This window comes from Thauera sp. SDU_THAU2 (genome assembly GCF_038260575.1).
GTDB lineage: Bacteria > Pseudomonadota > Gammaproteobacteria > Burkholderiales > Rhodocyclaceae > Thauera.
The window spans coordinates 4176037-4232048 of sequence record NZ_JBBWUN010000003.1 but is presented as its reverse complement, the minus strand read 5'-3'; the positions used below and the strand labels follow the sequence as shown (position 1 = coordinate 4232048).

The window sequence follows — 56012 nt, the reverse complement described above, 5'->3', positions numbered from 1 at the left end:
TGTCGAACAAAACGGTCTCTCAATGGAACGGAACGGCAAGGGGAGCGGTGACGCGGGTGAAAGGGAGAACGATGTGGTTCAGCGCCCGACTCTCTGGATGCGGCCACCGGGAAGGCTGGCGACCCGCCCGTCCAGCTCGAGCGGCAGCAGGATGGCGTACAGGGCATCTACCGTCAAGCTGCAGCGTTGCGCAAGCGTGTCGAGGTCGACGGGATCGTGGCCGATCGCCTCCATCACCCGGGCGGCATTGCCGTCGAGTGTCAGGTCGGCCTGCGGCGTGGCGCTGCGTTTCGCGGCAGGGGCGGGCAAGTGAGTGCCGAGCCGGCCCCGCAGTTCCTCGACCACATCCTCGGCGGTTTCCACCAGCTTGGCGCCGTCGCGGATCAGGCGGTGGCAGCCGCGCGACAACGGCGAGTGGATGGAGCCGGGGATGGCGAAGACTTCGCGCCCGGTTTCGGCTGCCAGCCGCGCAGTGATCAGCGAGCCGCTGTTGAGCGCCGCCTCGACCACCAGCACGCCCTGCGCGAGGCCGGCGATGACGCGGTTGCGGCGCGGGAAATTGTGCTGCAGCGGTGGCGTGCCGAGCGGAAATTCGCTGACGATGGCGCCGCAGGCGGCAATTTCCCGTGCCAGCGCTGCATTGCGGGCCGGATAGATGCGGTCGATGCCGGTGCCGACGACGGCCACCGTGCCGGCGCCTGCTGCACCCGCTGCCAGGGCGCCGCGATGGGCGGCGGCGTCGATGCCTGCCGCCAGGCCGCTGACGATGGTGAAGCCTTGGGCGGCCAGATGGCGGGCGAAGGCTTCGGCGTTCGTGTCGCCCTGCGGCGTGGCGCTGCGGGCGCCGACGATGGCGAGCGCCGGTCGCTGCAGCAGGGCCGGGTCGCCCTTGACGTAGAGCAGCACCGGCGGATCGGCGATGTCGAGCAGGGCGCGCGGATAGGCTTCGTCGGCCAGGGTCAGGATGTGGCTGCCGTCCTCGGCGGCCCAGGCCCGGGCGCGCTCGATCCAGTCCTGCCGGGGTTCGGCGAGCAAGGCATCGGCCGCGACACTGCCGACGACGCCGGTGATGGCGCTGCGTCCGGCGGCGAAGATGTGCCGCGGCAGGCCGAAGGCGGCGAGCAGGCTGCGCTGGCGGTCGGCACCCAGGCCGGGCGTGGCGGCCAGCCGAAGCCAGTCGATGAGGTCGTCGTCTCCGGTCAAGGGTGACAGCCGCCGCGCGTCAGGGCTTGCGGACGGCGTCGCCGACCGTCACCGGTCCGTCGGTCTCCATCACCAGCGCATAGGACACGCGATCGAAGACACGGAACACGAACAGCAGGCCGTAGCGCTTTTCCGGCAGGACGAAAGTTTCCTTGCCGTTGTCGCCGCGGTAGACGGCGGTGCCGCGGTTGCGGAACAGGCTCAACACGTGGCCCGGCTCGACACCGTCGCGGGCACCGGTGTCGAGGGCGACGACGTGCAGGCGGCCGGTTTCCTGCACGCCGCGATGGATCGACACCACATGGCCGGCGACTTCGTGTTCGGGCGCATGGGGCATGTAGGAGAACACCTTGGGCGCTTCGCTGGGCAGCAGCAGGTCACCGGCGCCCACTTCCTCGATCGCCGAGAGGATTTCGAGTGTTGCCGGCTCGCCGTGCGCGGTGACGCGGGCGCTGCCCAGGTTGTCGGCCTCGTAGGCGATCGGCTCGCCGGTCAGCGGGTGCTTCAGCGGACGGGCCGGGCGCATGATCTGCCAGACTTCGATGCCGGGATCGACGTTCTTGGCGAACACGGTGTCGCCGGCGCCGGTCATCACGCGGCTGGTTTCGGTGGCGACGATGGTCGCCGCGCCTTCGAGATTGGACTGGTCGATGACCAGCGGCTTGTTCAGGAAAGGCTCGATGATGTGCACCGGAATGCTGGGCACGGCGTTTTCGAGCGTTTCCTCATACACCTGCGGCTGCAGCTTGCCGCTGCCGCCGATGCGGCGGCCGATCGTCAGCCACGGCCCGCTGCGGTCGAGCAGCACGACCTGGCCGGGATAGATCAGGTGCGGGTTGCGGATCTGGTCGCGGTTCATGCGCCAGACTTCCGGCCAGCGCCATGGTTCGCTCAGGAAGCGGCCCGAGATGTCCCACAGCGTGTCGCCCTTGACGACGGTGTAGCTGTCGGGCGCGTTGTCGGCGAGCCGGACGTTGGACTGGGCGATCAAGGCGCTGCTGAACAGCGCCGAGATGCCGACGAGGAGAGGGAATATAATTCGGATCATCGATCGCTTCCGGTTGGATGGGGCGCTTCGGTCGAATACCGGAACGCCCGCGGCCTGGCTGGGTCGAAACCACGGTGGGCGCGTGGTGCCGAAACGCCCGCGTGACCGCCCCCAGATCATCGTGCATTACATGTGCATATGCGCGAAATCACTTGAAATTCTGCACTCAAAGGTTTATTGCGGCAAGCATTCATGGCTTTACTACCTATCCTCCGCTACCCCGATCCCCGGCTCCACACCATTGCGCAGCCGGTCGAGTCGGTCGACGACGAAATCCGCCAACTGGTCGCCGACATGGCCGAAACCATGTACGAAGCGCCGGGCATCGGACTGGCCGCGACCCAGGTCAATGTCCATAAGCGCGTCGTCGTCATCGACGTGTCCGAGGACAGGACCGACCTGATCGCGCTGATCAACCCCGATATCCTCGAACGCTCCGGCGAACAGGTGTGCGAGGAAGGCTGCCTGTCCGTACCCGGAATCTACGAGAAAGTGACCCGTGCCGAGCGTGTGAAGGTTCGCGCTCTGGACGAAAAAGGCCAGTCGCGCGAGATCGAGGCCGACGGCTTGCTCGCGGTCTGCATCCAGCACGAGATCGATCACCTGGACGGCAAGGTCTTCGTCGAGTACCTGTCTTCGCTCAAGCTCAGCCGGATCAAGAGCAAGCTGGCCAAGAAGGCCCGGATCACCGCCTGATGGCCGCCCCGCTCCGCGTGGCGTTCGCCGGCACGCCCGAATTCGCCGCCTGTGCGCTCGACGCCATCCTGGCCGCCGGCCACGAGGTGGCGCTGGTGCTGACCCAGCCCGACCGCCCCGCCGGCCGCGGCATGAAGCTCACGCCCAGCCCGGTCAAGCAGCTGGCGCTGGCGCGCGGCATCGAGGTCGACCAGCCCGAGCGGCTGCGCACCGACGAGCAGCGCGCCCGCCTCGCCGCCTGTGCGCCCGACCTGCTGGTGGTGGCCGCTTACGGGCTGATCCTGCCCAGGGCGGTGCTCGACCTGCCCCGACGCGGCTGCATCAACATCCACGCCTCGCTGCTGCCGCGCTGGCGCGGCGCGGCGCCGATCCACCGCGCGATCGAGGCCGGCGATACCGAGACCGGCATCACCATCATGCAGATGGACGAAGGGCTGGATACCGGCGCGATGCTGCTCGAGCGCAGCCTGCCGATCCTGCCCACCGACACCGCGGCGACGCTGCACGACCGCCTGGCGGTGCTCGGTGGCGAATGCATCGTCGCTGCGCTGGCCCAACTGGATGAACTGAAACCGGTGCCGCAGCCTGCCGAAGGCGTCAGCTACGCCGCCAAGATCGGCCGTGCCGAGGCCACCGTCGACTGGCGGCGGCCGGCGGCCGAGCTGGAACGCGCGATGCGCGCCTTCGATCCCTTCCCCGGCCTGGCCTCCACGTTGCGCGATACGGTGGTCAAGTTCTGGTCGGCCGAAGTGATCGACGCCGAAGGCGAACCCGGCACGGTGCTGGCCGCCGACGAGGCCGGCGTCGTCATCGCCTGCGGCCGGGGCGCGCTGCGTTGCACGGTGTTGCAACGCCCGGGCAGCCGGCGCCTGCCCGCCGGGGAATTCCTGCGCGGCTTTGCGGTCTCTGTCGGCGAACGCTTCGCTTCCGGCGAAGCCGATCCGGCTTGATGTAGGGCGGCTCCGCCCCCATCTACCGCATCGAAGCGAATCTTTACGAAGGAATACGCAATGCTAGGAAACTGGATCAAGACTTCCATCCTGATGGCCGGCATCGTCGCCCTGTTCGGCGCGATGGGCGCGGCCATCGGCGGCCGCGAAGGCATGATGATGGCGCTGGTGCTCGGCGGCGCGATGAATTTCTGGGCCTACTGGTTCTCCGACAAGGCCGTGCTGAAGATGTACAAGGCGCGCCAGGTCGATGCCAGCACTTCGCCCTACCTCTACAACATGGTGCGCGAGCTGGCCCAGCGCGCTGAGTTGCCGATGCCCAAGGTCTACATCATCGATGAGGACCAGCCCAATGCCTTCGCCACCGGCCGCAACCCGGAAAACGCCGCGGTGGCCGCGACCAGCGGCATCATGCGCATGCTGTCCGAGCGCGAGCTGCGCGGCGTCATGGCGCACGAACTGGCCCACGTCAAGAACCGCGACATCCTGATCTCGACGATCTCGGCAACCGTGGCCGGCGCGATCTCGATGCTGGCCAACTTCGGCATGTTCTTCGGCGGCCGCGACGGCGAAAGCCGCCCCAACCCGATCGTGTCGATCGCGATGATGATCCTCGCGCCGCTGGCCGGCATGATCATCCAGATGGCGATCAGCCGCACGCGCGAGTTCGGTGCCGACCGCGGCGGCGCGGAGATCTCCGGCGATCCCGAGGCGCTCGCCAGCGCGCTGGCCAAGATCGACGCCTACGCCCGCGGCATCCCGATGCACACCGCCGAGCAGCACCCGGAAACGGCGCAGATGATGATCATGAACCCGCTGTCCGGCGGCGGCCTGCGCGGCCTGTTCTCGACCCACCCGTCGACCCAGGAGCGCATCGCCCGCCTGCACGAAATGATCCGGCGCTGAACCATCGGCCGCTTCGGCGCCGCGTCTCCCCGCCCCGCCCCGCCGCCTGTGTCAGGTCGCGGGGCGGCGTCCTTCTGGGCCGCGGCATGTGCCGCGTGCCGATTTGACGCCACACGGCAAATCCACAAGAATGGGAACGATTCGCAATAAATAAAGCGAACCGCCCCATTCCCCATCGACCGGCGGCGCTTTTCCCCGGAGATTTGCGTGAGCAGCGCGGCAACACCCGAATCGATTTCCACGCTCTACCAGGACCACCACGGCTGGCTGTTCGCCTGGCTGCGGCGCAAGACCGGCTGCTCGCAGCAGGCCGCCGACCTCGCGCAGGATACCTTCCTGCGCCTGCTGAGCGTTCGCGAACAGGAAGCCTTCCGTGTACCGCGCGCCTATCTGCGCACGGTCGCCCACGGCCTGATGGTCGACCAGATCCGCCGCCGGGCGCTGGAACAAGCCTACCTCGAAGCCCTGGCCATGCAGCCCGAGCCACTGGCCCCCTCGCCCGAAGAACGCCTGCTCGTCATCGAAGCGCTCTACCGCATCGACACCCTGCTCGCCGCCCTGCCGGACAAGACCCGCAGGGTGTTCCTGCTCTCGCAGATCGACGGCCTCGCCTATGCGGCCATCGGCGAACGCCTGGGCCTCTCCCTGCGCACCGTCAAGCGCCACATGCATACCGCCTTCGCCCAGTGCCTGCGGGCGCTGATGTAAACCGGCCGTGAGCGCAGGCCCGCTTCCCGCCAACGACGTGGTCGACCAGGCCGCCGGCTGGCTGGTGCGCCTGCACGCCGGCGAACTGGACGCCGCCGGCCGCCAGGCGCTGAACGCTTGGCGCGCCCAGCACCCCGAGCACGAACGCGCCTGGCAGGCCGCCGAGACCCTGGCCGGCACCTTGAATGCCATTCCCGCCGGCACCGGCACCGAGGCCTTGCACCGCAGCCGCCAGGCCCAGCGCCGCCGCGTTGCCAAGGCCCTCGCCGTGCTGCTCGCCGCGCCTGCCGCCGGCTGGCTGGGCTGGCGCCAATGGGGCGGAGAACTCGCCGCCGACTACCGCACCGCCACCGGCCAGCGCAGCGACCATCGCCTTGCCGACGGCAGCCTGCTCCACCTCAACACCGCCAGCGCCGCCGACGTGCGCTTCGACGAGGCCCAGCGCCGCATCGTGCTGCAGAGCGGTGAAATCCTCATCCACACCGCTCCGGACAGCACCCGGCCGCCCCGCCCCTTCCTGGTCCAGACCGAGCACGGCACCATCCGTGCGCTGGGCACCCGCTTCATCGTCCAGCGCGAAGGCGGCCGGCAGACGCGGGTCAGCGTGCTCGAACATGCCGTGGAAATCCGCCCCGCCCTGGGCGACGCCGCGCTGCGGCTGGACGCTGGCCAGAGCGTCCGCTTCTCCGCCCACGCCAGCGGCCCGGTCCAGCCTGCCTCGGCCGGCAGCGATGCCTGGCGGCAGGGCAACCTGATCGCCGACAAGCAGCGCCTGGAAGACTTCCTCGCCGAACTCTCCCGCCACCGCCCCGGCATCCTGCGCTGCGCGCCCGAAGTAGCTGACCTGCGCATTTCCGGCGTCTTCCAGCTCGACGACACCGACCGCATCCTCGCCATCCTGCAGGAAAACCTGCCCATCAGCGTGCGCCGGCACACGCGCTACTGGGTCAACGTGCATCCCCGCCAGCCATGAAAAAATCCACCGCCGCCATCGCCCTGATCCTCACCGCCGCCAGCGCCGGCAGCCATGCGCTCGATGACGCCGAACTCGCCGGCCTCGTCCGCCAGCGCCTGCAGGGCGACCGTACCGGCGCCTGCATGGCCGTGGCGGTGATCGAACAGGAGCGCGTCGCCCGAACCTGGCAGTGCGCCGACGACCGGGACCTGCCCCGCATCGGGCCGGACACCGCCTTCGAGATCGGCTCGGTCAGCAAGACGATGACCGCCGCGCTGCTCGCCGACCTGATCCTGCAAGGCAAGGGCGCGCTCGACGATCCGCTGTCGGCGTGGCTGCCGGAACACGCCAGGGTGCCCGACTACCAGGGCCAGCCGATCCTGCTGCGCCATCTGGTCACCCATACCTCCGGCCTGCCGGTGCTGCCCTCGCGCCTGGGGGCGACCCGCATGGACGACCCCTATGCCAACCTGGACGAAGCGGCGCTGCTGGCTTCGCTCGGCGACGTCACGCTGAACGCCGCGCCGGGCAGCCGCTTCGAATACTCTAACTTCGCTGCGATGCTGCTCTCCTACGCCGTGGCGCGCCGCGCCGGCAGCGACCTCGGCACGCTGCTGCACGAACGGCTGTTCGCGCCGCTGGGCATGCGGCATGCGCACCTGGGCGCGGCGCCGGCCGGCATCCGCGCGGCCACCGGCCATACGCCCAACCGCCAGCCGGCGGCGGCCTGGACCTTTGCCACCGACCTGGCCGGCGTCGGCGGCGTGCGCGCCACGCTGGAGGACATGACGCATTACCTGCGTGGCCAACTTGGCCAGCCGGAAACCACCGTCACGCCGGCCCTGCGCCTGACCCAGGAAAGACTGCTCCCCCGTCCGCCCATGGCCATGAACTGGATGCTGCTGCGCGCCGCTGGCCGCGTCGTGCATGTACACGAAGGCGGCACCGGCGGTTTTTCCTCGTTCGTGTCCTTCGACAAGGAAAGGCAGCGCGGCGTGGTGATCCTGTCCGACACCGCATGGAATTCCATCGGCGGCCTGGGTTCGCTGGGCCTGCACCTGACCGATGATTCCTTCCCGCTCGGCGAACCGCGCCGGACGGCAACACCGGATGCGGCGCTGCTCGATGCACTGGCGGGCGAATGGGAACTGGCCAGCGGTCTCAGGATGAGCCTGCGGCGCCGGGGCGATGCGCTGGAAATCCAGGCTGCCGGACAAGGCGCCTACCGGATGGCCTACGACAGCGCCGGCGATTTCCATCCGCACGACTTCGACGCCATCCTGCGTCCGCAGCGCACGGCCGACGACCATGAATTCACCTGGATACAGATGGGCGGCGCGATACCGGCCAAACGCATCGGCCCGGCGAGCGACGCCGACTGATCGACCGCGCCATGGCCCCGGGCGGGCGCGCAATGGAAATCTCGAAGGCAGTGGCCCCTTTTTCTGCTTCGTTCGACAAGTCAGAGAAACCCTCGTTGACTGACTTTCGAAAGGAGCTTCCGTGCAAACCCGGCAACCCCGCCCCCTGCGCCCCCTGGCCGCCCACCTGCGCACCGCCCTCGTCGGACTGGCCTGCGCCGCCGTCCTCCCCCACGCCCCGGCCATCGCCGCCGAGCCCCCCGCATCGGCAACCGCAGGAACCTACGCCCTGCCAGCCGGCCCGCTGAGCCAGACGCTGTACCAGTTCGCCGCCCAGGCCGGCATCACCCTCACCTTCGACGCCACACTCACCGACGGACTGCAATCCAGCGGCCTCGACGGCAGCTACAGCCCCGAGGCCGGCCTGGGCAGGCTGCTCGCCGGCAGCGGGCTGGAGGCGGTGCAGGGAAAAAATGGCGGCTACCGGCTGCGCAGGCTGCCGGCGAGTCGGAGTGAAGCGCGGCTCACGCCGGTGATGGTCACTGGCACAGCCGAGCGCAGCGGCACCACGGAAGGCACCGGCAGCTACGCGCCTACCGGCCCCGTCGGTACGGGCACCCCGCTGGGGCTGACGGTGAAGGAAACACCGCAGTCGGTCAGTGTCATCACCAAGCAGCGCATGGAAGACCAAGGGCTGATCAATATCCGGCAAGTGCTCGAACAAGCACCCGGAATCGTCCTGTCGTCAATGGGTACGGAACGCTATTACCCGATTTCCCGTGGCTACACGGTCAACAACTTCCAACTGGATGGTGTCAGCAGTTACGCCGAATACTATGGTCTTGGCGACGTTTCGCCCCAGGGCATGGCGGATATGGCGGTCTACGACCGGGTCGAAATCCTGCGCGGAGCCTCCGGGTTGGTGAGCGGAGCGGGCAATCCATCCGGCACCATCAACATGGTGAGAAAAAAACCGACCGACGAATTCCAAGGCTCGGTCGAGGCCAATCTTGGCTCCTGGAACAACAAGGGTGGAACACTCGATTTGTCCGGGCCACTCAACCGGACGAAAACGGTTCGCGGACGCCTGGTCGCCTCATGGCAGGATGGCGATAGCTTCATCGACGACTACAGCAAGAACAAACAGCTGTTCTATGGTGTCGTTGAAGCCGATATCACCGAAAGAACGAAGGTCACGCTCGGCCTGGAACACCAGAAAAACGAATTCGACGGCCAAATGTTCTACATGGGTTTTCCGTTGTGGTACAGCGACGGTACGCGAACCGACTTGCCGCGCTCCTTTAATTCCGGCAGCCGTGACAACAGCCTCGATATCCGCTCCACCACTGTGTTTGCGACACTCGATCAGAAACTAGCCGGCGACTGGAAGCTGAAGATATCGGCCAACGGCATGCGTTCGACACAAGACAACCGGGTGGCTTATCTGGCCTTCGCCAGTACCATTCCGGACAAAAATACCGGCGACGGCCTATCCCTCTTCGCCGAACAATATGACTACAAGGTTCGCACCGAAAGTCTCGACATCAACATTCAAGGCCCGGTCGAACTGTTTGACCGACAACATGAACTGGTTTTTGGCCTCGACTATCTTAACTTTGAAAGCAATACCGGCCGCGCTCGCGATGTCAACGGATTGCATGCCTCTCCGGTGAATCTCTATTCTTGGGACCACTCCGGCCGCGTCGTACCCGGCGAAACATATCTGGAATACGACAGCACGCGACGCCAGAAAGGTCTGTATGGCGCGGGCCGCTTCCACTTGGGTGAAAACCTGAAGTTCATCACCGGAGCCAGAGTCTTCAGCTTCGACGCCGACTATGTCACCAGCGGCGCTTATTACTCCAGTTCTCCGCAATCCGAAGACCACGTATTCACTCCGTATGCGGGACTCGTATACGACTTGAACAAGAGTCACTCCGTTTATGCTAGCTACACCACCATCTACAAGCCGCAAAACGTGCAGGATCGTAGCGGAGCCTACCTGGACCCGTTGGAAGGCGACAACTATGAACTGGGACTTAAAAGCACATGGCTGGGCAACAAGCTTCAGACGGCGGCTTCCCTCTATCAGATCAGACAAGACAATCTTTCCGAACGCGATCCAGGACAAACGGTAGCAGGCACTACGACAGCCGCTTACCGTGCCGTTAAAGGGGCAAAGACAGAAGGATTTGATCTGGAAGCATTTGGCGAACTGACCCGGAACTGGAACATTTCCGCATCCTATGCATATAGTCAAACGCAGGATGCAGGAGGGCAACGCATCAAAGCTGATTTTCCCCGACACATGGTAAAATTTTGGACGAGCTATCGCCTGCCGGGTGAGTTTAATCGTCTGACAATCGGCGGCGGGGCTATTTGGCAGAGCAAGACCGATTCGACGATAAATGTATGGATGGTGAATAAGGATTTGTCTTGGGAGCAAAAAGCTTACACAGTTGCCAACTTGATGGCAAGATATGATGTAAGCGATAATTTGGCAGTTACGCTGAACGTCAATAATGTGTTCGATAAAAAATACATTGCTTCCGTATTCAGTACATATTATTCCGGGATGTACGGTACGCCGCGCGATGTGCAATTGAACGTGAAGTATCGATTCTAACAGGCTGATGCAGAACCTAGTGAACGATCCTGCGAGTCGATAGTCCTAGACTCGTTCCTCAACCCCTTGTTCTGACAGCGATGCGCGGCCAACTCGATCCCCAGTCCTCGATGTTTCATTATTTCTCGCCGGACTCGCGTGTACCGGCCGATCATCCCCTGCGAAGGGTGAAGCAATTGGCCGATCGGGCGCTGAGTGCCATTTCGGCGGATCTGGATGCGTTGTACTCGAGTACCGGCCGCCCGTCGATTCCGCCTGAGCGCCTGCTCAAGGGGCAATTGCTGATCGCGCTGTACTCGATCCGGTCTGACCGGCAGTTCTGCGAACAACTGGACTACAACATCCTCTTTCGCTGGTTCCTCGACATGGACCTGGAGAGCGCGGGCCTGGACCAGTCGAATTTCAGCCGCCTGCGCGAACGCCTGGTGGCGACTGATATCGCCCGCCGCTTCTTTGACGAGGTGGTGAGCCTGGCGCGCCGGCAACATTTGCTGTCCTCGGATCACTTCACTGTCGACGGCACGCTCATCGAAGCCTGGGCCTCGTTCAAGAGTTTCAAGCGCAAGGACGGCGAGCCGCCGAAAGACGGTGGGGATGGCACGGGGATGGTCGATTTCAAAGGTGAGAAGCGTTCGAACGCCACACACCAGAGCAGCACTGATCCTGACGCACGGCTCATGCGAAAGGGTAACGGCCAGCCTGCCAGGCTCAGCTACGGCGGGCATGTGCTCATGGAGAACCGTCATGGCCTGTGTGTCGACATCCTGATCACGGAATCGACGCAGGCCGAGCACCGTGCTGCACGCACGATGCTCACCCGCGCCCGCCGGCGGCGTATCCACCCCAAGAGTCTGGCGGCCGACAAGGGTTACCACATCAAGGATTTCGTAGCGCACCTGCGCGCGCATCGTATCCGGCCGCACATTGCTCGAATCGACCATCGCTGCACGCCTGGACTCGATGGGCGCACGACGCGAACCGAGGGCTATCGGATCAGCCAACGCAAGCGAAAGCGGGTGGAGGAAATCTTCGGCTGGCTCAAGACGGTCGGTGGGTTGCGCAAGACGCGATTCATCGGGCAGGCGAAGACGCAGATGGCGGCCTTCATTTCTGGCGCAGCCTACAACTTGTTGAGAATCGCGAAATTGGGAAGCGCGGGAGGAACGGCGTGAGCCGGGCAAACGGAAGAGGGGCTGATCAGTCTCGGAGCGGGCACGCCGGCAATGTGGGCCGAATTGAAAAAACCATTCTCTCGACGAAGTCGCTGTGAAGATCAATTTAAACCCCTTGGCCGACGTAGTGTTCAGCTCTTTTGCATCAGCCTGCTAACGGACATGGCTATGGGCGCTGACCGGCGTTTGCAACCTGCAGGCTGAGTTGGGCCGTGCGGGCAGCGCCAAAGGTGAAGTTCATCGCTTCCGCGGGCGAATCTCGCCATGAGCTTCGCCCGCGGAACCTTCCGCCTCAGCGCAGATCATTCGATACTCGCACTTTGCCGTACAGCTCCGCTCATCATGCTCCGTACCCTCAAGGAACTCTTTGGCATCCTTGCCGAACCCGTGCCTGCAGGCCAGCCGGGCGATGCCGAACATCGCCTGCAATTGGCGACTGCCGTATTGCTGGTGGAGGTCATGCGTGCCGACGCCGAAGCCGGCAATGCCGAGCGCGAAGCCATTCTGGCGTCGTTGCGTACCCAGTTCGATCTCCATGCCGACGAGCTGGAGCGCCTGTACGAACTGGCCCATGCCGCCTCGCGCGAGGCGCCCGACCTGTACGGCTTCACCTCGCAGCTCAACAAGGGCTACAGCATGGCGGAGAAGGTCGGGATCGTCGAATATCTGTGGCGTGTGGCCTATGCAGACGGCCGCCTAAGCCATTACGAGAACCACCTGATGCTCAAGCTCGGCGACCTGCTGTACATCCCGCGTGGAGACTTCGTCGCTGCCAAGCAACGTGCCGGCTCGGCGCCTCTGTAACAACGAAGGCCCCGAGTTGGGGGATACTCCGACTGGCAACGCAGGCCGTGCCGCACTCCGAAGGCAGCACCGCGCCCGTCGGGCATCCAGCGTTGGCGATGGATCATGTTACGCTCGTCCATATTCGATTGCTCGTAGATTCTTTCCACGCATATACCTTTTCTGGATAAAGGTATTGCATTTCAGTCTGGCGCCTACCGCGCTGTTTCAGGGTTCCCGTATGGAAATCAAGGTCAATTTCCTCGACAAGCTTCGTCTCGAGGCCAAATTCGATGACTTTACGGTGGTGGCCGATCAGCCCATCCGCTACAAGGGCGACGGCTCGGCGCCCGGTCCGTTCGACTATTTTCTGGCGTCATCGGCGTTGTGCGCGGCTTACTTCGTGAAGCTGTACTGCGAAACGCGCAACATCCCCACCGACAACATCCGCCTGTCGCAGAACAACATCGTCGATCCCGAAAACCGCTACAAGCAGATCTTCAAGATCCAGGTCGAATTGCCGGCGGATATTTCCGCGGCGGACCGGCAGGGCATCCTGCGTTCCATCGAGCGCTGCACGGTGAAGAAGGTGGTGCAGACCGGGCCCGAGTTCGTGATCGAGGAAGTGGAAAACCTGGATGCCGATGCGCAGGCCTTGCTGACGCTGAATCCGGATGCCGGGGCAGGCACCTACATCACGGGAAAGGATCTGCCACTGGAACAGACCATCGCCAACATGTCGGGGGTTCTTGCGGGCCTGGGCATCAAGATCGAAATCGCGTCATGGCGCAACCTGGTGCCCAACGTGTGGTCGCTGCACATCCGCGACGCGCACTCGCCGATGTGCTTCACCAACGGCAAGGGTGCGACCAAGGAGAGCGCCCTGGCGTCGGCGCTGGGCGAATTCATCGAGCGGATGAATTGCAATCATTTCTACAACGACCAGTTCTGGGGGCAGGACATTGCCGGCGCGGCGTTCGTGCATTACCCGGACGAACGCTGGTTCAAGCCCGGCCCCGGAGATGCGTTGCCTGCTGAAATACTCGACGAATACTGCCTGCGGATCTACGACGCCGACGGCGAGCTGCGTGGCTCGCATCTGTACGACACCAATTCCGGCAATGTGCAGCGTGGCATCTGTTCGCTGCCCTACGTGCGCCAGTCGGACGGCGAGGTGGTGTATTTCCCCTCCAACCTGATCGACAACCTGTTTCTCAGCAATGGCATGAGCGCCGGCAATACGCTGGCCGAAGCGCAGGTGCAATGCCTGTCGGAAATCTTCGAGCGGGCGGTGAAACGCGAAATCCTGGAAGGTGAAATCGCACTGCCCGACGTGCCGCACGAAGTGCTGGCGAAGTACCCCGGCATTCTGGCCGGCATCGACGCGCTGGAAAAACAGGGCTTTCCCGTGCTGGTGAAGGATGCGTCGCTGGGCGGGGCGTTTCCTGTGATGTGCGTCACCCTGATGAATCCGCGCACGGGCGGCGTGTATGCGTCGTTCGGGGCGCATCCGAGCCTGGAGGTGGCGCTGGAGCGCAGCCTCACCGAGCTCCTGCAGGGGCGCAGTTTCGAAGGCCTGAACGATCTGCCGCGGCCCACCTTCGAAAGCAACGCCGTGACCGAGCCGAACAACTACGTCGAGCATTTCATCGATTCCAGCGGCGTGGTGTCGTGGCGCTTCTTCAGCGCCAAGGCCGGTTTCGATTTCGTCGAGTGGGATTTTTCCGGCCGCGGAGAACACGCCAATGCCGAGGAGGCCGCCATATTGCTCGGCATTCTCGAGGGCATGGGCAAGGAAGTGTACATGGCGGTGTATGACCAGCTCGGCGCAACGGCCTGCCGCATCCTGGTGCCGGGTTATTCGGAAGTCTATCCGGTGGAAGACCTGATCTGGGACAACACCAACAAGGCCTTGTCCTTCCGCGCCGACATCCTGAACCTGCACCGCCTCGACGACGCCGGCCTGGAGGCGCTGCTCGAGCGCCTGGAGGACAGCGAGCTCGATGATTACACCGACATCATCACGCTGATCGGCATCGAGTTCGACGAAAACACGGTCTGGGGCCAGTTGACGATTCTGGAGCTGAAGCTGCTGATCAATCTCGCCTTGCAGCAATTCGAAGCGGCGCACGAACGGGTGAAGGCCTTCCTGCAGTACAACGAGAACACGCTCGAACGCGGATTGTTCTACCAGGCCCTGGATGTGGTGCTGGAAGTCGTACTGGACGACGACCTGGAACTGGACGATTACGAGGCCAACTTCCGCCGCATGTTCGGCAATCCGCGGATGGATGCGGCGATGGGATCGGTGGACGGCAGCGTGCGCTTCTTCGGTTTGACGCCGACGAGCATGGCGCTGGAAGGGCTCGACAGGCACCAGCGCCTGATCGACAGCCTCGGGAAACTGCACACGGCGCGGGTCAGGGTGGCGGCTTCATCCCGCCAGGGAAGCTCTGAAAAAGCCCGTCATGCCCGCGAAGGCGGGCATCCAGTTTGACGTCAAAGGCACTGGGCTCCCGCCTTCGCGGGAGCGACGAATGAAACCGAATTATTCAGATCTTCCATAGGGCGGGCGGCCGCTTGCCGGTGTTCCGCGGTCTCCTCGGCGGCGCGGGCCCGATGACGGCCGTGGCCGAACGGCCGCCATCCTGTTTCACCCCTGGGCGCCCGGTGTCTTCCCCGCATCCGCGCCCGCCGAAGCGGCGGCGGCATGGTTGATGGTTTCCAGCCGGGTTTCCTTGCCGTCGATGCTGCGCACATGCACGTCGATCTGGTTGAAGGCGATTTCGATGTCGTATTCGCGGAACAGCGCGTCGATGCGGCGGTTGATCTCGTCCACCACCGCGCCGCGATCGCCGATCTCGCGTACGTGCAGGCTCAACTGGTGGTCCAGCGTGCTGGCGCCGAAGGCGACGAACTGGGCTTTTGGCGCGGGCTCTTCGAGTACGCGCGGGTTTTCGCGGGCAGCCTGTAGCAGCAGCTTGCGCGTCAGCTCCAGGTCTGAGCCGTAGGCCACGCCCACGGCCATCGTCACCCGCGTCACGGTGTCGCTCAGCGACCAGTTCACCAACTGGCCGGTGACGAAGGTCTTGTTGGGGACGATGATCTCCTTGCGGTCGAAGTCGGTGATCGTCGTGGCGCGGATCTGGATGCGGCTGACCGTACCCGACAGGTTGCCGATGGTGACGACGTCGCCGATGCGCACCGGGCGCTCGAACAGGATGATCAGGCCTGAGATGAAATTGGCGAAGATCTCCTGCAGGCCGAAGCCCAGCCCCACCGACAGCGCCGCGACCAGCCACTGCAGCTTGTCCCAGCTCACCCCCAGCGTACCCAGCGTGGCGACGATGCCGATACCGCCGATGAGGTAGGACAGCAGCGTGGTGATGGCGTAGGCGCTGCCCTGCGCCAGCTTCATGCGCGACAGCACCAACACTTCGAGCAGGCCGGGCAGGTTGCCGGCGAGTACGAAGGCGAGTGTGGCGATGACCAGTGCGCCGAGCAGGTCGCCCAGGCTGATCGGAATCAGCGTGATGGCCTGGCCGCTGCCGCTGGCGTATTCGTACAGCGTGATGTTGTCGAGGTAGGCGAACACCGTGATCAGGTCGGCCCAGACCCAGTACAGCGCACCCAGCAGGGCGCCGAGCAGGCCGAGGCGGATCAGGCGCAGCGACTGCTGGTTGACCTGGTCGATGCCGATCATCGGCGTTTCGGGCAGCTCGACGCCGGCCGGGCTGTCGCCTTCCGCCTCGCGCTCGGCGGCTTCGCGTCGTTCGACCGCGCGCTTGTATTCGAGGCGCCGCGCGGCCACGGCGAGGCCGCGGATGGCAGTGGCGTTGGTGATGGCCCAGATGATCAGGATCAGCAGGGTATCGATCAGGCGGCCGGTCAGCTTCAGCGCGGTGTAATAGTAGCCCAGCATCAGCGCGACGATCAGCGCCAGCGGCATCAGCGCGAGGGCGAGGCTGCCGAGCAGTTGCAGGGGCGAGCGTGCCGAATCGCCGGGGCGCTGGTGCGACAACAGGCGGCTCATCAGCCAGGCCATCACGGCGTAGCCGGCCAGCAGGGTCAGGATGCCGAGCACGTCGTGCTCCAGCCCTTCCGGCTGGCGCTCGGCGATCGCGACCACCAGCACCACGGCCAGCACCACCAGGCCGAGGTGCCGCAGCCTGCGGTGCAGCTTCCGGGTCAGCGCCGATGGCCATTCGAAGTGGCGCTCGGCGACGCCGCCCGGCTCCAGGATGCGGTAGGCGGTGTAGAACACCAGCCAGGCCTGGGCCATGTTCATCAGGCCGATGCCCAGCGCCAGGTTCTGGCCGCGGCCGTCCATCTGCAGGGCCAGGCCGGCCATCGCCAGCAGCAGGCTCACCGGCAGCGCCAGCAGCAGGTTGAGCAGGATCGCCAGCGGCGTATGAAGTTGCGTGTCGCGGCGCACGTAGCCGATGTCGGCATTCAGGCGTTCGAGCGTGTCGCGCAGCCAGCGCCGGCGCAACAGCAGCAGCACGGAGATCAACAGCACCGGCAGCATCACCAGCGGCTGCGTCTTCAGGCCTTCCCATAGCTGGATTGCAGTGGCGTGCCACGGCATCGCGGCGAGCTGGCGTTCGAGTGCGGCAGGAAGGCGCTTGAGCCAGTCGAGGTCGAGCGGGGCATTGCTCGGTACCCAGAACAGCTGTTCATCCACCGTGGTCCGCAGGCGCTCGGCAGTCGCCTGCAACCGGGTCTGCTGCAGTTGGAGATTGACCGATTCGCTGAGGATGGCGTTGAGCTCGTGGCTCAGGCGCTCCAGCAGTTCGGCCCGGCTCCTGAGCAGGCTGCGCAGGGCGTCGCGCTCGGCGGCATCCGGCGCCGGCTCCTGCGCGGCGAGCAGCGCATCGGCGTAGGCTTCGGGTTTGCTCAGCGCTTCCCGCTGCTTGTTGATCTCGAACTGGTACAGGCGCACGTCGGCGATCTGGTGCGTCAGCGCGTTGTCGGGCTGGGGGCTCGGCAGGGCCCGGCGCTGCTCGTTGAGGATGCGCGGCAGCAGCGGGCTGTCCTGCAGCACTTCGATCTGCTCGGCGATCAGCGTGCTGCTGCGGTTGAGGGCGTCGAGGCGCTGCTGGGTGTCGAGGTTGCGTTGTTTCAGATCGGCCAGGTGCTCGGTGGCGCGCAGCAGATAGGCCGACAGCGTCTGGTTGCCCGCCGTCTCGCGCGCGATCAGGCCGTCGCCCGTCGCCGTATCCGCGTCGGCCTGATTGAGCTGCTGCACGGTCTCGAGCATTTCGGCACGCCGGCGCTGGTTGATGGCCGACTGGACCAGCTCCATGTCGTGCTCGATCCGGCCCAGCTCGAATTCGGCCAGTTCGCGCTGGGCCTGGGCCGCATCCTGCAACAGGCCGCTGCCCGAGAGCTCTGCCAGGCGCAGCGCCGAGCGTGCATCGAGCGCGTGCCATTCGGCGGCCAGTGCGGCACGGTGTTCGGCGCCGAAGCTGCGGCCGCCATCGCGTCCGCTGCGCAGCGCAGCATCGATGGCCTGCATGCGCGCCTGCATGTCGGCGATGTCGGCCTGGGTGCGTTCGGCGGCGGTGCGCAGCGCCGGTGTCCCGGCCTGGTCGAGCATGGTGCGCCAGTGCGCGAGCCGGGTCCCGGCCTGGGTCAGGCGGGTTTCGAGCGAAGCCAGTGTGGCATTGCCCGTGATCGCCACCGAAGCGGGCTGGGACTGGCTGCGTGCCAGTTCGTTGCGTGCGTTGTCGATCAGCGCCGGCGCCCGTTCCAGCTGCTTGCGCAAGGCATCGAGCTGGTGCCGGCTGTTTTCGGCATCCGTCAGATGCGCCAGCGCCTGCTGCAGTGCCTGCTGGGCGGCGAGTTGATCGGCTTCGGACAGCTTGCGTTCGGCGAGTGCATCGAGCTGGGCCTGCAACTCGGCCGCAGTGGGAAGAGGCGCCGGCTGGGCGAGGGCAAGCAGCGGCGCGAGCAGCAGCACGCAAAGCAGGGTACGCAGGTGGCGCATCGGTAGCGGCTCCCGGGGGCGGAAGGGAGGGGAACAAAGGGCCAGAAAGCGGCCGGGCCGCGCTGTCGCGAGCGCCCGGCGCGGGAACTGCAGTTTAGCCGTGTGCCGGGCGATCCGGCAGCGCGGTGCCGCCGGCGATGCGGGCGACGGCCTGCGCCAGCGTGTCGCGCAGCCGGGGCGGCATGTCGGCTTTCCGATAGACCATGCCGGTCGGCACCATGCCGATGTCGGCCGGCACTTCACGAAGTGCCAGGCGCTCGGCGTGGGACGATTGCTGCACGATGCGGCGCGGCATCAGCGTCCAGCCGAGGCCGACCGAAACGCAGCCGAGAATGCCTTCGAGCGTGCCGAACTCCATCGCCTCATTGTGTACGTGGCCGAGCGTGCGCTGCAGCGCGAGCGCGCGTGCGCGGTAGGCGCAGCCCTCGCGGAACAGGATCAGCGGGCAGCGTGCCGGATCGGCGCCGGGGGCGAAGACCTGGACCAGCTCTTCCCGGGTCAGTTCGTCGAACTGCAGCGCAGGATGCTGCAGCGGGCCGGCGATGAAGGCGCAGTCGAGCTTGCGGGACAGCACCTTGTCGATCAGCACGGCGCTGGTGTCCGTCCTGATGTGCAGTTCCAGCGTGGGGTGGGCGCGGCGCAGATCGCGCAGCACGGCCGGCAGATAGAGCGCGGTGAAGGTCTCCATGGCGCCGATGCGCAGTTCTCCGGCGTCCTCGCCCGCCTGGCGCACTGCGGCCACGGTCTGGCGTTCGAGGCTCAGCATGCGGCGGGCGTAGTCGAGCAGCACGCGGCCTGCGGGGGCGAGTTCCACGCCCCGGCCGGAGCGGAAGAACAGCTCGGTGCCGAGCTCTTCCTCGAGCCGGCGGATGCGGTTGGTGACGTTGGATTGCACGGTGTTGAGCTTGCGCGAGGCGGCGAGGATGCCGCCTTCGTCGACGACGGCCTCGAAGGTGCGCAGGGCGAGGAGTTCCATTGTCGTATCTCTGAAACAGAACGGTCTATTCTGAAATAATCGCTTGAAGGGATATCTTACGCCGACTATCTTTTCGGCTCCAGGAGGAGACAGGACATAAGGACATGGACGATCAGATCCAGCGGATGAAAGTGCTGGGCGCGGGCATCTTCAGCCTGATCCTGGCGATGGGGGTGGCGCGCTTCGCCTATACCCCGCTGTTGCCGGTGATGCAGGCCCAGGCCGGGCTGGGCCTGGCGGAAGGGGGCTGGCTGGCGGCGATCAACTATGCCGGCTATCTGACCGGGGCGCTGATCGCGGCGTCGATTAGCGATCTGGTGCTGAAGGACCGGCTGTATCGCGTCGGCCTGGTGCTGGCGGTGCTGACCACGGCGATGATGGGGCTGTCGGACAGCCTGGCGGTCTGGGCGGTGTCGCGCTATCTGGCCGGGTTGGCGACTTCGGGGGCGATGCTGCTGGGGACCGGCCTGATCCTGAACTGGCTGATCCGCCACGGCCACCGCAGCGAGCTGGGCATCCATTTCGGCGGCATCGGCATCGGCATCGCCGCATGTTCGATGGCCGTGGCGCTGATGAGCAGCGTACTGGATTGGCGCGAGCAGTGGTTCGTGTTCACCGCCATCGGCTGCCTGCTGCTGGTGCCCGCGCTGGGCTGGCTGCCGGCGCCGGATGCCAGTCCGGTGACCAGGAGCGGCGCGCCGATGCACGACAATCCGCCGAGCCCGCTGTTCCTGCGCCTGTTCATGGTCTCGTACTTCTGTGCCGGGATCGGCTACGTCGTCAGCGCCACCTTCATCGTCGCCATCGTCAATGACCTGCCCGGGCTCGAAGGCAGGGGCAACTGGACTTTCTTCGCCATCGGCCTGGCGGCGGCGCCGACCTGCATCGTGTGGGATCTGATCGCCCGCCGCACCGGCGAACTCAACGCCCTGATCCTGGCTGCGCTGCTGCAGATCGTCGGCATCCTGCTGCCGGTGACGCTGGGCGGCGTGGCCGGCACGGCGGCCGGGGCGCTGCTGTTCGGCGGCACTTTCGTCGGTCTGGTCAGCCTGGTGCTGACGATGGCGGGGCGCTACTACCCGACGCGGCCGGCGAAGATGATGGGCAAGATGACGATTTCCTACGGTGTGGCGCAGATCGTCGGCCCGGCGGTGACCGGCTGGCTGGGGGAAAGCTTCGGCAGCTATGCCGGCGGGCTTTATTTCGCTGCTGCAATGATGGGGCTGGGCTGCGTGCTGCTGCTGGCGCTGAAGGCGGTGGAGCGGCGCGACGCCGCGGCGCGCGAGGCCGCCGGACCCTGCATGCAGGGATGAGGGTCGGGCTCCCCGCCGGGGGCGGAGCCGCCCCCGGCGAGAATTAGCGGCGCTTTTGATGTTTTACGGTCCCCGGGGGCGGCGTTGCGTGGTATTTTCCTGCCGACATGCGCAAGCATGCCCATGCGTCGCGCAAGGCGACCGGGTGCCGCCATCGGCTTGGCGGCGAGAGATCAGAACATAGGGGAAAAGAATGGCTGAGGGGAAATCCAAGATCATCTACACGCTCACCGACGAGGCGCCGCTGCTGGCCACGTCCGCGTTCCTGCCGATCATCCGCACTTTCACCGGCCCTGCAGGCATCGAAATCGAAGAGGCCGACATCTCGGTGTCGGGCCGCGTGCTGGCGGAGTTCCCGGAATTCCTGACCGAAGAGCAGCGCGTGCCGGATACGCTGGCCGAGCTCGGCCGCCTGACCCTGCTGCCCGACACCAACATCATCAAGCTGCCCAACATCAGCGCTTCGGTGGCGCAGCTGAAGGCATGCATCAAGGAACTGCAGGCCAAGGGCTACGCGGTTCCCGATTATCCCGAAGATCCCAAGACCGACGAGGAAAAGGCCATCCGCACGCGCTACGGCAAGTGCCTGGGCTCGGCGGTCAACCCGGTGCTGCGCGAAGGCAACTCCGACCGCCGCGCGCCGGCCGCGGTCAAGAACTACGCCAAGAAGAACCCGCACTCGATGGGTGAATGGAAGCAGTGGTCGCAGTCCCACGTCTCCCACATGCACCATGGCGACTTCTACCACGGCGAGAAGTCGATGACGCTGGACAAGGCGCGCGACGTCAAGATGGAGCTGATCACCAAGTCCGGCAAGACCATCGTGCTCAAGCCCAAGGTTTCGCTGCTGGACGGCGAGATCATCGACTCGATGTTCATGAGCAAGAAGGCGCTGTGCGAGTTCTACGAGCGCGAGCTGGACGATTGCCGCGAAGCCGGCATCCTGTTCTCGCTGCACGTGAAGGCGACGATGATGAAGGTCTCGCACCCGATCGTGTTCGGCCACTGCGTCAAGATCTACTACAAGGATGCCTTCGAGAAGCACGGCAAGCTGTTCGAGGAGCTGGGCATCAACGTCAACAACGGCATGGTCGATCTGTACGAGAAGATCAAGACCCTGCCCGAATCCAAGCACGACGAGATCATCCGCGACCTGCACGCCTGCCAGGAGCACCGCCCGGCGCTGGCGATGGTCGACTCGGCCAAGGGCATCACCAACTTCCATTCGCCCAACGACATCATCGTCGATGCGTCGATGCCGGCGATGATCCGCCAGGGCGGCAAGATGTGGGGTTCCGACGGCAAGCAGTACGACAGCAAGTGCGTGATGCCGGAATCGACCTTCGCCCGCATCTACCAGGAGATGATCAACTTCTGCAAATGGCACGGCAACTTCGATCCGCGCACGATGGGCACGGTGCCGAACGTCGGCCTGATGGCGCAGAAGGCCGAGGAATACGGTTCGCACGACAAGACCTACGAGATCCCCGAGGACGGCATCGCCAACATCACCGACCTCGCCACCGGCGAAGTGCTGCTGACCCAGAACGTCGAAGAGGGCGACATCTGGCGCATGTGCCAGGTCAAGGACGCGCCGATCCGCGATTGGGTGAAGCTGGCCGTGACCCGCGCGCGCAATTCGGGCATGCCGGCGATCTTCTGGCTCGACCCCTATCGCCCGCACGAGAACGAGCTGATCAAGAAGGTGAAGACCTACCTGAAGGACTACGACACCGACGGCCTCGACATCCAGATCATGTCGCAGGTGCGTGCCATGCGCTATACGCTGGAGCGGGTGATCCGCGGCCTCGACACCATCTCGGTGACCGGCAACATCCTGCGCGACTACCTGACCGACCTGTTCCCGATCATGGAGCTGGGCACCAGCGCCAAGATGCTGTCGATCGTGCCGCTGATGAACGGCGGCGGCATGTACGAGACCGGTGCCGGCGGCTCCGCGCCCAAGCACGTCCAGCAGCTGACGCAGGAAAACCACCTGCGCTGGGATTCGCTGGGCGAGTTCCTGGCGCTGGCGGTATCGATGGAAGACCTCGGCATCAAGACCGGCAACACCAGGGCGAAGATCCTCGCCAAGACGCTCGACCTGGCCACCGGCAAGCTGCTCGACGAGAACAAGTCGCCGTCGCCCAAGACCGGCCAGCTCGACAACCGCGGCAGCCAGTACTACCTCGCCACGTTCTGGGCCCAGGCCCTGGCCGAGCAGGCCGAGGATGCCGAACTGGCGCAGCATTTCGCGCCGATCGCGCAGGCCCTGGCCGAGAACGAGCAGAAGATCGTTGCCGAACTCACCGAAGTGCAGGGCAAGCCGGCCGACATCGGCGGCTACTACAAGGTCGATCCGGCCAAGTGCGGTGCAGTGATGCGTCCGAGTGCCACGCTCAACGGCATTCTGGAGACGGCAAAGGCCTGATTCCGGCGGCCTGAGTGGCGGAGGGCGCAGCCTTCCGCGCCGCGGAATCGATGCCGGGCTTCCTCGCAAGGGAAGCCCGGCTTTTCGTTCTACGGCCATCGTGCGCCTGCCGGCTCGTCCGGCGACATCCAATCCACCTGGCCGGTCGGGCGCAGCAAGCGTGATGCCGCCGGCCAGATCGCGGCAATCAGGGCCGGCATGATTGCCGCTGCCGTCGGTGTTCAGGCTGCCGTGCAGTCGTTGGCGAGCGGCGCGTGGGTGCGCCCGTCGAGCAGCAGCCCCTTCCACGGCAGGTCGATCCAGACCAGACCGCTGGCCGTGTCTTCGAAGCGCGGCAGGCCCGATTCGGAAAAGTCGCGCTCGAGCTGGTAGCGGCGTCCTTTCCAGTCCAGCTGCAGGCGGTGGTTGACCTTGCCCTGCATCTCGCGCTGCAGCCCGACTTGCTGGCCCTCGCCGCAGCGGTAGTCGCCGCTGGGCAGGGCGAAGTGGAACTGCCCGCTCTGGCTGGAAATGCCGTCGTCCTGTTCGACCACCGGCGGCGGCAGGCTGCAGGCGGAAAGCAGCAGCGCGAGGCCGGCAAGCAGGGTGCGTGTCATGGTCATTTCACCTCCAGCAGGCTGTCGTCCCATTTGTCGTGCTTCTGCAGGCCGAGCAGGTTCGCCACCGTCGCGGCGAGGTTGGACAGGCCGGCGGTTTCGCTCTGCTTCAGCCCCAGCCTGCCGCCGCTGACGTTGTCGTACAGGATCAGCGGCACCGGGTTCAGCGTGTGGGCGGTCTTGGCCTTGTAGGAGCCGTCCTTGTTGACGGCCGGTTCCTTGGTCTTCTTGTCGAGTTCGAACATTTCGTCGGCATTGCCATGGTCGGCGGTGACGAGGGCGACGCCGCCGGCCTTGTCCACCGCCTTCAGCAGGCGGCCGAGCGCCAGATCGACCGCTTCGATCGCCATCGTCGCCGCGCGGAAATTGCCGGTGTGGCCGACCATGTCGCCGTTGGCGTAGTTGCAGCGCAGCACCTTGTACTGGCCCGACTGCAGCGCGGTGATCATCGCATCGGTGATCTCGGCCGCCTTCATCCACGGGCGCTGCTCGAAGGGAACGACGTCGCTGGGGACTTCCTGCCAGGTTTCGCCGTCGAACCTGCTCGAGCGGTTGCCGTTCCAGAAATAGGTGACGTGGCCGAACTTCTGCGTCTCGGAGCAGGCGAACTGCGCCAGCCCGGTCTTGCTGAACCATTCGCCCGAAGTGTCGCGGATCGCCGGCGGCGGTACCAGGAAGCGGCTGGGCAGCTGCAGGTCGCCGTCGTACTGCAGCATGCCGGCGTAAGTGACGCGCGGGTGGCGGATGCGGTCGAACTCGCTGAAATCGTCCTCGACGAAGGCGCGGGTGATCTCGATCGCACGGTCGCCGCGGAAGTTGTAGAGCACCACCGCGTCGCCGTCCTCGATGGTGCCGATCGGCTTGCCATTGCCGTTCTCGTCGAACTCGGCAATGACGAATTCCGGCAGGTCCTGGTCGATGGTGCCGGGATGGCTTGCGCGCAGGCCTTCGACGGCCGCCGTGGCATTGGCGAACTGCGGGCCTTCGCCCAGCACGTGGGTGCGCCAGCCGCGCGCCACCATCGGCCAGTTGGCGTCGTAGCGGTCCATCGTGATGTACTGGCGGCCGCCGCCCGAGGCGATGCGGGCATCGAAGCCGTCGGTGCTGATTTCGGCCAGGAAGGCTTCGAAAGGCACGACGTAGTCCAGCGCACTGGTCTCGGGCACGTCGCGGCCGTCGAGCAGGGCATGGATGCGCACCGTCTTGACGCCCTCGGCCTTGGCCTGCACCACCATCGCCTTCAGGTGGTCGATGTGGCTATGCACGTTGCCGTCCGAGAACAGGCCGATGAAGTGCAGCACGCCGGCCTTGCCGTTGGCGCCGCTCTTGGCGGCGGCGACGATCTCCTGCCAGGCGCTGCCCTGCCAGATCGTGCCTTCGGCGATGGCGTTGGCGACCAGTGCCGCGCCCTGCGCATAGACCTGGCCGGCGCCGATGGCGTTGTGGCCGACTTCGGAGTTGCCCATGTCGTCGTCCGACGGCATGCCGACCGCGGTGCCGTGGGCACGCAGCGTGATGTTCGGATAGCGGGCGAACAGGCCGTCCAGCGTCGGCTTGCGGGCAGCGTCGATGGCGCTGCCGACCGTGTGCTTGGGAATGCCGTAGCCGTCCATGACGATCACGACGACAGGGCCCGGGACGCCGGCGAAGGCGGGGTTCTTTTGCAGCATGCTCGTTTCCTGAAGATGAAATCCATCACCGGCGCGGCGTGCCGCACTCGGCCAAGCCGCTATTTTCCTTCAAATCGGCGCCGTAGTCGCATGGGCGTATTCAATCCTTGCAATCGATCCGGCGCCGTTCCGATGCCGGCGGCCTATTTCCTGAAGTCGCGGTGGCAGGATTTGCAGCTTGCATGAACCTTGTCATAGGCCGCCTGGGCGTTGTTCCTGTCATGCGTCTGCGCGGCCTGGGCGAGTGCGTCGGTGGCGTCGTAGAAGGTCTGCCGTTCGTGCTCGAAGTCCTGCGGGCGTTCCCACACCGCGGCCTTGGCCTTGGTGGGCGGCTGGAGCGTGTCGGGCGTGAAGTACGGCCACGGACCTTCGCGCAGGGTGACGAGCTCGGCGGCCAGGCGGGCGAATTCGTCGGCCTGGTAGCGGTCGTCGCGCAGCATCTTGCCCATCGGCTCGAAGCTGCGCAGCATGGCCTTGAAGGCCTCCTGGCGATGCTTGATCGGCTGCCCGGGCAGGGTGTCCTCCACCGGGCCGCCACAGCCGGCGAGGGCCAGCAGCAGCATGGAGGAGGAGAGGACGAAGGAAGAGCGGGCGAGGGACGGCAAGCGGGTTCGGGACATGGGTGTGGACTGCAGCGGTTTCAAGGACTGGGAAAGTACGCGCTCGGCGCGGTGCAGTCGGTTCCGACCGTACCGGCGGCAAGTCGTTCAGGGCCGGCGGCTCAGTCGCGCAGCCGCGCGGGCGTGAGCCTGCGCAACTGGCGGCCGACGGTGGCGCGGAAGCGTACATCGTGCAGGCAGAGGCCGCCCGCCAGCCCGATCAGGCAGCCGAGCACGGTGTCGATGAAGCGGCTCTGGAGCAGTTCCACGGCAGGCAACTGCCCCAGCGTGGGGGCTTCGGCGAGCACGATCGTCAATGGCGTGATGAAGATGACGGCGAAGCCGTAATGCCGGACCACGGTGCTTTCGATGATGAAGGTGAGCGCGATCACGATCGGCGCGATGCTCCACGGCGACAGCGGCAGCGAGATGATGCCCCAGGCCAGCAGCATGCCGACGGCGGTGCCCAGCACGCGGTGCAGCTGCCGGTTCCATACCGCGCGCAGCGACACGCCCTGGATCACCGCCACGCAGCTGATCGGCACCCAGTAGGGACGGTCGAGCTGCAGCGCCTGGGCGATGGCGAGCGACAGGCTGACGCAGGCGCCGATCACGATCGAATCCAGCACGATGAAATCGAAGTCTGCCGGCGGCAAGGGGGCGGCCGCTTCGGGCGCTTCCAGGCGCAGGACGTGCAGGCTGTAGAAGAAGGCGATCAGGCTCGCCAGCAGCGTGCCCATCGTCAGCAGGCCGACTCGGAGCGGGATCTCCTCGACGGTGCCGGGCGTGTAGGCAGCGATCGCCGCAGCCAAGACGAAGAACAGGCTGCCGGGCGGGCCGATGCGGTAGAAGCGAGTCACCATCGACACCAGCACGGTGATGAAGCCCAGCATCACCGCCTTCGCCAATGGCAGGAAATGGACGATCGTGCCTAGCGTGTAGCTCGCCGACATGCCGAAGGCGCAGGCCATCAGCCAGGTCATGCGGTGCGACAGCGGGGTGTTGGGCAGGTACAGGAACACCAGGCCGCCGAGCGAGGAGATCAGACCGTATTCCAGGCGGTCGAAGTAGGCGCCGACCAGCAGCGGCAGGCCGGTCGCCAGTGCCGCGGCGAACGGCATCTGCCAGCGGCGCTTGCTGGGGGTGATGGCGGTGAGCTGCTGCCATTCGTTGCGGATCAGCGTCTTGAGTCGGTGCAGCGCGGACGGTTGGTTCATGGTTCGGTGCCGGTGATGTGTCCGGATGTGTAACACACCCCTGGCGGTGCTTGCGATAGCATCCTGCCGTATCACCTTTTCTTTCCGGATCTCACATGAGCGCACCCACGCTGATTGCCCTGATTTCACAGAAAGGCGGGTCGGGCAAGACCACGGTGGCGATGCAGTTGGCTGCGGGCCTGGTGCTGGCCGGCCATCGCGTCGCGCTGGCCGATCTCGATCCGCAGGAAAGCGCGTCGCGCTGGGCCGAATCGGCGCCGCCCGAAACGCCTTTTCCGGCGCAGCTGGTGCGCCTGCAGGGCAAGGCGAAGGACATGGCCAAGACCCTGAAGCCGGTCGCCAACGGCGTCGACGTTGTGGTGATGGACTGCCCGCCGTCCATCGAACATCCCCACACGATGAATGCCCTGGAGCTGTGCGATCTCGCCCTGGTGCCGGTGGTGCCCAGCCCGACCGACCTGTGGGCGACACGCGGCATCGAGCGCCTGATCCTCGATCGCCAGCGCAAGCGCCCTGCGCTGCGTGGCGCGCTGCTGCCCAACCGCGTCATGCGCACTTCGCTGGCGGGGGACGTGCTCGACGTGCTGCAGGATTTCGAGCTGCCGGTGCTCGATGCCGCCCTGTCGCAGCGCAGTGCGTATGCGCTCAGTGCCGTGCGCGGCACCTCGGTGTTCGGACTCGGGCGTGCCGCCGCCGCGGCCCAGGAAGAAGTCGAGCAAGTGGTTGCGGCCGTTCTCAAACTGATCGAAGGATGAGCGATGTCCTACCTCCAGAAGCACCTTGTCGAAGCTGCGTGAAACCTTGAAACAGGAAGACAGCGCGCTGTCCGAACGCCTGCCGGCGGTGGCGGTGCCGCCGGCCGTCGGTGCGAAGGCGAGGTCCGACAGCACAGCGGCAGGGAAGCCGGCGGCTGCGCGCAAGGGCGCCAGGCCTGCTGCGGCGCCGGGGCAGAAACCGAAAGTGGAGCCGAGATCCGCACCTGCGCCGGAGGCGAAGAACGCGGCCGAGGCGGTGCCGCCACGCGCCAGGCCCGACAGGAAGCGACCGGCCCGGACGGCGGCCAGCGCGGACGGGAAGGCCAGCGCCGGCAAGGAAAAGCCGGCCAAGCCGGAAAAGGTCGTGCGCGACTCCTTCTCGATGCCCGCGGTCGAACACAAGCGCATCAAGGCGCTGCGTGCCGCGCTGGCCAAGGCGGGATGCGAAGCGAGCAAGTCCGAAGTGCTGCGCGCCGGACTGGCCTTGCTGGCGGCGCGGGACCTGAAGGAGGTGATCCGGGTCGTCGCCGCCCTGCCCAAGGTGAAGAAGGGCAAGCGCGGCAAGAAGGCCTGAGTTTTCCGCGGCGCTCCGTTTCAGCGCAGTACGAAGTTCTTGTCGGGCTGCGGCGCCGGTGGCGGCGTCTCGCCCAGCAGTTCGCGCAGGCTGGCATCGATGCCGGCAACGATGGCATCGAGCGCGAGGTCGTTGGGCATGGTGCCGAAGGGCTCCTCGATTTCGTCGCTGAGCGCTTCGAGGGCGAAGAAGGTATAGGCGACGAAGACCACCACCAGCGGCATCATCAGACCGATCGAATCGACTAGGCCGAAAGGCAGCAGCATGCAGTAGCAGTAGGAGCTGCGATGCAGGATCACCGTGTAGGTGAAGGGCAGCGGCGTATTGGCGATGCGCTCGCAACTGCCCAGCGCATTGGACAGCTCGTCCAGCCCGGCTTCCATGTGCTGCGCCAGGATGGGCGTCAGGCTGCCGTTTTCACGCCGCTCCCGCAGCCGTTCGGCCAGCCACACGAGGATCAGCGTGGGGGCCGAGCGCGCACCGCGCAGACGAGCGACAAGGGCGTCGGGCAACAGACCGTCCAGGTTGGCGTCGACGGGCTGGCGGCGCAACTGGTTGCGCATCGCCGTGGCGAAGCCGATCAGGCCGAGCACGAAAGGCCGGGCCGCGTCAGGCCGCGCATCGTTGCCGTGTGTAATCAGCGTCAGCGCCTGGCGGGCCAGGTTGCGGGCCGTGATCAGCGTTCCGCCCCACAGCTTGCGCGCTTCCCAGTAGCGGTCGTAGCTGGCATTGATGCGAAAGCCGAGAAAGATCGCCAGTGCCACGCCCATCAGCGAGAAGGGTGCGGCCGTCAGCGTCACCTTCCAGTCGAACAGCTGGCCATGCACCAGCAGTACCGCGCAGGACAGCAGGAAAACGAACAGCAACTGCCAGAAGATGCGCGGCAACAGCGAGCCGCGGCGGACGAACAGCAGGTGAAGCCAGTGCGGGCGGGGTCGGACGATCACGATGAAGGCCTGTCGGAGGGAAGCGGAATTCTGGCATGCTTGGCCGGACAGGCATTTTGCCTTGCGAACGCCTTACGGGAGCCGCGAATGTCCGAAATCAGTCTTGTCGAAGTCGAAACCGCAGCGAACCCCAGCGTGGCGGTGATCTGGCTGCACGGCCTCGGCGCCGACGGCCACGACTTCGAACCCATCGTCCCCGAACTCGCGCTGCCGCCCTCGCCCGCCGTGCGCTTCGTCTTTCCGCATGCGCCCCACCAGCCGGTCACCTGCAACGGCGGCTACGTCATGCGCGCCTGGTACGACATCGTCTCGCTGGCGCCCGGCAGCCGCGAGATCGACGAAGCAGGCCTGCTCGCCTCGCGTGACGTCGTCCGCGCCTTGATCGCGCGCGAGGTGGCGCGTGGCATCCCTTGCAGCCGCATCTTCCTCGCCGGCTTCTCGCAGGGTGGTGCGGTCGCCTACCTGAGCGCGCTGACCCATCCTGAGCCGCTCGCAGGCGTGATCGCGCTATCGACCTACATGCCCGCCGCTCACCTGATCACCGATGGCCTGTCTGCGGCCAACCGTGACATTCCGCTGTTCGTCGCCCACGGTAGCGAGGACGACGTGGTGTCGCCGGCCATGGGCAGGCAGGCGCTCGAGCTGCTGCAAAGCCTGGGCCTGAAGCCGGAATGGCGTACCTATGTGATGCCGCATGCGGTCTGCACGCAGGAGATCGACGACATCGGGGCCTGGCTGCGGGCGAGATTGTGAGATGGATTTCGGTGGTTCTTTTTCCGGCGCTTACGAGGTCTCCCCGGTTTCATGCATTCTCTCAAGAGTTGATCTTGATTCGTTGAAGCACCTTGCTAGACTGGTCAGACATCTAGTCTGATGAGGTGCCTTATGCAAGTGTGGCCTGTCCAAGACGCCAAGGCGCGGTTCAGTGAGTTCCTGGAGCGGTGCCTGTCCGAAGGCCCGCAGATCGTGACCAAGCGCGGGACGGAGGCTGCCGTTCTCGTGCGCGTGGACGAGTGGCGGCGGCTGCAGGCGGCGGCGCGGCCCTCGCTGAAGCAACTACTCCTCACCGACGATGCCCGGGGCGAAATTCCGGTTCGCGAGCGCGGATCGAGCCGGCGGCGCAACGTATCGGAGCTGTAGGCGATGTACCTGCTGGATACGAACATCGTTTCCGAACTGCGGAAGAACAAGCCGCACGGTGCTGTGCTGGCGTGGGTGAGTGCTGCGGACGATGCCACTTTGTTCCTGTCGGCGGTGACGGTCGGTGAGATTCAGGCCGGCATCAAGAAGACGCGAGAGAGCGATCCCGTCAAGGCAGCCGAGATCGAACAGTGGCTGGAACAGGTCGCAGCCTCATACCAGGTACTGCCGATGGATGCGGCTGCGTTCCGCGAGTGGGGGCGGCTGACTTACCGGAAGTTGGACACACTGCTCGAGGACGCAATGATTGCCGCAACTGCGCGGATGCATAAGCTCGTTGTCGTTACGCGCAACGTTGCGGATTTCAAGATGCTGGGGGTGAAGACGCTCGATCCGTTCGAGAGCAGCGCCCCCAGGGAAGGTTGAACTGCCACGACTGTGGGCCGTGCTGTATCAAGCCGCGCCATGAGGCGGCGCCGGCTTGAATGAACCGTCAGACCGATACAGCGACCCCTCTCCACGTTTGGCACGCCCCATATCTCCTCGTCGGACAGGGACGTCTGGATCAGCTCCACCGGAACGCCCGCATCATTGATGATTGCGACGAAGTAGTCATCGATGGGCTCGTACGGGCCAAAAATCACTTCCTCGCCAGCGATGGCCTCCTGCAAATCGCCGACCTTGAACGCGACATGAGGCAAGGTCTCGATAGGTGTTGATGGGGCCTGATGCCCAAGTCAGGCGGAATCTTTGCCATGGAAGTGCCGAGCCAGATTATCCGGCGAGGCATTGTTGCCTTGTGTGAAGCCATCGATCATGGACTTGCCAATGCCGCCGCCCAAAGTTGGAGTCTGTGAGCGCCGATGTCGAAGCTAAGCATGCGTTCTAACGTGACGGCTCAGGCGCGCGACCTGTCCGCGTCGCCTGGAGCCAGTTGTTCTGCAACTGTTGCCCTTAGTTCTGCTGGCTGGAGGTTGATTTGATCGAGCATCCCGCGATCAACCCATTCCAACAGATATTCGTTTGTCGGAGAGCAACGTGATTTCTCAGGTTCGCCCAGCTGGAGTTCTCCTCCTGTCGGATGAGCCAGGAAATAATTTTCTCGCCGGCCGGCGTTGTCCAGCGTTTGCACTTGCTTGAGAATGCGAATGCATAGCCCCGTCTCCTCCTTTACTTCCCGATGGCAGGCGACTTCGCCGGATTCGCCAGGCTCAACTGAGCCGCCGGGCAGTACCCAGTACTCTCGACCCCTCTTGATCCTGTGGACCAGCAATACTTGCTGGTTGTCGACAATGATGGCGGCTGCTCTCTGGTTCATGTCTTTGTGAAGGATGGTGCCCATCCGGGGAAGCGTGTCCGAAGCAGGGCCATTGCTTCTTCAAGCGGGATGCCGACGACAGCACCAGACTCCAGTTCGGCATCGCGTTGCGCCGCCAGTTGATCCCACTCCTTCTCTGTCTTGGCGACAACATCAAGGGTGGCGGGCAGGCCTCGGTGCTTGTCGTGAGTAGGCAGGCGGTAGCTTGTCAGAAACTCGTCAGGCCGCAGCCAGCTTGAGTTTGCTAACCCGCTGCAAGTCCACATTCTGGCGCGCAAGCCAAAGATCATGAGCGTCCTGCATGGCAAGCCAGCTTTCCGGGCTGCGCCCGATAGCCTTGGACAAGCGGAGTGCCATCTCAGGCGTGACCCGGCTGCTTCCCTTGAGGACGCGACTCAGCGTGGAGGCTGCCACATCAAGCTTTTCCGCAAGCTCACGACCACTGATGCCGTTGGGCTCAAGATAGACGTCGGTGATGAACTCACCCGGGTGAGGAGGATTGTGCATAGCCATTAGTGATAGTCCTCGTAATCCAGGACATAGGCGTTCCCGTCTTTGAACTCAAACGTTACGCGCCAGTTGCCATTTACTGTAATGGACCAACGCCCTCGTAACTCGCCTTTGAGCGAGTGAAGGCGGAAGCCCGGGATGTCCATATCCTCGATCGTCTGGGCCGTATCCAGGGCAGCCAACTGCATCCGAAGCCGTTTGGTGTGGCTGGCCTGAACGCCCGAGGTGCTGCCAGTCTCGAAGAAGCGGCGCAGTCCCTTGTGTCGGAACGTCTTGATCATGGCTGGCAGTGTATCGTGTTGCGCATCACGCAACAACCGGAATGACGCAATGTTCAACTCGTTGGAGTTCACTCGTTCCGGTGCACGACATGCCGCAACGAGAAGTCCTGGCCTTGCAATAGCTGCTTCAGGAAAGAGGGGCGAACGTCAATCGAGGCAAGCTCGTTTGGAGAAAACCAGGCAAACTCCAAACGACAATGCTTTTCCAGGCCCACATATGGCCCCGGTTCATTAACCAGCAAACTGTCTTTTGACGGCTCTGCGAGGAAATACAAACCCACCTCGTGATGGGCTTCGCCTTCGTGTTGAAAGAAGTTCTCCACAACCCATGTCAGTTGCGTAGGCGTGACCTCGACAGCGAGTTCTTCCTTCATCTCGCGTGTTACTGCATCTGCGGCAGCCTCGCCTGGCTCGACGCGCCCGCCGGGTAAAGCCCAAAACGTGTAACCTTCGGCACGGTGCAGCAGTACGGCGCTGTCCCGAACCAGAACTGCTGCTGCGCGCAGGTGAAATCTATGGGTGCCGATGGGGAAGCTGATCATGGGGGCTATCGCTGTTGTTAAGCCGAGCCGCGAAGCAGCGTCGGCTTTAAGCGTTTAACGGTTACCGCTACGGACTGCCTTGTCTATTATACTAACGTTCCCGTAAGTAGTGTCATGTGAGCGATAATATGCCCCATGAAATGCAAACGACCTTCCGACGGCCGTGCCCTCGATCATCACACCTTGCAGGTGATGCGGCAGCAGGCTGTCAAAGCAGTGCGTGAGGGGCAGACAGTGCAAAGCGTCGCGGCGGCGTATGGCGTGAATGAGCGCAGCGTTTTCCGGTGGCTCGCCGACTTTGCCAATGGCGGGCAGAACGCATTGCTGGCCAAGCCGATTCCGGGGCGCCCCAGCAAACTCAGCGCCGAGGAGTTGTCGTGGATCGCCAATGCCGTTCGTGACCATAACCCGCAGCAGTTCAAGTTCGAGTTCGGCTTGTGGACGCTGTCGCTGATCCGTCACCTGATCAAGCGCCAGTTCAAGAAGGAGTTGTCGGTCTCCTCGGTCCACCGTCTCATGAAGATCCTGGGCTTCAGCGCCCAGAAGCCGCTCTACCAGGCGTGGCAGCAAGACCCGGTGCTGGTGCGCACGTGGGAGACGGAGACCTACCCCACGATCCGCGCCGAAGCCAAGCGGGTCGGCGCAACGATCTACTTTGGCGACGAGTCGGGTATCCGCTCGGATTACCACACCGGCACGACCTGGGCGCCGCAGGGCCAGACGCCGGTGGTGCAGGCGACGGGCCGGCGCTTCTCGCTGAACATGATCTCGGCGGTTAGCACGCAGGGCGAGTTTCGATTCATGTTGCATGAAGGCTCGGTTGGCGCGAAGGTGTTCGTCGAGTTCCTCAAGCGCTTGATGGTCAATGCCGAGAAGCCGGTGTTTCTGATCGTCGATGGTCATCCGATCCACAAGGCAAAGATGGTCAAGAGCTACGTCGAGGGCTTGGACGGCAAGCTCAAACTCTTCTACCTGCCGCCGTACTCGCCGCATCTGAACCCCGATGAAACGGTCTGGGCTCATGTGAAGCGCAAGGTTTCGCGCCAGTTGGTCGAGAGTGCCGAGGAGATGAAGCGACTCGCACTCGGTGCATTGCGCAGCATCCAGAAGCTCCCTGAACTCGTGAAGTCATTTTTCAGGCAGCCAGAGTGCCGCTATATCCTGGAATGACTCTACTTATTGAAAAGTTAGTACGTGCGGCGTGGTACGGCCAGTTGAGCGATGCAAAGTACATCACCGCTACTAGTAGAAGCAAAGAGCATCCGGTTAATCCTAATAATTGAATCAAGTTTGTTTGAATCAATCCTAGGATAGCGGCGAGAATTACGAGTAATGAATAGATGGACGCAAGAACACATAGAGATGTGACGATCCATCTTAGTACATGATCGTGCCAATGCAGTTTGATGGCGCAATGGCCGTTTATCAATACAATATGTGGGTAGGCTCGACGGATCTGAGTCCAAGTAATATTTTCATGATTCTTTTGGAGCTCAAGCAATCCGGTACGCATCTGAGAGTCTGCGTTAATTCTGTAGTACCGGAGGAATGCTCCTTTCTCAAGACTGTCCCTCAAAAAACTCTTGGCATCATGGCTAATTTCGCCGTTATCTAGAAGTGCCCTGGCAAGATCATAGTGCCTATCTCTTCGGTCGGCATAGTAGGTGATTAGTTTAAAAGGCTATTTCTTTAGCAAAAAATACACGGAAAGAGCAAGAAATCCGGTCCATAGACCTCTATCCATGTTTTCGATGAAATGCTGTATAAGAGCTTCCATAAGCTCTCCTGGTTATTAGTGCCTGAATTACAAAAATGCCTTGTTATTGGGGTCTGATGTTAGGGGGCAGGCTCTTCGTCACCCAGTCCCTATGCCTTGCTAACCTTCTTCATCATGATGTTCGATTTGACGGAATCTTCGATCTCTACCCTGTCGTAATAGTAAAAATCATAGCCGGTCGCGGCTGAGGATCGGGTAACTGTGGTGTTTGGCTGCTCATGACGGGCCGCGGGGTTGTAAAGAAAAACATGGAATGCTGCACTAGCCTGTTAGATCATGGCTTGCCTCGCGATCATGATTTAATCTTAGCCGTTAGCTGTTTGACGACTGACGCTTCTAGTAATTCGGCTGCGTGTATCAAAGCTTCCATGTCACGGAAATTTTCGGCGTATGAGAGCTTGCTAGTTGTTTTCCCCGTATGCGCGATCTGATGACGCGTGTTTAGAACTCTGCCGAGTATTTCTCTGAATGTAGGTGCCCAGCATGACGCTGCATCTTTTATACCGATATTTTCCTTAAATAAATTATTAATGTTCTTTATGTTTGGCGTATTGAATCGTCTCAGCGATTCATCAAGTCGTGTTTCTACGATGTGTAGGAATACACTATTCGGTTCAGATAGCTCGATCTTCTTGAAGCAGAATTTGGCTAGCAGGTTGATGCATAACCTAGTGAACGATCCTGCGAGTTGATAGTCATAAATCCGTTCCTCAATCCCTTGTCCTGACAGCGATGCGCGGCCCACTCGATCCCCAGTCCTCGATGTTCCATTATTTCTCGCCGGAATCGCGCGTACCGGCCGATCATCCCCTGCGAAGGGTGAAGCAATTGGCCGATCGGGCGCTGAGTGCCATTTCGGCGGACCTGGATGCGCTGTACTCGAGTACCGGCCGCCCGTCGATTCCGCCTGAGCGCCTGCTCAAGGGGCAATTGCTGATCGCGCTGTACTCGATCCGGTCTGACCGGCAGTTCTGCGAACAACTGAACTACAACATCCTCTTTCGCTGGTTCCTCGACATGGACCTGGAGAGCGCAGGCCTGGACCAGTCGAATTTCAGCCGCCTGCGCGAACGCCTGGTGGCGACTGATATCGCCCGCCGCTTCTTTGACGAGGTGGTGAGCCTGGCGCGCCGGCAACATTTGCTGTCCTCGGATCACTTCACTGTCGACGGCACGCTCATCGAAGCCTGGGCCTCGTTCAAGAGTTTCAAGCGCAAGGACGGCGAGCCGCCGAAAGACGGTGGTGATGGCACGGGGATGGTCAATTTCAAAGGTGAGAAGCGTTCGAACGCCACACACCAGAGCAGCACTGATCCTGACGCACGGCTCATGCGAAAGGGTAACGGCCAGCCTGCCAGGCTCAGCTACGGCGGGCATGTGCTCATGGAGAACCGTCATGGCCTGTGTGTCGACATCCTGATCACGGAATCGACGCAGGCCGAGCACCGTGCTGCACGCACGATGCTCACCCGCGCCCGCCGACGGCGTATCCACCCCAAGAGTCTGGCGGCCGACAAGGGTTACCACATCAAGGATTTCGTGGCGCACCTGCGCGCGCATCGTATCCGGCCGCACATTGCTCGAATCGACCATCGCTGCACGCCTGGACTCGATGGGCGCACGACGCGAACCGAGGGCTATCGGATCAGCCAACGCAAGCGAAAGCGGGTGGAGGAAATCTTCGGCTGGCTCAAGACGGTCGGTGGGTTGCGCAAGACGCGATTCATCGGGCAGGCGAAGACGCAAATGGCGGCCTTCATTTCTGGCGCAGCCTACAACTTGTTGAGAATCGCGAAATTGGGAAATGCGGGAGGAACGGCGTGAGTCGGGCAAACGAACCAGGGGCTGATCGGTCTCGGAACGTCCATGCCGGCAATGTGGGTCGCATTGAAAGCCCCATTCTCTCGACGAAGTCCCTGTGAAGATCAATTTGAACCCCTGGGTTAGTCCGGTGTTCAGCTCTTTTGCATCAGCCTGCTAGATCTTCGATGAATACCTGCCAGCTTGAGATAAGCTGAATTAAATAAGCCTGATGTAAGTAGTGAATTTTTGATTCAAGATTTTTGACGTTTGCAGCTTCTAAGTCCGCTTGAATAAGCTGGATAACCTTTATTCTGACCAAAGCTTTGCTGAAGAGTTGGGCGGGGGTTCTTTCGAGAGTCAAGGGTAATGACACAGCATTCTCCCGGCTGTTAACGAATGAAAGCGGTATTTAGTGCAAGTAGTCTATTGGTTAGTTCAACGAATGCTACGACAACTGGTTTTTATCTGGCAAAGAGTGCGTTCGTGGCTTTCGTAGGCGACGGTGCAGGCCTGATGATCCAGACGCGCGAGTTCAACCGCACGGGCTTCTGGTTTGGCTGGCGATCCCATTGGCGCCGGGTACGACTGCAGCGCAGTCATACTGATAGGGGGCGCGCACGATAGCAGACCCTGGGTCTCGGCCACAGCTGATGGCGGCCGATTTCGTGCGCGCCTACCGCAAGCGTCAGGCCGTCAAGAACGACCGGGCCGATGCCGCGGCGATCCTGGCCGCGCTGCACGCGCCGGGCATACGCCCATTCCGGTCAAGACCGAAGCCCAGCAACAACGATTGGCATGGCACAGCTTGCGCCTGGGCTGGATCGAGGAGAGAACGACGCTGCTCAACCGTATTCGTGGCGTGCTGGCCGAGTTCGGTCTGGTGGTCGAACCGGGCGCCACAAAGCTGCGCCGCTGACTGGCCGAACATGAGTTCGACACCGCCCAACCGATGATCCGGCGTCATCTGATCCATAACGTGCGTGATCACCTCGATGCGCTCGATCAACGCCTGACCGAGTGCGACCGGCAGATTGCTGCACAGCAGACCGAGGATGCGGCCGCCCGGCGGGTGCGTGAATTGCCCGGCGTTGGCAATCTGACTGCCGATGCGATCATCGTCAGCGTCGGTGACGCGCGGATGTTCAAGAACGGCCGGCAGTTGCCGCCTGGCTGGCGGAGCTCACGCCGAGCCAGTATTCCAGCGGCGGCAAAGCGAAGCTGGGGCGCATCACCCGCCGCGGTGACAGTTACCTGCGAAGTCTGCTCGTACAAGGCGCGCGCAGCGTGTTCGCGGCCACCTTGCGCAAGGCACGCAGCAGTCCGGAGACGCTCACCCGGTTGCAACAGTGGATCGTGGGCTTGAATGCACGGGTCAGGTATCACCAGACCCTGGTCGCCATTGCCAACAAACACGCGCGGCTGCCGCAGATCATTACGCGGTCGTGCGCGGCGTCGAGCGGCGGCAGCTCGCGTTCGATGAAATCCACATAGGCTAGCTCGCAGACCCGGCGCACGCCATGCACCAGCACCACGTGTTCAAAGCGCTCGTAGGTTTTCGGGTCGCGGATGATGCTGAGGAAGTGGCCGTTGAGAAAGCTCAACAGGGAGCCGTTTCAGTGGCGGATTTGCAGGACGCGTTCGGTGCTGAGATTGCTCATGATGGTTTCCTTTATGGTTCAGGCCCGCTCGTCACCGAGCTCGCGCAGATAGGCCCAGGGATAGATGCCGCGGTCGTGGCCGTCGGCGAAGACCAGGTTGAGCCCCTTGTCGGCGACCGGCCGGATGTCGGCCAGCGCGGCAGGCGGGGCGGGTAACTGTCCGCTGCGCCGGCGCTGGGTGCAGGCAGCGCAGCGGCATTGCTGGCGCAGCCGGCCGTGGTGCAGCACGCTCAATGCGCCGTCGTCCCATTTGATGACCAACTGGCCGGCGCGGCGGTGGTCGGTGATTTGCACCGGACGTGCGGCGAATGCCATGTCCGTTCTCCTGTCACTGACGTGCCAGCTCGATCGCGGTCAGCGCCAGCCGGGACAGCTTGCGGACGTCGGGATCGGGGTCTTCGAGTGCCTTTTCCAGCGCGGGAATTGCGCGCGGGTCGGCGATCTCGCCGAGGGCGATGGCGGCTTCCTTGCGCAGGTTGCTGATCGTGTGCGACAGCGCATCCACCAGTGCCGGCAGGCCGGCGGTGGCCTTCAGTACGCCGAGGCTGCGCGCGGCCTTGACGCGGACCTGCCAGTAGTCGTCGTTCATGGCCTTGACCAGATCCGGGATCGCCGGGCCGAGGCGGAGCTTGCCGATGGTCTGGGCGGCTTCGTCGCGCACCGTCCAGGCACTGTCGTTGAGCGCCCGGGTCAGCGCCGGCAGCACGCTGATCTCCGAGGTGTAGCCGAGGGCGCCGACGGCGATGCGGCGGACCTCGGCGTCCGGGTCGTGGGCGGCGACTTCGGCCAGTTCGCCCACGGCTTCGGCACGGCGCAGGTAGCCGAGCACGCCTACGGCTTCGCGGCGGACGCCCGGGTCGGGGTCGCGCAGTGCGGCAAGCGCCGGCTCGAAGGCGCCGGCGGCGCGCAGTGCCCGTATGGCGCGGAAGGCCAGCGTGCGCACCGCCGCGGCATGTCCGCTCAGATAGGGCAGCAGGTGCCCGGCCGAGGCGCCGTCCTTCAGTTCGGCGAGCACCTCGCCGGCGGCGTCGCGCACTGCTGCGTCGTCGTCGAGCAGGCGGGCGGCCAGCGCTTCCACCACTTCAGGTTCCTCGAAGCCTTCGAGCGCGCGCACCGCTTCGGCACGGACGTCGGCAACCTCGTCGCTCAGGCGCGGCAGCAGCAGCGGCACGATGTCGTCCTCGTCGCTGTAGGGCAGCTCGATCACCGCCAGGCGGCGGACTTCGGCATCGGTGCTGGCGAGGCGTTCGGCGAGTGAGCTAAGGCTGATCGTCATCGCGTTCTCCTCAGCGCAGCAGGTAGGGAATGCTGACCTCGACGGCGCCGGTCGGGCAGTCGGTCTCGCAGGGCAGGCAGTACCAGCATTCGTCGAACTGCATGAAGGCTTTCTTCTTCACCAGGTCGATGGCCAGCACGTCGAGCGGACAGACGTCGACGCAGACCGTGCAGCCTTTTTCGGCGATGCATTTGTCTTCGTGGACCTTGACCGGTGCCTGGGTCAGGGTGGTGGCGATGCTCATGGGTAAGTCCTCTGTTCGATGGGGCGCGTCAGGCGGCTTCGGCCTTGCGTTCGACGCGCAGGCGCTGGTAGGCGTCGCGCTCGTCGTCGTCGATCGGCACGACGTAGGGTTCGACGGCCTTCTTGGCCATCGCCATGCGGCCGTCGGCGCCCTTGCTCAGCAGGGTGTGGCAGAACCAGTCGGCATCGTTGCGTTCGGGGTGATCGACGCAGTAGTGGTACAGGCTCCAGCGGCTTTCAGTACGGAACATCGACGATCGTGCCGCCATCTCCGCGCAATCGATGATCGACATCGCTTCCATCGCCCGCATCAGTTCGTGCGGGTTGGTCGCCACCATGGCCTGGGCGTCCTCGCGCACCTCGTCGAAGCGGCGCAGGCCGATCTCGTACTTGCGGGTGATCTTCGGCGGCTGCAGGTAGTCGTTCACCAGGCGGCGGGTCTTGTACTCGATCTGGAATGGCGTCAGCCCTTCGCTGCGCTGCAATGGCGCCGACACGCGCGCCTGTTCGGCTGCCACCGCGCCCTCGTCGATCGCCTTGTCGGCGACCGTGCTGCAATATTCGGCGGCGTTGTGGCCGCAGATGCGGCCATAAACGAAAGCGCCGAGCATGTAGTTGTGCGGCACGCTGGCACAGTCGCCGGCGGCGTACAGGCCGGGCACCGAGGTTTCACCGCGCGCGTTGGTCCAGATGCCCGAGGCGCTGTGGCCGCTGCAGAAGCCGATCTCGGAGATGTGCATCTCGATCATCTGCCTGCGGTAGTCGTTGCCGCGCTTCTCGTGGAAGCGGCCGCGGCTGGGGCGCTCGTTGGTGTGCAGGATGTGCTCGATCTTGCTGATGGTCTCTTCGGCGAGGTGGTCGAGCTTGAGGAAGACCGGGCCGTTGCCGCTCTGCAGCTCGCGGTAGAACTCCAGCATCATCTGGCCGCTCCAGTAGTCGCACTCGATGAAGCGCTCGCCCTTGCCGTTGGCGGTATAGCCGCCGAAGGGGCCGGTGACGTAGGCACAGGCGGGGCCGTTGTAGTCCTTGATCAGTGGGTTGATCTGGAAGCACTCCAGGTTGGCCAGCGCCGCGCCGGCGTGATAGGCCATGGCGTGGCCGTCGCCGGAGTTGGTCGGGTTCTCGTAGGTGCCCATCAGGTAGCCGGAGGCGGGCAGGCCGATGCGGCCGGCCGCGCCGGTGGTGATGACCGCGGCCTTGCAGCGGATCACGTAGAAGTCGGCAGTGCGACAGTCGAAGCCCATCACGCCGGCGGCTTCGCCGTTGGTCCCGGTCAGCAGGCGGGTGACGACGACACGGTTGGTGATCTCCACCCGCGCGCGCTTCAACTGGCGGTAGAGGATCTTCTTCATGTGGTGGCCTTCGGGCATCGGCAGCACGTAGCTGCCCAGGTGGTGCACCTTGCGCACCGCGTAGTCGCCGGTCTCGTCCTTCTCGAACTTGACGCCCCAGCGGTCCAGCTCCTGGATCATGTCGAAGCTGTTGGCCGCATAGGCCATCACCGCTTCCTGGTCGACGATGCCGTCGTTGGCGATGGTGATTTCCTTGACGTACTGCTCGGGCGTGGCGTGGCCGGGGATGACGGCGTTGTTGAGGCCGTCCATGCCCATCGAGATCGCGCCACTGCGCTTGACGTGGGCCTTGTCGATCAGCAGGACCTTCAGCCCGGGGTTCTTTTCCTTGGCCTTCACGGCCGCCATCGGCCCGCCGGTGCCGCCGCCGATCACCACCAGGTCGAATTCCATGTCGATGCGTTTCATTGCTGTTCCCGTGCAGAGGAACGGCAACCTTACGCCGGACGGGTTCGCAGCCGAACCAAGATGAATTGCTATCGATTCCACTGCCGGGGATAAGGCGGTAAGTCATCGAGAAGCTTGCAGGCGGTACGCGTGCTGTCGGTACGAAGGAGCTCGATGGCGGAAATGCTTTCGAGAGTGCTGCGCTTGAACAGGCTTTTCAGGGTGGTTCGAGCCTGATGTGCCGCGATGGAAAATCAACTGCCCAATGGCTGAAAATCATTCATTGGGTGGATGATCTTCAGCCATCAAAACGTCAGTGTCCGCCATTCTGGATCGAGCGTCCGGCCGATGAAGGCTGCGGCTCCGGCCTGGCCGCGGACTTCGGTGCGCAGCGCTTCCGGCGCCACGCCATGGGCCTGCATTGCAGTCGGGCAGGCGTACAGCCGGGCGCCGTAGCGGACGGCTTCGTGCAGGAAGTGGGACAAAGGCGGCATGTCGCTGCCCTGCCCGCCCGGATGCAGCGTTTCGGCCACGCCGGGCACCAGCAGGCGCACCGAGCGGGCAGTGAAGTACATCTCGACTTCTGCATCCATTGCGGCAGCGGCGGCGGCGAAATGGAAAGGCGTGGCGCACAGATGGGGGCTGTCCGGGTCGGCGGCCCAGACGAGGATGGCGAGGCGTTCGTTCATTCGCGCAGGCCTTTCGCGCCTTCACCCAGCAAGGGTGCCTGGAAGCCTTGCAGGTCGTCGAAGCGCCAGAGGTCCATCTGCGCGGCGATGCCGGCACAAGCCTCTTTCCAGCGCAGCAGGTGGTTGGTCGCATCCGCCGGCGCGATGCGCAGGCGCACCAGCCAGGCGGCGTAGGCGTCGGTGTTCATCTGCGCGGCAGAATGCGACAGCGCCTCGTTGCCTTCGACCAGCATGGCCTCGACCGGCATCTTCACCGGGAACACGGTCTTGCCCGCTTCGAGCAGGCCGAAGGCACGCCCGGCGGCCAGCGTGCGGCCGGACGGCTTGGGCGTGAACAGCAGGATCTCGCCGGCGATGGCGACGCCGAAGGGCGTCACGCCGACGCGCCAGACATCGTCCGCCTCGGCGGCAAACCACAGGTGGTTGGCCGGGTCGTAGCGGAGGTCTTCCGGAAAGCTGCAGCCGCGGAGTTCAGCCATGGCGGATCGTCGGAAAGGATGGCGGAAGAGAATGGGAGTCGAACCCACCTGGGACCGGCTGACGGCCCCACCTGGTTTTGAAGACCAGTCGCCCCACCGGGGAACGCCTCTCTTCCATCGGAGCGGGGATTGTAGCCCGCAGGGCTGGATTCTTCACCAGGCGAAAGTTCGTTCTTGATCTCTGTCATTGCCGCATGCCCAGGGGACTGGAGAGACTGGAAACGTGGCTATAATCGGCCCGCTCTGAACAGCATTGCTGCCATGACCACTACCCGCCCTTCGCGCTTTACCGCCTGGATCGCCGCCTTCGCGGTGGTGCTGGCTGCGCTGATGCCCACGCTTGCCCAGGCGATGGCTGGCGGTGGGCAGATGAAATGGATGGAAGTGTGCACCGTGGCCGGCATGAAGCTGGTGGCCGTGCAGGACAGCGACCATCCGGCCGGCTCCGGCAGTGAGGGCTCGACCATCCTGAAGGTCGAGCATTGTCCTTACTGCTGTTCACATGCCGGCAGCTTTGCCCTGCCGCCTTCAGCAACACCTCTGCTGGTGGCGCCGCTCGCCACCTATCGGCAAGCTGCCTTCCTGCCGACGGCCCCCAAAGCACTCCAGCGCTGGGGCATCTTCCTTTCCCGCGCTCCCCCGGCACTTTCCTGATCGCATCGTGCTGCACGCCACCGTCGTTCGCTCGGAACACGGTGAGTCGGCTGCCATGTCGGCAGCACGCGTATTCGTACGCAGCGAGCACCTGCATGCCCGCTGCTCCGCTCGGCTGGTGCGTCCTCGATCCCGGGGGCGCTGCATAGGGGGCAATCCCCCGCAAGGAGAGGAAGCATGAAAAGGAAAGTCGTCGTATCGCTGTTCGCCGCATTGCTGTCGTCCGCCGCATTGGCCCAGGTGGAGGTAGCCGAACCCTGGGTGCGTGCCACGGTTGCGCAGCAGAAGGCCACGGGCGCCTTCATGCGGCTGACCGCCGCCAGGGATGCGCGCCTGGTCGAGGCTCGATCCCCGGTTGCCGGCGTGGTGGAGATCCATGAAATGAAGATGGAAGGCGAGGTGATGAAGATGAATGCCATCGCCGCGCTCGACCTGCCTGCCGGCAAGGCGGTCGAGCTCAAGCCCGGCGGCTATCACGTGATGCTGCTCGATCTGCATGCCCAGGTGAAGGAAGGCGAGATGGTGCCGCTCACGCTGGTGGTCGAGGATCGTGACGGCAGGCGCGAACAGATCGAAGTGCAGGCACCGGTGCGCCCGCTGGCCGCAGGGCGCGGAGGCCAGCACGATCATGGCCATGCCATGGAGCACAAGCACTAGAGCGGCGTTCGCGCAATCCGCCGGCCTGAGCGCCGCTTTTCCTTCTGTCCATGATGCCGCGTTCCTTGCGCCATCTCCGCCTGTTCGCCCGTTTCGCCGCGCTGGTGATTCTGGTGGGCACGCTCGCGCCCTCGCTGATGCAGGCCGGCGTGCGTGCGGCCGATGCCGAGCGCTGGATGGAAGTGTGCTCGGTTGCCGGCATGATCCGCGTCGCCAGTCCGCCGGTCGATGCGGACGGCGATGTCCGATCAGGAAATTCGCTCGATCTGCGCTATTGCCCGCTGTTCGTTCCGCTGGGCGGCCATGTGGCGCTACCCGGCAGCGTGGCATGGCTGCCGCCGATGCTGCCGAAGGTGCATGTACAACCCGTCCATGCAGACCTGCCCGCGATTACTGCGCGAATCTGGCGGAAGACCTGGCCGCGTGGCCCGCCGGATTCCTCGATGCCGTTCATCGCTTTCGCCTGAAAGCGCCCGGCGCCCTCTTCGGGTGCCGGTACACCTGCCTTTCCCGACGACACCGCACACCGCCATGCCGGCTGCGCAGGGCGGCGCTCGTCCGTGTCGATCGGTCGAACCCGCTTCAAGGAATCCGACAATGAAATCCCTGCCGTCTCCCAGCCGTCTGGCTCTGGCGCTGTGCGCCATGCAGGCCGGCATGCTTGCCTCTCCGGCGGTATTCGCCGCCGACACCGAAAACGCCTTGGGTGCCGTGGTGGTCACCGCGCCCACCAGTACCGAGCCGCTTACCGTGGTCACCGACCCGAAAGCGCCGCGCCAGCCCATTCCCGCGCACGACGGCGCGGACTTCCTGAAGAGCATCCCGGGCTTTTCGGTGATCCGCAAGGGCGCCACCGACGGCGATCCGGTCTTCCGCGGCATGGCCGGCTCGCGCCTGGGGATCTTCCTCGACGGCCAGGAAATCTACGGTGGCTGCGGTGGCCGCATGGATCCGCCGACGGCCTATGTGTATCCCGAGTCCTACGATCGCGTGACCGTGCTGAAAGGGCCGCAGACGGTGCTTTACGGCGCGGGCTTCTCGACCGGCGCGGTACTGTTCGAGCGTGACCTGCGCCCTTTGAAGGAAACCGGCTGGAGCCTGAACGGCAGCCTGACGGTGGGCAGCTTCGGGCGCAACGATCAGGTCATCGACGTGAAGGGCGGCACGCCGCAGTTCCAGGTTCGCGCGGGTGCCACCTACGTGGATTCCAACGACTACGAGGACGGCGACGGCACCCGCATCCATTCGCACTACCGGCGCTGGAACACCCAGGCCGCATTGGCATGGACGCCGGACGAGCACACCGCGCTGGAGCTGTCGGCGGCGCGCAGCGACGGCAAGGCGGCTTATGCCGACCGCGGCATGGATGGTTCGCGCTTCGCGCGCGACAACGTCGCGCTGAAGTTCGAAAAGCGCGAACTGTCGCCGCTGGTGCAGAAAATCTGGGCACAGGCCTACTACAACTACGTCGATCACGTGATGGACAACTACAGCCTGCGCGACCAGCCGCTGGCCAACCGCTTCTCGGCGATGAACCCGGATCGCATCACCGTGGGCGCACGTGCCGGCATCACCCTGACGCCGGGCGAAGCCTGGAGCGTCACCCTGGGTGCCGACACCAAGCGCGATACGCACCGTGGCCGCAACATCATGAACGCATCCGGCAGCGATGCCGCGAAGGCTGCCTTCCGCGATCAGCCGTATGAGGAGGACATGAGCTTCCGCCAGTTCGGTGTGTTCGGCGAGATGGCCTACACGATGGCCGACGGCGACCGCGTGGTGGGCGGCCTGCGCGTGGATCGCCATGCGGCCAAGGACAGCCGCCATTGCGTCAATGGCATGTCCATGAACGGCATGTGCATGATGGCACCGATGAACCAGACCCGCGGCAAGACCGACCGCGACACCCTGAGCAGCGGTTTCCTGCGCTACGAGGGCCTGTCCAAACTGGGCAACTGGTACGTCGGCCTCGGCCATGCCGAGCGCTTCCCCGATTACTGGGAGCGACTGTTGCGCGACGAGGACACGCTGAACAGCGCCTTCCTCAGCACCGAACCGGAAAAGACCACCCAGCTCGACGTGGGCATGAACTGGCAGCATGGCGCATGGAACGGTTCGGTATCGGCCTACTACGGCAAGGTGCAGGACTACATCCTGCTGAAGTGGGTGGCGCCTGCCCGCGTGCGCAACGTCGATGCCACCATCTACGGCCTGGAAGCCGATGCGAGCTGGCGCTTCGCGCGCAACTGGAGCACGACCGCCACGCTGGCCTGGGCGCAGGGCGCCAACGACACCGACGGCAAGGCGCTGGCCCAGCAGCCCCCGCTGGAAGGCCGGCTGTCGCTGGACTACGACGACGGCAGCTTCTCCTACGGTGCGCTGTTGCGCGTGGTCGCAGCACAGAGCCGCGTCGATATCGGCTCCGGCAACATCGTCTCGAACGGCCAGGACATCGGCAAATCCTCCGGCTTCGGCGTGTTGTCGCTGAACGCCGGCTGGCGGCCGAAGAAGGGCGTGCTGCTGACCGCCGGCATCGACAACGTGTTCGACCGTACCTACGCCGAGCACCTGTCGCGCACCGGGGCATCGCTGCCGGGCTTCGTGTTCCCGGCCGACACCCGCATCAACGAGCCGGGCCGCAATGCCTGGCTGAAGCTGCAGGTCGCGCTGGATTGAAATCTGTGCGGTATCTCGTTTGCAGCAGTGCCGCGGGTGGTGCGGCATTGCTGCAAGCCCTGTCGGCCACTGCCGGGCTATGCGTCCTCGGTGACAGGCGGCTCGCCGCGCAGGATGTGGGCGCGCTGGCTGCCTTCGCCGACGCGGCGGGTGAAGCCGAAGCGGTCGAAGAATTCGAGGATCTGGATGGCGCGCTTGCGGCCGCCGCCGATGCGGTCGCGGAAGTCGGCGGCGCGGATGCGGCCGTCGTCGCCGGCGGCCAGCTCACGGACGATGCCGACCATCCGGGCGACGGTCGCGCGCGGATAGAACAGGTCGCGGACGATCTGGAACACTTCGCCGCGCATCGCCACGCGGCGCAGCAGGCGGCGGACTTCGACCTCTTCCATGTTGCAGCTCGCGGCGAGATCGCGCACCCAGGGCGGATCGAAAGCGCCGTCGGCCAGGCGTCGCAGGATTTCGTCGGCGCGAACCCGCTCGGCGGGCGAAAGCTCGGCGGTGTGCGTCGGCAGATGCCAGGCCGAACCGGCGCGGCGCAGGCGATCGTCGGCCAGCAGGCTTTCGAGGCGGGTGAGGAAGATCGCCGGCGGCAGTTGCGGCGCGCACATCCGGCGCAGGCGTTCGCGTTCCACGCCCGGTTCGTCGGCAAAGGCTTCATGGTGCGCTGCCAGGCGGGCGAGGATGCGCTCGGCGAGTGCTTCCCAGGCCACAGGCGAGAACAGCCGAGTGCCGCCCTTGGTGGCGACCACCTGCACTTCGGGCAGGCGCTGCTGCCAGGACGGTGCATCGGCACCGTGCAGGTTGTGGGCGGCGGCCAGTTCCTCGGCGTCGGCGCCGAGTACGGCGGCGTCGATCAGCGCGCGCAGGCGGACGTCGTCGTCACGGTGTTCGAGCGCCGCCAGCAGGGCGAGGCGTTCCGGCCGGCGGCGGTGGCGCGCGGGCGGGAAGGGGTCGAGCACGACGCCGCCGCCCAGCGTCTCGCGGCCGGCGGCGTCGCGGATCACGATGCGGTCGCCGCAGCAGGCGAACAGCGGCCGGTCGAGCACGGCCTGCACCAGGCCGTCGTCCCCGCCCTTCAGGCCGCCCGCCTCCAGCGCGCCGTCGAGCAGCACCAGCCGCGCCATCGCGTGGCCGCCGGCATGGTGCAGGGTCACGCCGGCCCACTGCCCCAGCTTGCGCCGCAGCTCCGGCAACAGCTGCAGGCGCAGGTCGAGGCGGTCGGTGCTACGTACCGGATGCGGCGACAGTAGCCAGTCGCCGCGTTCGATGTCGCGGTATTCGATGCCGGCGAGGTTGACCGCGCAACGGCTGCCCGGCCCGCCGATCTCGGCCTTGCGGTTGTTGACGTGCAGCCCGCGCACCCGCAGTTCGCGCGCCTCGCCGTCCGGCCGGGCCAGCAGCACGGTATCGCCGACGCGCAACTGGCCGGCATGCACGGTGCCGGTCACCACCGCGCCGGCGCCGGCGATGGCAAAGCGGCGATCCACCACCAGGCGCAGGCCGCCCTGCACGCTGCGCGCATCTTCGGCGGTCGCGATCGCTTCGAGATGGGCGCGCAGCGCTGCCACGCCCTCCCCGCTCTGTGCCGACACCGCGAACACCGGCGCATCGGCCAGCCGGGTCGGCGCCAGCAGTGCCGCCACTTCGGCGCGCACTTCCTCGATGCGCTCCGCCGGCACGCGGTCGCTTTTGGTGATCGCCACCGCGCCGCGGCCGATGCCGAGCAGATGGACGATGGCGAGATGCTCGCGCGTCTGCGGCATCACGCCATCGTCGGCCGCCACCACCAGCAGCGCAAAGTCGATGCCGCTGGCGCCCGCCAGCATGGTCGGGACGAATTTCTCGTGCCCCGGCACGTCGATGAAAGCCAGCGTCCGCCCTTCGCCATCGCCCGCCAGCGGTGCATAGGCATAGCCCAGTTCGATGGTGATGCCGCGCTGCTTCTCTTCCGGCAGGCGGTCGGTATCCACCCCGGTCAGGGCGCGGACGAGCGTGGTCTTGCCGTGGTCGATGTGGCCGGCGGTGCCGATGAGCATGGGGGACCTTCTGAAAGTCGGGTTGCGTGGAGGAGGCGAACTGTCTGCTTGTTGGCGTCCACGGAATGGGTCAGTTTGCCCGGATCAGTGGATTGCGCACCCGCAGCGCGGGAAAACGGCTGAAATCGCGATCGGCGCTCCACAGCTCGTGTACGCCATGCAGCAGGCACAGCGCGGCGATGCGGGCGTCGTGCACCATGGGACCCTGCAATTTGGCACGTTCGGTAATTTCACGCAGTTGCGGCCAGTAGTCGCCGCTTTCCGACAACAGCATCAGCGTAGGTGACTCCAGCCAGATCTCGATCTGGGTAATCGCCTCATCGGGCGTGCTGGGCGGTGAATACACACGTGGATGCGTGGCGACGCTGTAGAACTCATGTACACAAGGCCATGGAATGGCCCAGGTGGCGCGGCCTTCGGCCAGGGATGCAATGGCCTGTCTGGCTGCAGCGTGGAACGGGTTGTCCTGGCGATGCGCGTATACCAGCAGGTTGGTATCCACCGCAATCATGAGCCATGGCCTTCATAGAGGGTGTCGCGGATTTGCTCCCAGGAGGCGCCCTGGAATTCCGGTGTGATGCCATTGCCGGCTACGCTGCCATCGCGCAGCTTGAAGGGGGGCTTGTCTGCTGCTCGGCCATGACTTTGCGCAGGCCTTGTTCGATCAGTGCCTTCATCGTCATGCCGTGAGCGTCGGCAAAGCGGCGCGCCTGTGCAAGGAGCGGATCGGGCAGTTCGATGGTGGTCTTCATGTGGGTCACCACTCTGCATGATATGGGTGCCCATATCATGCAGAGGTGGCGGCCATCTGGCAACTCACGCAGCTTCGCGGAAGGCAGGTAGGCGCTCGTGCCGTCAACTGAGGAAGCCGGTGCAGGCGCATGGTCTGCATGCCTGCGCCGGCTTCGGGCCGGACATCAGCCGAACATGTCCTCGTAAATCCCCCGCGCCCACTCGAAGTCCTCGCCCACCGTCTCCGGCTTGCGCTCGTTGAAGTCGATCTGGGTCTGCTCGATGATGCCGAGATCATTGACCTTGTAGTCGAACTTCACCGAGATCGCTTCCTGCGGCTGGGTGCTGACCATCATGAAGCACAGGTTGTCGGGCAGGCGGTAGCCCGGCTGGCGGTCGGCCTCGCGCTCGGCGATGTAGTGGGCGACGATGCGCGCGTGCTGGTTGGCGACGTGGCCGGCCTTGGGATAGAAGGAGAACTGCGGCGACACGTAGCCGACCGCGTCGCCGATCACGTACACGTCCTTGTCGTCCTCGGCGTGCAGGAACAGCGGGTCGACCGCGGCCCAGCCGTCCGGCCCGCCCTGGAAGGCCTGGCCGACCACGCCGGCTTTCCACGCCAGGTCGCCGGCCTGGTGCGGCGCCATCAGGATCGCGTGGTCGAAGTCGAAATCGCCGGCGGCGGTCTTGATGCGCTTGTTGAACGGGTCGACTTCCTTGACGTGGGCGTTCGGCACGTAGGTGATGATGTCCTTGTACAGCTCCTGGAAGGCGGCCTTGAAGCCGGGGCCGATCGGCATCACGTCCGGCTTGTGGTCGAGGATGATGATCCGGGCGTTGAGCTTCCTGGCCTTGAACAGCGAGGCGATCAGGCAGGCGCGCTCGTAGGGGCTGGGCGGGCAGCGCTGCGGCGGCGGCGGCAGGGTCATCACCAGGTCGCCGCCCTTGAAATCCTGGATGGCCTGCTTGAGGCGGAAGTGCTCGGCGCTGGGGATGTAGGCCGCCGGGAAGCGGGCGCGGGTGGCCTCGGCCGCGCGGCGGTCGTTGCCGAACCAGGCTTCGTAGTTGTAGCGGATGCCGGGCGACAGGATCAGGTAGTCGTAGTCGAGTGCGCCGGCGGCGGTGATGACGCGCTTGGTGTTGCGCTCGATTTCGAGGATCTCGGTCTGGATGAAGCGGTAGCCGAGTTCCTCGGATACCTTCAGGTAGTCCTTGGTCAGGTACTGGGTGTCGACGACGTCCACCAGCCACTTGTTGCTCATCGGGCAGGAGAAGAAGTTCTGGTTGCGCTCCAGCAGCACCACTTCCAGGTGCGGCACCTGCTGGCGCAGGTATCTGGCGGCGGTGATGCCGCCCCAGCCGCCGCCGCAGATGACGACCCGGCGTGCCTTGCCACGTGGGAGCAGGGCCTCGGTGCTGCGCCCGACCAGTGGCGGCAGCGGGCGTTCGGTGCCCGCGCGCGGCACGGCCGCCTGGGCCAGGCCGGGCGCTGCCAGCGCTGCGGTGGCGATGCCGCCGCTCGCCGCCAGGAAGCGGCGGCGTGAAGCATTGTGTCGATCAGTCATGGTGTTCCTCCCGATGGTGTTTTCAGCCGCCCCGGTGCGGGATGCCGCCGGGGTTCGATCGGCCGTGCGCAAGGCTCGGCCGTGGGGGTGGCGACCGGGGTCGCCTTGCCGGACGGCAGATATTCAGATCGGCCTGATGTGTCCGGCCGCCCGGGCGGCATGGCTGCCGTCCGGGCGGATTCTTCGAAGCGATGCCGGTCCGCGTGCCGGCTGCTTCAGTGCGCTTGCTGCGTGGTCTCAGCGCGGCCTGGCCGCGAGTTCGTGAAGCTGGGCGGCGAAGCGGGTTTCGTCGGTCTGCCGCAGGCAGCGCAGGTCCAGCCACAGCGCGTTGTCGGCGATGTGGCCGATGACCGGTACCGGCAGCCCGCGCAGGGCTTTTTCCAGCCGGTTCAGCAGACCGCCCTTGCGCTGCGGGCGGCACACCAGCCCGGCGGAGGGCAGGCGGTCGATCGGCAGGCTGCCGGAGCCGATCTGCGAGCGCATCGGCTCCACGCTCACCGTCAGCGGCCACCCCGCCAGCGCGGTGGCCAGCGCCGGGTGCAGGCGTTCGGCCTGGGCGAGGATGTCGGCCTGGGCGCGGGTCAGCAGTCTCAGGGTTTCGAGCCGTTCCGGCAGGCGGTCGGGGTCGCGGTACAGGCGCAGCACCACCTCCAGCCCGGCGAGGGTGATCTTGCCGACGCGCAGCGCGCGCTTCAGCGGGTTCTTCTTGATCCTGGCGATCAGTTCCCTGCGGCCGACCAGGATGCCGGCCTGCGGGCCGCCGAGCAGCTTGTCGCCGGAGAAGGTGACGAGGTCGGCGCCGGCGGCGATCGTTTCGCGCGGCGTCGGCTCGTGCGGCAGGCCCCAGGCTTCGAGGCCGGTCAGCGTACCGGAGCCCAGATCCTCGACGAAAGGCAGGCCGTGGGCGTGGGCGATGGCGGCGATCTCGGCCTGCGACACCGACTTGGTGAAACCTTCGACCGCGTAATTGCTGGTATGCACCTTCATCAGCAGGCCGGTGCGCGGGCCGATGGCTTCTTCGTAATCGCGCGCGTGGCTGCGGTTGGTGCAGCCGATCTCGACCAGCCGCGCGCCGGCCCGCTTCATGATGTCGGGTATGCGGAAGGCGCCGCCGATCTCGACCAGTTCGCCGCGCGAGACGACGACTTCCTTGCGCTGGGCCAGGGTGTTGAGCAGCAGGAACACCGCCGCGGCATTGTTGTTGACCACGGTGGCTGCTTCGCCGCCGGTCAGCTCGGCGAGCAGCTCGGAGACGAGGTCGTCGCGGTCGCCGCGGCCGCCGGAATCGATGTCGTATTCCAGCGCGCAGGGGTGGCGGGCGGCCTCGACCATCGCCGCGATCGCTTCCTCGGGCAGGGTCGCGCGGCCGAGGTTGGTGTGCAGCACGGTGCCGGTGAGGTTGAAGACCTGGCGCAGCCGGGACTGGCTGTCGCGGGCGATGCGCTGGCGGATCGCGTCGATCAGGGCCGGCAGCGCGGCTGGTGGGCTGCCGTTCCTGGCCGTCTCGCGCACCGCGGCAAGTTCGCTGCGGATGGCGCCGGTGACGAGCTGGCGGCCGTGGGTGGAAATTTCAGCGGCGATCGAGGGCTCGGCGAGCAGGCGGTCGACCGCGGGAAGGGAGGCAAGTGGGGATGTCGTCATGGCCTGGGCCCGAACCGGGCAACGAGGTCTATCGAAGGTTGAAGCGTAGTCGATTCCGGGTTTCTCGGGTCGCACCGGCGGCCGGTGCTGCTGTAGCGTGATGGGCCGGCATTGCCGGCCCCGAACATCGTTGCCGTGTTCAGCCGTCCGTCCGGGATTCGGTGATGCCGCCCGGAATGAACAGCGGATTCGGCCCGCTGCGCAGGTAGCCGGCTTCATCGACCAGGATGTCCAGCGCCAATGTGGCGAGATCGTCGGCCACCGGGTCGGCGCTGGCGTCCTTGTCGCGCAGCACCTGCTTCAGGTAGCTGTGGCAGTCGTCGCAGACTTCGGCGCGCACGGTGTCGTGGGTGGTGTTGCCCTCGGCTTCGAGCACGCGGTAGGACACCTTGTCGGTTTCGCCGCAGCTCGTGCAGTTGGCGCGCACCAGGTTCCATTCGGTGTTGCACAGTGAACAGTGCAGATAGCGCGCGCCGGTGTATTGGCCGGCCTGGATCACGCTGCTGACCGGCAGGCTGCCGCAGCAGGGGCAGACGCCGGGCACGTCGAGCCGGGCCAGGCCGGCCAGCGCGGGCTGGGCGGCCATCCAGGTCCAATACACCTGCAGCGCGGCGGCGATGAAGGGCAGGCGGGCGCTGTGCGCCGGGTCGTATTCGGTGCGCAGCACGCCGTCGGCCAGGCGTTCCAGTTCGGCGATGTCGGTCGTGATCAGCCCGGCCAGCACTGGGCGCAGCGCCTCGGGCGCATGGGCTTGCAGGCCGCCGGCGAGGGCGGCGAGGTGCTTGCGCCAGACCGGGTCACGCTGCCAGCCGTTGGCCGGCAGCACCGGCATGCCGTGTTCGCGCGCCTGCGTGCGCGCGGCATCGGACGGCAGGGGTACGGCCGGGTGGGCTTTCAGCAGGTCGTGCTGGATGCGGCTCAGGCGGGCGAGAAAGGCGAGCCAGTCGCCCAGGGCGTGGCCGTCGGCCAGGCGTTCGAAACGCGCGGCACGGTCGGCGAAGACACTGGCCGGCACGGGCTGCAGCACCGCGGGCGCTTCGGAGCCCTGCTGCAGATTGGCGCCGGCGGCGGTTTGGGGCAGGTTCATGTGCTTCCTCACAAGGCGCGGCGGGCGGTGCCCGGTTTGACCGGACACCGCCCGCCGTGGGTCGGGGACAGGACCGATCAGTCCTTGCCCGTCATCTGGCGGTACCAGCCACGGTGGTGCTGCTTGGCCCAGGCCCGCGTCACGGTGCCGTAGAGCATGGCGCGGATGGTGCCGCGGGTCCAGATCGCGGCATACACGTGCACGAAGATCAGGCCGATCATGAACGCGGCGGCGGCGGCATGCACCACCACGGCGATGCGCACCAGCTCGGTCGGGAAGTCGAACTGGCTGCGCCACATCACCACGCCCGAGACGGTGATCAGCACCATGCACAGCGTCAGCAGCCAGAACAGCAGCTTCTGGCCGCCGTTGTACTTGCCTTGCTCGGGCATGTCGTGATCGTTGCCGTCCACCATCTTGCCGACCTTGGACAGCCAGTCCCAGTCCTTCCCGCCCATCAGGTTCAGGCTGGCGAAGCGGAAGAACATGATGATGAAGAACACCGCCATCACCACGCCGATCCAGGGGTGCAGGATGCGCGCCCAGGTGCCGCCGCCGAACAGATTGACCAGCGGGAACAGCGCGGGGTGGAAAAAGGCCAGGCCGGACAGCGCGAGCAGGATGAAGCAGATGCCCACGATCCAGTGGTTGGCGCGCTCGGAGGCGTTGTAACGCTGCAGGTCACGCGGATTGCGGATCATTGTGCGTCCTCCTTTTCCATCTCCGCTTCGAGCTCCTTGGAGACCTCGTTCGGACCCTTCATGACGTAATGGAACAGGCTGCCGATGGCCGTGGCGCCCAGCGCGAGCAGGGCGAGCGGCTTGGCGACGCCCTTCCACAGCGCCACCGTCGGGCTGATCTGCGGGTTCTCCGGCAGGTCGGCGTACAGCGTCGGCTTGTCGGCATGGTGCAGCACGTACATCACGTGGGTGCCGCCGACGCCTTGCGGATCGTAGAGGCCGGCGTTCTGGTAGCCGCGATCCTTGAGGTCGTCGATGCGCGCCTCGGCGTAATGCACCATGTCCTCCTTGGCGCCGAACTTGATCGCGCCGGTCGGACAGGCCTTGGCACAGGCGGGTGCCTGGCCGACCGCGACGCGGTCGGAGCACAGCGAGCACTTGTAGGCCTTGTTGTCCGTCTTCGACAGCCGGGGGATGTTGAACGGACAGCCGGTGATGCAGTAGCCGCAGCCGACGCAGTTCTCCTGGTGGAAATCGACGATGCCGTTGGAGTACTGGATGATGGCGCCCGGCGAGGGACAGGCCTTCAGGCAGCCGGGATCGGCGCAGTGCATGCAGCCGTCCTTGCGGATCAGCCATTCGAGCCTGCCGTTCTCCTCGACCTCGGTGAAGCGCATCAGCGTCCACGTCTTGTCGTCGAGATCCTGCGGGTTGTCGTAGATGCCGACGTTGTTGCCCACTTCAGGGCGGATGTCGTTCCACTCCATGCATGCCGCCTGGCAGGCCTTGCAGCCGATGCAGGCGGACACGTCGATGAGCTTGGCGACTTCGGTGGTTTCGCGCACCTTGGGCGCCTCGGTGGTGGTCGCCGAGCGCCGCGCGATGTCTAGCGATTGCAGTGCCATGGGGCCTCCCCTATGCCTTCTCGATGTCCACCAGGAACGCCTTGTACTCCGGCGTCTGGCTGTTGGCGTCGCCCACGAACGGCGTCAGGGTGTTGGTGATGTAGCCCGGTTTGGTCTCACCCTTGAAGCCGTAGTGCAGCGGGATGCCCACCGTATGGACCTTGCGGCCCTCCACCGTCAGCACCGGGATGCGCTTGGTCACCACCGCCACCGCCTTGATGTGGCCGCGGTTCGAGCGCACGGTGACGACGTCGCCCTTGCGGATGCCCTTCTCGGCCGCCAGTTCCTCGGAAATCTCGACGAAGTGCTCCGGCTGGAGGATCGCGTTGATCTTCGAGGTCTTGGTCCAGAAGTGGAAGTGCTCGGCCAGGCGGTAGGTGGTGGCGACATAGGGGAATTCGTCGGCCTTGCCGAACACTTCCATGTCGCCCTTGTACACCCGTGCCGCC

53 protein-coding genes, 1 tRNA gene and 2 pseudogenes (2 of these 56 only partly in view) are annotated in these 56012 nt (G+C 65.0%); 24 read left to right on the top strand and 32 right to left on the bottom strand.

Annotated features, from left to right (window positions below; all coding sequences use genetic code 11):
• The 3 genes from AAFL97_RS21510 to AAFL97_RS21500 all read right to left on the bottom strand — a co-directional run.
• On the bottom strand, window positions 1–10 hold the beginning of the coding sequence (locus AAFL97_RS21510) for a DUF494 domain-containing protein (RefSeq protein ID WP_263460989.1). 461 nt of this gene lie to the left of the window's left edge; the window shows 10 of its 471 coding nt (coding positions 1–10); the start codon lies at window positions 8–10; its stop codon lies off the left edge, out of view.
• Between the two features lie 68 nt (window positions 11–78).
• Window positions 79–1203 (bottom strand): DNA-processing protein DprA, encoded by a 1125-nt coding sequence (gene dprA, locus AAFL97_RS21505; RefSeq protein ID WP_341646672.1) that lies wholly within the window; start codon window positions 1201–1203, stop codon window positions 79–81.
• A gap of 19 nt (window positions 1204–1222) precedes the next feature.
• Window positions 1223–2251 (bottom strand): LysM peptidoglycan-binding domain-containing protein, encoded by a 1029-nt coding sequence (locus AAFL97_RS21500; protein WP_341646671.1) that lies wholly within the window; start codon window positions 2249–2251, stop codon window positions 1223–1225.
• A 192-nt stretch (window positions 2252–2443) separates the two neighbouring features.
• Between AAFL97_RS21500 and def the strand changes: the two genes are divergently transcribed.
• The 10 genes from def to AAFL97_RS21450 all read left to right on the top strand — a co-directional run bounded on the left by def (window position 2444) and on the right by AAFL97_RS21450 (window position 14905).
• Window positions 2444–2947, top strand: coding sequence for a peptide deformylase (gene def, locus AAFL97_RS21495; protein ID WP_263460986.1), 504 nt, complete (start codon window positions 2444–2446; stop codon window positions 2945–2947).
• Window positions 2947–3897, top strand: coding sequence for a methionyl-tRNA formyltransferase (gene fmt / locus AAFL97_RS21490; RefSeq protein WP_341646670.1), 951 nt, complete (start codon window positions 2947–2949; stop codon window positions 3895–3897). The genes def and fmt overlap by 1 nt, the downstream gene beginning before the upstream one ends.
• Window positions 3898–3957: 60 nt before the next feature.
• The gene (gene htpX, locus AAFL97_RS21485; RefSeq protein WP_341646669.1) at window positions 3958–4803 is read left to right on the top strand and encodes a zinc metalloprotease HtpX; all 846 of its coding nucleotides are present in this window, start codon (window positions 3958–3960) and stop codon (window positions 4801–4803) included.
• A gap of 207 nt (window positions 4804–5010) precedes the next feature.
• Window positions 5011–5511 (top strand): sigma-70 family RNA polymerase sigma factor, encoded by a 501-nt coding sequence (locus tag AAFL97_RS21480; RefSeq protein WP_341646668.1) that lies wholly within the window; start codon window positions 5011–5013, stop codon window positions 5509–5511.
• Window positions 5512–5518: 7 nt separating this feature from the next.
• Window positions 5519–6484 (top strand): FecR domain-containing protein, encoded by a 966-nt coding sequence (locus tag AAFL97_RS21475; RefSeq protein WP_341646667.1) that lies wholly within the window; start codon window positions 5519–5521, stop codon window positions 6482–6484.
• Window positions 6481–7848, top strand: a complete 1368-nt coding sequence (locus AAFL97_RS21470) for a serine hydrolase domain-containing protein (RefSeq protein WP_341646666.1) — start codon at window positions 6481–6483, stop codon at window positions 7846–7848. The genes AAFL97_RS21475 and AAFL97_RS21470 overlap by 4 nt, the downstream gene beginning before the upstream one ends.
• Window positions 7849–7969: 121 nt before the next feature.
• Window positions 7970–10453 (top strand): TonB-dependent siderophore receptor, encoded by a 2484-nt coding sequence (locus tag AAFL97_RS21465; protein WP_341646665.1) that lies wholly within the window; start codon window positions 7970–7972, stop codon window positions 10451–10453.
• An 80-nt stretch (window positions 10454–10533) separates the two neighbouring features.
• Window positions 10534–11625: an IS5 family transposase gene (locus AAFL97_RS21460; protein ID WP_341644281.1), complete on the top strand. Its 1092-nt coding sequence runs from the start codon at window positions 10534–10536 to the stop codon at window positions 11623–11625.
• 342 nt (window positions 11626–11967) lie between these two features.
• Entirely contained in the window at window positions 11968–12429 is a 462-nt protein-coding gene (locus tag AAFL97_RS21455; RefSeq protein ID WP_341646664.1) for a tellurite resistance TerB family protein, read from the top strand.
• 220 nt (window positions 12430–12649) lie between these two features.
• Window positions 12650–14905, top strand: a complete 2256-nt coding sequence (locus AAFL97_RS21450; protein ID WP_341646663.1) for an OsmC domain/YcaO domain-containing protein — start codon at window positions 12650–12652, stop codon at window positions 14903–14905.
• A 156-nt stretch (window positions 14906–15061) separates the two neighbouring features.
• Here the strand turns inward: AAFL97_RS21450 and mscK are convergent, their stop codons facing one another.
• The gene (gene mscK / locus AAFL97_RS21445) at window positions 15062–18397 is read right to left on the bottom strand and encodes a mechanosensitive channel MscK (protein WP_341646662.1); all 3336 of its coding nucleotides are present in this window, start codon (window positions 18395–18397) and stop codon (window positions 15062–15064) included.
• Between the two features lie 94 nt (window positions 18398–18491).
• The gene (locus AAFL97_RS21440) at window positions 18492–19373 is read right to left on the bottom strand and encodes a LysR family transcriptional regulator (protein ID WP_341646661.1); all 882 of its coding nucleotides are present in this window, start codon (window positions 19371–19373) and stop codon (window positions 18492–18494) included.
• Window positions 19374–19477: 104 nt separating this feature from the next.
• Here AAFL97_RS21440 and AAFL97_RS21435 point away from each other — a divergent pair, with 104 nt between their 5' ends.
• On the top strand, window positions 19478–20686 hold the full coding sequence (locus AAFL97_RS21435) for a YbfB/YjiJ family MFS transporter (RefSeq protein WP_341646660.1): 1209 nt from the start codon (window positions 19478–19480) through the stop codon (window positions 20684–20686).
• A 193-nt stretch (window positions 20687–20879) separates the two neighbouring features.
• Entirely contained in the window at window positions 20880–23117 is a 2238-nt protein-coding gene (locus AAFL97_RS21430; RefSeq protein WP_341646659.1) for an NADP-dependent isocitrate dehydrogenase, read from the top strand.
• A 221-nt stretch (window positions 23118–23338) separates the two neighbouring features.
• Here the strand turns inward: AAFL97_RS21430 and AAFL97_RS21425 are convergent, their stop codons facing one another.
• The 4 genes from AAFL97_RS21425 to AAFL97_RS21410 form a co-directional block, all read right to left on the bottom strand.
• Window positions 23339–23719, bottom strand: a complete 381-nt coding sequence (locus AAFL97_RS21425; RefSeq protein WP_445954516.1) for a hypothetical protein — start codon at window positions 23717–23719, stop codon at window positions 23339–23341.
• Complete coding sequence (gene gpmI / locus AAFL97_RS21420) at window positions 23716–25383, bottom strand: 2,3-bisphosphoglycerate-independent phosphoglycerate mutase (RefSeq protein WP_341646658.1); 1668 nt, start codon at window positions 25381–25383, stop codon at window positions 23716–23718. Before gpmI ends, AAFL97_RS21425 begins: the two co-directional genes overlap by 4 nt.
• Window positions 25384–25526: 143 nt before the next feature.
• Window positions 25527–26003 carry a c-type cytochrome gene (locus tag AAFL97_RS21415; protein WP_341646657.1) on the bottom strand — a complete coding sequence of 159 codons (477 nt, stop codon included), beginning with the start codon at window positions 26001–26003 and terminating at the stop codon, window positions 25527–25529.
• A 101-nt stretch (window positions 26004–26104) separates the two neighbouring features.
• Entirely contained in the window at window positions 26105–27199 is a 1095-nt protein-coding gene (locus tag AAFL97_RS21410; protein WP_341646656.1) for an FUSC family protein, read from the bottom strand.
• Window positions 27200–27294: 95 nt separating this feature from the next.
• Here AAFL97_RS21410 and parA point away from each other — a divergent pair, with 95 nt between their 5' ends.
• Together parA and AAFL97_RS21400 are read left to right on the top strand one after the other, a co-directional pair.
• Window positions 27295–27954, top strand: a complete 660-nt coding sequence (gene parA, locus AAFL97_RS21405) for a ParA family partition ATPase (protein WP_341646655.1) — start codon at window positions 27295–27297, stop codon at window positions 27952–27954.
• A gap of 25 nt (window positions 27955–27979) precedes the next feature.
• On the top strand, window positions 27980–28528 hold the full coding sequence (locus tag AAFL97_RS21400; RefSeq protein WP_341646654.1) for a hypothetical protein: 549 nt from the start codon (window positions 27980–27982) through the stop codon (window positions 28526–28528).
• Between the two features lie 20 nt (window positions 28529–28548).
• Here the strand turns inward: AAFL97_RS21400 and AAFL97_RS21395 are convergent, their stop codons facing one another.
• Complete coding sequence (locus tag AAFL97_RS21395) at window positions 28549–29475, bottom strand: bestrophin family protein (protein WP_341646653.1); 927 nt, start codon at window positions 29473–29475, stop codon at window positions 28549–28551.
• 87 nt (window positions 29476–29562) lie between these two features.
• On the opposite strand from AAFL97_RS21395, the gene AAFL97_RS21390 reads away from it, so the two are divergent.
• The 3 genes from AAFL97_RS21390 (at window position 29563) to AAFL97_RS21380 (ending at window position 31041) form a co-directional block, all read left to right on the top strand.
• Window positions 29563–30228 (top strand): alpha/beta hydrolase, encoded by a 666-nt coding sequence (locus tag AAFL97_RS21390; RefSeq protein ID WP_341646652.1) that lies wholly within the window; start codon window positions 29563–29565, stop codon window positions 30226–30228.
• A gap of 132 nt (window positions 30229–30360) precedes the next feature.
• Window positions 30361–30615 (top strand): type II toxin-antitoxin system Phd/YefM family antitoxin, encoded by a 255-nt coding sequence (locus AAFL97_RS21385; protein WP_341646651.1) that lies wholly within the window; start codon window positions 30361–30363, stop codon window positions 30613–30615.
• 3 nt (window positions 30616–30618) lie between these two features.
• Window positions 30619–31041, top strand: a complete 423-nt coding sequence (locus AAFL97_RS21380) for a type II toxin-antitoxin system VapC family toxin (protein WP_341646650.1) — start codon at window positions 30619–30621, stop codon at window positions 31039–31041.
• A 472-nt stretch (window positions 31042–31513) separates the two neighbouring features.
• Here the strand turns inward: AAFL97_RS21380 and AAFL97_RS21375 are convergent, their stop codons facing one another.
• From AAFL97_RS21375 to AAFL97_RS21360, 4 genes are all read right to left on the bottom strand, one after another.
• Window positions 31514–31957, bottom strand: a complete 444-nt coding sequence (locus AAFL97_RS21375; protein WP_341646649.1) for an NUDIX domain-containing protein — start codon at window positions 31955–31957, stop codon at window positions 31514–31516.
• 195 nt (window positions 31958–32152) lie between these two features.
• Window positions 32153–32446, bottom strand: a complete 294-nt coding sequence (locus AAFL97_RS21370; RefSeq protein ID WP_341646648.1) for a HigA family addiction module antitoxin — start codon at window positions 32444–32446, stop codon at window positions 32153–32155.
• A complete protein-coding gene (locus AAFL97_RS21365) occupies window positions 32446–32724 on the bottom strand; it encodes a type II toxin-antitoxin system RelE/ParE family toxin (RefSeq protein ID WP_341646647.1) in 279 nt (92 codons plus the stop codon). Before AAFL97_RS21365 ends, AAFL97_RS21370 begins: the two co-directional genes overlap by 1 nt.
• A gap of 68 nt (window positions 32725–32792) precedes the next feature.
• Entirely contained in the window at window positions 32793–33266 is a 474-nt protein-coding gene (locus tag AAFL97_RS21360) for an NUDIX hydrolase (RefSeq protein WP_341646646.1), read from the bottom strand.
• Between the two features lie 135 nt (window positions 33267–33401).
• Between AAFL97_RS21360 and AAFL97_RS21355 the strand changes: the two genes are divergently transcribed.
• Window positions 33402–34436 carry an IS630 family transposase gene (locus AAFL97_RS21355; RefSeq protein ID WP_048705947.1) on the top strand — a complete coding sequence of 345 codons (1035 nt, stop codon included), beginning with the start codon at window positions 33402–33404 and terminating at the stop codon, window positions 34434–34436.
• Window positions 34437–35775: 1339 nt separating this feature from the next.
• Window positions 35776–36867, top strand: coding sequence for an IS5 family transposase (locus AAFL97_RS21350; RefSeq protein ID WP_341643699.1), 1092 nt, complete (start codon window positions 35776–35778; stop codon window positions 36865–36867).
• A gap of 664 nt (window positions 36868–37531) precedes the next feature.
• Here the strand turns inward: AAFL97_RS21350 and AAFL97_RS21345 are convergent.
• Entirely contained in the window at window positions 37532–37852 is a 321-nt protein-coding gene (locus tag AAFL97_RS21345) for a hypothetical protein (RefSeq protein WP_341646645.1), read from the bottom strand.
• Window positions 37853–37894: 42 nt separating this feature from the next.
• Between AAFL97_RS21345 and AAFL97_RS24805 the strand changes: the two are divergent.
• Window positions 37895–38136, top strand: a pseudogene (locus tag AAFL97_RS24805) (transposase); the annotation flags it as partial.
• Between the two features lie 122 nt (window positions 38137–38258).
• Here the strand turns inward: AAFL97_RS24805 and AAFL97_RS21340 are convergent.
• From AAFL97_RS21340 to AAFL97_RS21305, 8 genes and pseudogenes are all read right to left on the bottom strand, one after another.
• A pseudogene (locus AAFL97_RS21340) lies at window positions 38259–38426 on the bottom strand (ferredoxin--NADP reductase); the annotation flags it as partial.
• A 96-nt stretch (window positions 38427–38522) separates the two neighbouring features.
• Window positions 38523–38819: a DUF971 domain-containing protein gene (locus tag AAFL97_RS21335; protein ID WP_341646644.1), complete on the bottom strand. Its 297-nt coding sequence runs from the start codon at window positions 38817–38819 to the stop codon at window positions 38523–38525.
• A gap of 13 nt (window positions 38820–38832) precedes the next feature.
• Window positions 38833–39780, bottom strand: a complete 948-nt coding sequence (locus AAFL97_RS21330) for a HEAT repeat domain-containing protein (RefSeq protein ID WP_341646643.1) — start codon at window positions 39778–39780, stop codon at window positions 38833–38835.
• Between the two features lie 10 nt (window positions 39781–39790).
• On the bottom strand, window positions 39791–40024 hold the full coding sequence (locus AAFL97_RS21325) for a 4Fe-4S dicluster domain-containing protein (RefSeq protein ID WP_068637229.1): 234 nt from the start codon (window positions 40022–40024) through the stop codon (window positions 39791–39793).
• Window positions 40025–40052: 28 nt separating this feature from the next.
• Entirely contained in the window at window positions 40053–41783 is a 1731-nt protein-coding gene (locus AAFL97_RS21320) for a fumarate reductase/succinate dehydrogenase flavoprotein subunit (protein ID WP_341646642.1), read from the bottom strand.
• A gap of 284 nt (window positions 41784–42067) precedes the next feature.
• Window positions 42068–42451: a DsrE family protein gene (locus tag AAFL97_RS21315; RefSeq protein ID WP_341646641.1), complete on the bottom strand. Its 384-nt coding sequence runs from the start codon at window positions 42449–42451 to the stop codon at window positions 42068–42070.
• A complete protein-coding gene (locus tag AAFL97_RS21310; RefSeq protein WP_341646640.1) occupies window positions 42448–42930 on the bottom strand; it encodes a glycine cleavage system protein H in 483 nt (160 codons plus the stop codon). Before AAFL97_RS21310 ends, AAFL97_RS21315 begins: the two co-directional genes overlap by 4 nt.
• A gap of 19 nt (window positions 42931–42949) precedes the next feature.
• Window positions 42950–43046: transfer RNA gene (locus tag AAFL97_RS21305), tRNA-Sec, on the bottom strand.
• Between the two features lie 145 nt (window positions 43047–43191).
• On the opposite strand from AAFL97_RS21305, the gene AAFL97_RS21300 reads away from it, so the two are divergent.
• From AAFL97_RS21300 to AAFL97_RS21285, 4 genes are all read left to right on the top strand, one after another.
• The gene (locus AAFL97_RS21300) at window positions 43192–43584 is read left to right on the top strand and encodes a DUF2946 domain-containing protein (protein WP_341646639.1); all 393 of its coding nucleotides are present in this window, start codon (window positions 43192–43194) and stop codon (window positions 43582–43584) included.
• A gap of 177 nt (window positions 43585–43761) precedes the next feature.
• Window positions 43762–44241, top strand: a complete 480-nt coding sequence (locus tag AAFL97_RS21295; protein ID WP_341646638.1) for a copper chaperone PCu(A)C — start codon at window positions 43762–43764, stop codon at window positions 44239–44241.
• 50 nt (window positions 44242–44291) lie between these two features.
• Window positions 44292–44708 carry a DUF2946 family protein gene (locus AAFL97_RS21290; protein WP_341646637.1) on the top strand — a complete coding sequence of 139 codons (417 nt, stop codon included), beginning with the start codon at window positions 44292–44294 and terminating at the stop codon, window positions 44706–44708.
• Window positions 44709–44838: 130 nt separating this feature from the next.
• The gene (locus AAFL97_RS21285) at window positions 44839–46917 is read left to right on the top strand and encodes a TonB-dependent copper receptor (protein ID WP_341646636.1); all 2079 of its coding nucleotides are present in this window, start codon (window positions 44839–44841) and stop codon (window positions 46915–46917) included.
• A gap of 77 nt (window positions 46918–46994) precedes the next feature.
• Here the strand turns inward: AAFL97_RS21285 and selB are convergent, their stop codons facing one another.
• From selB to fdnG, 9 genes are all read right to left on the bottom strand, one after another.
• Window positions 46995–48953 (bottom strand): selenocysteine-specific translation elongation factor, encoded by a 1959-nt coding sequence (gene selB, locus AAFL97_RS21280; protein ID WP_341646635.1) that lies wholly within the window; start codon window positions 48951–48953, stop codon window positions 46995–46997.
• A 70-nt stretch (window positions 48954–49023) separates the two neighbouring features.
• A complete protein-coding gene (locus tag AAFL97_RS21275) occupies window positions 49024–49464 on the bottom strand; it encodes a type II toxin-antitoxin system VapC family toxin (protein WP_341646634.1) in 441 nt (146 codons plus the stop codon).
• Window positions 49465–49543: 79 nt separating this feature from the next.
• Window positions 49544–49705 (bottom strand): hypothetical protein, encoded by a 162-nt coding sequence (locus tag AAFL97_RS21270; protein ID WP_341646633.1) that lies wholly within the window; start codon window positions 49703–49705, stop codon window positions 49544–49546.
• Between the two features lie 165 nt (window positions 49706–49870).
• Window positions 49871–51250, bottom strand: a complete 1380-nt coding sequence (locus tag AAFL97_RS21265) for an FAD/NAD(P)-binding oxidoreductase (RefSeq protein WP_341646632.1) — start codon at window positions 51248–51250, stop codon at window positions 49871–49873.
• A gap of 237 nt (window positions 51251–51487) precedes the next feature.
• Window positions 51488–52891 carry an L-seryl-tRNA(Sec) selenium transferase gene (gene selA, locus AAFL97_RS21260; protein ID WP_341646631.1) on the bottom strand — a complete coding sequence of 468 codons (1404 nt, stop codon included), beginning with the start codon at window positions 52889–52891 and terminating at the stop codon, window positions 51488–51490.
• 139 nt (window positions 52892–53030) lie between these two features.
• Window positions 53031–53978 carry a formate dehydrogenase accessory protein FdhE gene (fdhE, locus tag AAFL97_RS21255; protein WP_341646630.1) on the bottom strand — a complete coding sequence of 316 codons (948 nt, stop codon included), beginning with the start codon at window positions 53976–53978 and terminating at the stop codon, window positions 53031–53033.
• A gap of 77 nt (window positions 53979–54055) precedes the next feature.
• Window positions 54056–54679, bottom strand: a complete 624-nt coding sequence (locus tag AAFL97_RS21250) for a formate dehydrogenase subunit gamma (RefSeq protein WP_341646629.1) — start codon at window positions 54677–54679, stop codon at window positions 54056–54058.
• Entirely contained in the window at window positions 54676–55563 is an 888-nt protein-coding gene (gene fdxH, locus AAFL97_RS21245) for a formate dehydrogenase subunit beta (protein WP_341646628.1), read from the bottom strand. The genes AAFL97_RS21250 and fdxH overlap by 4 nt, the downstream gene beginning before the upstream one ends.
• A 10-nt stretch (window positions 55564–55573) precedes the next feature.
• A protein-coding gene (gene fdnG / locus AAFL97_RS21240) for a formate dehydrogenase-N subunit alpha (protein WP_341646627.1) crosses the window boundary here: on the bottom strand, window positions 55574–56012 show its end. Its footprint extends 2618 nt past the window's final position; the window shows 439 of its 3057 coding nt (coding positions 2619–3057); its start codon lies off the right edge, out of view — the gene reads right to left on this strand; its stop codon occupies window positions 55574–55576.

Excerpts from the sequence above, each read along its gene's own strand:
- AAFL97_RS21500 (WP_341646671.1), bottom strand. The coding sequence starts at position 2,251 with ATGATCCGAATTATATTCCCTCTCCTCGTCGGCATCTCGGCGCTGTTC.
- def (WP_263460986.1), top strand. The coding sequence starts at position 2,444 with ATGGCTTTACTACCTATCCTCCGCTACCCCGATCCCCGGCTCCACACC.
- fmt (WP_341646670.1), top strand. The coding sequence starts at position 2,947 with ATGGCCGCCCCGCTCCGCGTGGCGTTCGCCGGCACGCCCGAATTCGCC.
- htpX (WP_341646669.1), top strand. The coding sequence starts at position 3,958 with ATGCTAGGAAACTGGATCAAGACTTCCATCCTGATGGCCGGCATCGTC.
- AAFL97_RS21470 (WP_341646666.1), top strand. The coding sequence starts at position 6,481 with ATGAAAAAATCCACCGCCGCCATCGCCCTGATCCTCACCGCCGCCAGC.
- AAFL97_RS21460 (WP_341644281.1), top strand. The coding sequence starts at position 10,534 with ATGCGCGGCCAACTCGATCCCCAGTCCTCGATGTTTCATTATTTCTCG.
- AAFL97_RS21455 (WP_341646664.1), top strand. The coding sequence starts at position 11,968 with ATGCTCCGTACCCTCAAGGAACTCTTTGGCATCCTTGCCGAACCCGTG.
- AAFL97_RS21450 (WP_341646663.1), top strand. The coding sequence starts at position 12,650 with ATGGAAATCAAGGTCAATTTCCTCGACAAGCTTCGTCTCGAGGCCAAA.
- mscK (WP_341646662.1), bottom strand. The coding sequence starts at position 18,397 with ATGCGCCACCTGCGTACCCTGCTTTGCGTGCTGCTGCTCGCGCCGCTG.
- AAFL97_RS21440 (WP_341646661.1), bottom strand. The coding sequence starts at position 19,373 with ATGGAACTCCTCGCCCTGCGCACCTTCGAGGCCGTCGTCGACGAAGGC.
- AAFL97_RS21435 (WP_341646660.1), top strand. The coding sequence starts at position 19,478 with ATGGACGATCAGATCCAGCGGATGAAAGTGCTGGGCGCGGGCATCTTC.
- AAFL97_RS21430 (WP_341646659.1), top strand. The coding sequence starts at position 20,880 with ATGGCTGAGGGGAAATCCAAGATCATCTACACGCTCACCGACGAGGCG.
- AAFL97_RS21425 (WP_445954516.1), bottom strand. The coding sequence starts at position 23,719 with ATGACCATGACACGCACCCTGCTTGCCGGCCTCGCGCTGCTGCTTTCC.
- gpmI (WP_341646658.1), bottom strand. The coding sequence starts at position 25,383 with ATGCTGCAAAAGAACCCCGCCTTCGCCGGCGTCCCGGGCCCTGTCGTC.
- AAFL97_RS21415 (WP_341646657.1), bottom strand. The coding sequence starts at position 26,003 with ATGTCCCGAACCCGCTTGCCGTCCCTCGCCCGCTCTTCCTTCGTCCTC.
- AAFL97_RS21410 (WP_341646656.1), bottom strand. The coding sequence starts at position 27,199 with ATGAACCAACCGTCCGCGCTGCACCGACTCAAGACGCTGATCCGCAAC.
- parA (WP_341646655.1), top strand. The coding sequence starts at position 27,295 with ATGAGCGCACCCACGCTGATTGCCCTGATTTCACAGAAAGGCGGGTCG.
- AAFL97_RS21390 (WP_341646652.1), top strand. The coding sequence starts at position 29,563 with ATGTCCGAAATCAGTCTTGTCGAAGTCGAAACCGCAGCGAACCCCAGC.
- AAFL97_RS21385 (WP_341646651.1), top strand. The coding sequence starts at position 30,361 with ATGCAAGTGTGGCCTGTCCAAGACGCCAAGGCGCGGTTCAGTGAGTTC.
- AAFL97_RS21380 (WP_341646650.1), top strand. The coding sequence starts at position 30,619 with ATGTACCTGCTGGATACGAACATCGTTTCCGAACTGCGGAAGAACAAG.
- AAFL97_RS21375 (WP_341646649.1), bottom strand. The coding sequence starts at position 31,957 with ATGGGCACCATCCTTCACAAAGACATGAACCAGAGAGCAGCCGCCATC.
- AAFL97_RS21370 (WP_341646648.1), bottom strand. The coding sequence starts at position 32,446 with ATGGCTATGCACAATCCTCCTCACCCGGGTGAGTTCATCACCGACGTC.
- AAFL97_RS21365 (WP_341646647.1), bottom strand. The coding sequence starts at position 32,724 with ATGATCAAGACGTTCCGACACAAGGGACTGCGCCGCTTCTTCGAGACT.
- AAFL97_RS21360 (WP_341646646.1), bottom strand. The coding sequence starts at position 33,266 with ATGATCAGCTTCCCCATCGGCACCCATAGATTTCACCTGCGCGCAGCA.
- AAFL97_RS21355 (WP_048705947.1), top strand. The coding sequence starts at position 33,402 with ATGAAATGCAAACGACCTTCCGACGGCCGTGCCCTCGATCATCACACC.
- AAFL97_RS21350 (WP_341643699.1), top strand. The coding sequence starts at position 35,776 with ATGCGCGGCCCACTCGATCCCCAGTCCTCGATGTTCCATTATTTCTCG.
- AAFL97_RS21335 (WP_341646644.1), bottom strand. The coding sequence starts at position 38,819 with ATGGCATTCGCCGCACGTCCGGTGCAAATCACCGACCACCGCCGCGCC.
- AAFL97_RS21330 (WP_341646643.1), bottom strand. The coding sequence starts at position 39,780 with ATGACGATCAGCCTTAGCTCACTCGCCGAACGCCTCGCCAGCACCGAT.
- AAFL97_RS21325 (WP_068637229.1), bottom strand. The coding sequence starts at position 40,024 with ATGAGCATCGCCACCACCCTGACCCAGGCACCGGTCAAGGTCCACGAA.
- AAFL97_RS21320 (WP_341646642.1), bottom strand. The coding sequence starts at position 41,783 with ATGAAACGCATCGACATGGAATTCGACCTGGTGGTGATCGGCGGCGGC.
- AAFL97_RS21315 (WP_341646641.1), bottom strand. The coding sequence starts at position 42,451 with ATGAACGAACGCCTCGCCATCCTCGTCTGGGCCGCCGACCCGGACAGC.
- AAFL97_RS21310 (WP_341646640.1), bottom strand. The coding sequence starts at position 42,930 with ATGGCTGAACTCCGCGGCTGCAGCTTTCCGGAAGACCTCCGCTACGAC.
- AAFL97_RS21300 (WP_341646639.1), top strand. The coding sequence starts at position 43,192 with ATGACCACTACCCGCCCTTCGCGCTTTACCGCCTGGATCGCCGCCTTC.
- AAFL97_RS21295 (WP_341646638.1), top strand. The coding sequence starts at position 43,762 with ATGAAAAGGAAAGTCGTCGTATCGCTGTTCGCCGCATTGCTGTCGTCC.
- AAFL97_RS21290 (WP_341646637.1), top strand. The coding sequence starts at position 44,292 with ATGATGCCGCGTTCCTTGCGCCATCTCCGCCTGTTCGCCCGTTTCGCC.
- AAFL97_RS21285 (WP_341646636.1), top strand. The coding sequence starts at position 44,839 with ATGAAATCCCTGCCGTCTCCCAGCCGTCTGGCTCTGGCGCTGTGCGCC.
- selB (WP_341646635.1), bottom strand. The coding sequence starts at position 48,953 with ATGCTCATCGGCACCGCCGGCCACATCGACCACGGCAAGACCACGCTC.
- AAFL97_RS21275 (WP_341646634.1), bottom strand. The coding sequence starts at position 49,464 with ATGATTGCGGTGGATACCAACCTGCTGGTATACGCGCATCGCCAGGAC.
- AAFL97_RS21270 (WP_341646633.1), bottom strand. The coding sequence starts at position 49,705 with ATGAAGACCACCATCGAACTGCCCGATCCGCTCCTTGCACAGGCGCGC.
- AAFL97_RS21265 (WP_341646632.1), bottom strand. The coding sequence starts at position 51,250 with ATGACTGATCGACACAATGCTTCACGCCGCCGCTTCCTGGCGGCGAGC.
- selA (WP_341646631.1), bottom strand. The coding sequence starts at position 52,891 with ATGACGACATCCCCACTTGCCTCCCTTCCCGCGGTCGACCGCCTGCTC.
- fdhE (WP_341646630.1), bottom strand. The coding sequence starts at position 53,978 with ATGAACCTGCCCCAAACCGCCGCCGGCGCCAATCTGCAGCAGGGCTCC.
- AAFL97_RS21250 (WP_341646629.1), bottom strand. The coding sequence starts at position 54,679 with ATGATCCGCAATCCGCGTGACCTGCAGCGTTACAACGCCTCCGAGCGC.
- fdxH (WP_341646628.1), bottom strand. The coding sequence starts at position 55,563 with ATGGCACTGCAATCGCTAGACATCGCGCGGCGCTCGGCGACCACCACC.